Source organism: Gordonia cholesterolivorans, from assembly GCF_039531975.1.
In the GTDB taxonomy this organism is placed as follows: Bacteria; Actinomycetota; Actinomycetes; order Mycobacteriales; family Mycobacteriaceae; genus Gordonia; species Gordonia sihwensis.
The window spans coordinates 1-56,240 of the sequence record NZ_BAAARB010000012.1; the positions used below are offsets into that span (position 1 = coordinate 1).

55 protein-coding genes, 1 pseudogene and 2 riboswitches are annotated in these 56,240 nt (G+C 68.2%); of the genes and pseudogenes, 27 read left to right on the forward strand and 29 right to left on the reverse strand.

Annotated elements, in window-relative coordinates:
* Positions 1-271 precede the first annotated feature (271 nt).
* Both ABFX36_RS11790 and ABFX36_RS11795 read right to left on the reverse strand, forming a co-directional pair.
* A complete protein-coding gene (locus ABFX36_RS11790) occupies positions 272-808 on the reverse strand; it encodes a hypothetical protein (RefSeq protein ID WP_006895126.1) in 537 nt (178 codons plus the stop codon).
* Positions 809-899: 91 nt separating this feature from the next.
* Positions 900-1,451 (reverse strand): phage major capsid protein, encoded by a 552-nt coding sequence (locus tag ABFX36_RS11795; protein ID WP_081598069.1) that lies wholly within the window; start codon positions 1,449-1,451, stop codon positions 900-902.
* 1 nt (position 1,452) lies between these two features.
* On the opposite strand from ABFX36_RS11795, the gene ABFX36_RS11800 reads away from it, so the two are divergent.
* From ABFX36_RS11800 to ABFX36_RS11810, 3 genes are all read left to right on the forward strand, one after another.
* Positions 1,453-2,337 (forward strand): AMP-binding protein, encoded by an 885-nt coding sequence (locus ABFX36_RS11800; protein WP_231650261.1) that lies wholly within the window; start codon positions 1,453-1,455, stop codon positions 2,335-2,337.
* A gap of 92 nt (positions 2,338-2,429) precedes the next feature.
* Positions 2,430-3,272, forward strand: coding sequence for a 3-hydroxyacyl-CoA dehydrogenase family protein (locus tag ABFX36_RS11805; RefSeq protein ID WP_346076476.1), 843 nt, complete (start codon positions 2,430-2,432; stop codon positions 3,270-3,272).
* Between the two features lie 74 nt (positions 3,273-3,346).
* Positions 3,347-3,793, forward strand: coding sequence for a nitroreductase/quinone reductase family protein (locus ABFX36_RS11810; RefSeq protein WP_039866911.1), 447 nt, complete (start codon positions 3,347-3,349; stop codon positions 3,791-3,793).
* Positions 3,794-3,809: 16 nt separating this feature from the next.
* Here ABFX36_RS11810 and ABFX36_RS11815 read toward each other — a convergent pair whose 3' ends face one another.
* From ABFX36_RS11815 to ABFX36_RS11825, 3 genes are all read right to left on the reverse strand, one after another.
* Positions 3,810-4,109, reverse strand: coding sequence for a hypothetical protein (locus ABFX36_RS11815; RefSeq protein ID WP_278123841.1), 300 nt, complete (start codon positions 4,107-4,109; stop codon positions 3,810-3,812).
* Entirely contained in the window at positions 4,106-4,708 is a 603-nt protein-coding gene (locus ABFX36_RS11820; RefSeq protein WP_346076479.1) for a recombinase family protein, read from the reverse strand. The genes ABFX36_RS11815 and ABFX36_RS11820 overlap by 4 nt, the downstream gene beginning before the upstream one ends.
* A 581-nt stretch (positions 4,709-5,289) precedes the next feature.
* Positions 5,290-6,324, reverse strand: coding sequence for an NAD-dependent epimerase/dehydratase family protein (locus ABFX36_RS11825; RefSeq protein ID WP_346076481.1), 1,035 nt, complete (start codon positions 6,322-6,324; stop codon positions 5,290-5,292).
* Positions 6,325-6,532: 208 nt separating this feature from the next.
* On the opposite strand from ABFX36_RS11825, the gene ABFX36_RS11830 reads away from it, so the two are divergent.
* Positions 6,533-8,443, forward strand: a complete 1,911-nt coding sequence (locus ABFX36_RS11830) for a potassium transporter Kup (RefSeq protein ID WP_346076484.1) — start codon at positions 6,533-6,535, stop codon at positions 8,441-8,443.
* A gap of 19 nt (positions 8,444-8,462) precedes the next feature.
* Here ABFX36_RS11830 and ABFX36_RS11835 read toward each other — a convergent pair whose 3' ends face one another.
* Positions 8,463-9,056, reverse strand: coding sequence for a hypothetical protein (locus ABFX36_RS11835; protein ID WP_346076486.1), 594 nt, complete (start codon positions 9,054-9,056; stop codon positions 8,463-8,465).
* A gap of 179 nt (positions 9,057-9,235) precedes the next feature.
* Here ABFX36_RS11835 and ABFX36_RS11840 point away from each other — a divergent pair, with 179 nt between their 5' ends.
* On the forward strand, positions 9,236-9,673 hold the full coding sequence (locus ABFX36_RS11840) for a hypothetical protein (RefSeq protein WP_346076488.1): 438 nt from the start codon (positions 9,236-9,238) through the stop codon (positions 9,671-9,673).
* Between the two features lie 5 nt (positions 9,674-9,678).
* Here the strand turns inward: ABFX36_RS11840 and ABFX36_RS11845 are convergent, their stop codons facing one another.
* Positions 9,679-10,536, reverse strand: a complete 858-nt coding sequence (locus tag ABFX36_RS11845) for an EamA family transporter (protein ID WP_346076490.1) — start codon at positions 10,534-10,536, stop codon at positions 9,679-9,681.
* 43 nt (positions 10,537-10,579) lie between these two features.
* Here ABFX36_RS11845 and fdhD point away from each other — a divergent pair, with 43 nt between their 5' ends.
* Complete coding sequence (gene fdhD / locus ABFX36_RS11850; RefSeq protein WP_062367687.1) at positions 10,580-11,416, forward strand: formate dehydrogenase accessory sulfurtransferase FdhD; 837 nt, start codon at positions 10,580-10,582, stop codon at positions 11,414-11,416.
* Positions 11,417-11,428: 12 nt separating this feature from the next.
* Here fdhD and ABFX36_RS11855 read toward each other — a convergent pair whose 3' ends face one another.
* Genes ABFX36_RS11855 through ABFX36_RS11865 form a run of 3 tightly spaced genes read right to left on the reverse strand, consistent with a single transcriptional unit; the run spans position 11,429 to position 14,092 of the window.
* Positions 11,429-12,181: an amino acid ABC transporter ATP-binding protein gene (locus ABFX36_RS11855; RefSeq protein WP_006895113.1), complete on the reverse strand. Its 753-nt coding sequence runs from the start codon at positions 12,179-12,181 to the stop codon at positions 11,429-11,431.
* Positions 12,178-13,641 carry an ABC transporter permease subunit gene (locus ABFX36_RS11860; protein WP_346076493.1) on the reverse strand — a complete coding sequence of 488 codons (1,464 nt, stop codon included), beginning with the start codon at positions 13,639-13,641 and terminating at the stop codon, positions 12,178-12,180. The genes ABFX36_RS11855 and ABFX36_RS11860 overlap by 4 nt, the downstream gene beginning before the upstream one ends.
* A 25-nt stretch (positions 13,642-13,666) precedes the next feature.
* On the reverse strand, positions 13,667-14,092 hold the full coding sequence (locus ABFX36_RS11865; RefSeq protein WP_045538894.1) for an NUDIX hydrolase: 426 nt from the start codon (positions 14,090-14,092) through the stop codon (positions 13,667-13,669).
* 135 nt (positions 14,093-14,227) lie between these two features.
* Between ABFX36_RS11865 and ABFX36_RS11870 the strand changes: the two genes are divergently transcribed.
* Positions 14,228-15,802 (forward strand): ATP-dependent DNA ligase, encoded by a 1,575-nt coding sequence (locus tag ABFX36_RS11870; RefSeq protein ID WP_062367689.1) that lies wholly within the window; start codon positions 14,228-14,230, stop codon positions 15,800-15,802.
* 3 nt (positions 15,803-15,805) lie between these two features.
* On the opposite strand, the gene ABFX36_RS11875 is transcribed toward ABFX36_RS11870, so the two are convergent.
* Positions 15,806-16,117 (reverse strand): hypothetical protein, encoded by a 312-nt coding sequence (locus ABFX36_RS11875; RefSeq protein ID WP_039866854.1) that lies wholly within the window; start codon positions 16,115-16,117, stop codon positions 15,806-15,808.
* Complete coding sequence (locus ABFX36_RS11880) at positions 16,114-16,887, reverse strand: uracil-DNA glycosylase (protein ID WP_062367690.1); 774 nt, start codon at positions 16,885-16,887, stop codon at positions 16,114-16,116. Before ABFX36_RS11880 ends, ABFX36_RS11875 begins: the two co-directional genes overlap by 4 nt.
* A gap of 44 nt (positions 16,888-16,931) precedes the next feature.
* Here ABFX36_RS11880 and ABFX36_RS11885 point away from each other — a divergent pair, with 44 nt between their 5' ends.
* Positions 16,932-18,062: an alkaline phosphatase family protein gene (locus tag ABFX36_RS11885; RefSeq protein WP_346076498.1), complete on the forward strand. Its 1,131-nt coding sequence runs from the start codon at positions 16,932-16,934 to the stop codon at positions 18,060-18,062.
* A gap of 2 nt (positions 18,063-18,064) precedes the next feature.
* On the opposite strand, the gene ABFX36_RS11890 is transcribed toward ABFX36_RS11885, so the two are convergent.
* Positions 18,065-18,598, reverse strand: a complete 534-nt coding sequence (locus ABFX36_RS11890) for a hypothetical protein (protein ID WP_062367692.1) — start codon at positions 18,596-18,598, stop codon at positions 18,065-18,067.
* 127 nt (positions 18,599-18,725) lie between these two features.
* Between ABFX36_RS11890 and ABFX36_RS11895 the strand changes: the two genes are divergently transcribed.
* The 3 genes from ABFX36_RS11895 (at position 18,726) to ABFX36_RS11905 (ending at position 21,069) form a co-directional block, all read left to right on the forward strand.
* Positions 18,726-19,232, forward strand: a complete 507-nt coding sequence (locus ABFX36_RS11895; protein ID WP_082781327.1) for a M15 family metallopeptidase — start codon at positions 18,726-18,728, stop codon at positions 19,230-19,232.
* A gap of 80 nt (positions 19,233-19,312) precedes the next feature.
* Positions 19,313-20,047 carry a hypothetical protein gene (locus tag ABFX36_RS11900; protein ID WP_006895104.1) on the forward strand — a complete coding sequence of 245 codons (735 nt, stop codon included), beginning with the start codon at positions 19,313-19,315 and terminating at the stop codon, positions 20,045-20,047.
* 26 nt (positions 20,048-20,073) lie between these two features.
* Positions 20,074-21,069: a glutathione S-transferase family protein gene (locus ABFX36_RS11905; RefSeq protein WP_006895103.1), complete on the forward strand. Its 996-nt coding sequence runs from the start codon at positions 20,074-20,076 to the stop codon at positions 21,067-21,069.
* A 40-nt stretch (positions 21,070-21,109) separates the two neighbouring features.
* Here ABFX36_RS11905 and ABFX36_RS11910 read toward each other — a convergent pair whose 3' ends face one another.
* Positions 21,110-22,612 (reverse strand): MFS transporter, encoded by a 1,503-nt coding sequence (locus ABFX36_RS11910; protein WP_346076501.1) that lies wholly within the window; start codon positions 22,610-22,612, stop codon positions 21,110-21,112.
* Positions 22,613-22,667: 55 nt separating this feature from the next.
* Here ABFX36_RS11910 and ABFX36_RS11915 point away from each other — a divergent pair, with 55 nt between their 5' ends.
* Complete coding sequence (locus ABFX36_RS11915; RefSeq protein ID WP_082084014.1) at positions 22,668-23,183, forward strand: MarR family winged helix-turn-helix transcriptional regulator; 516 nt, start codon at positions 22,668-22,670, stop codon at positions 23,181-23,183.
* An 11-nt stretch (positions 23,184-23,194) separates the two neighbouring features.
* On the opposite strand, the gene ABFX36_RS11920 is transcribed toward ABFX36_RS11915, so the two are convergent.
* Positions 23,195-24,856, reverse strand: coding sequence for a 2-isopropylmalate synthase (locus tag ABFX36_RS11920; protein WP_346076504.1), 1,662 nt, complete (start codon positions 24,854-24,856; stop codon positions 23,195-23,197).
* Between the two features lie 168 nt (positions 24,857-25,024).
* On the opposite strand from ABFX36_RS11920, the gene ABFX36_RS11925 reads away from it, so the two are divergent.
* Together ABFX36_RS11925 and ABFX36_RS11930 are read left to right on the forward strand one after the other, a co-directional pair.
* Complete coding sequence (locus ABFX36_RS11925) at positions 25,025-25,696, forward strand: FadR/GntR family transcriptional regulator (RefSeq protein ID WP_006895097.1); 672 nt, start codon at positions 25,025-25,027, stop codon at positions 25,694-25,696.
* On the forward strand, positions 25,693-26,490 hold the full coding sequence (locus tag ABFX36_RS11930; RefSeq protein ID WP_045539443.1) for an ABC transporter ATP-binding protein: 798 nt from the start codon (positions 25,693-25,695) through the stop codon (positions 26,488-26,490). Before ABFX36_RS11925 ends, ABFX36_RS11930 begins: the two co-directional genes overlap by 4 nt.
* A 9-nt stretch (positions 26,491-26,499) precedes the next feature.
* Here the strand turns inward: ABFX36_RS11930 and ABFX36_RS11935 are convergent, their stop codons facing one another.
* The gene (locus ABFX36_RS11935) at positions 26,500-27,519 is read right to left on the reverse strand and encodes a zinc-dependent alcohol dehydrogenase family protein (protein WP_346076507.1); all 1,020 of its coding nucleotides are present in this window, start codon (positions 27,517-27,519) and stop codon (positions 26,500-26,502) included.
* 92 nt (positions 27,520-27,611) lie between these two features.
* Here ABFX36_RS11935 and ABFX36_RS11940 point away from each other — a divergent pair, with 92 nt between their 5' ends.
* Positions 27,612-28,925, forward strand: a complete 1,314-nt coding sequence (locus ABFX36_RS11940; protein WP_006895091.1) for an MFS transporter — start codon at positions 27,612-27,614, stop codon at positions 28,923-28,925.
* Positions 28,926-28,932: 7 nt separating this feature from the next.
* On the opposite strand, the gene ABFX36_RS11945 is transcribed toward ABFX36_RS11940, so the two are convergent.
* Positions 28,933-29,268: a hypothetical protein gene (locus ABFX36_RS11945; RefSeq protein WP_006895089.1), complete on the reverse strand. Its 336-nt coding sequence runs from the start codon at positions 29,266-29,268 to the stop codon at positions 28,933-28,935.
* 55 nt (positions 29,269-29,323) lie between these two features.
* Between ABFX36_RS11945 and ABFX36_RS11950 the strand changes: the two genes are divergently transcribed.
* Together ABFX36_RS11950 and ABFX36_RS11955 are read left to right on the forward strand one after the other, a co-directional pair.
* Complete coding sequence (locus tag ABFX36_RS11950) at positions 29,324-31,729, forward strand: Tex family protein (protein WP_062367697.1); 2,406 nt, start codon at positions 29,324-29,326, stop codon at positions 31,727-31,729.
* 6 nt (positions 31,730-31,735) lie between these two features.
* A pseudogene (locus tag ABFX36_RS11955) lies at positions 31,736-32,020 on the forward strand (VOC family protein); the annotation flags it as partial.
* A 43-nt stretch (positions 32,021-32,063) separates the two neighbouring features.
* On the opposite strand, the gene ABFX36_RS11960 reads toward ABFX36_RS11955, so the two are convergent.
* The 4 genes from ABFX36_RS11960 to ABFX36_RS11975 are packed head-to-tail and all read right to left on the reverse strand — an operon-like array spanning position 32,064 to position 35,267.
* On the reverse strand, positions 32,064-32,360 hold the full coding sequence (locus ABFX36_RS11960) for a DUF503 domain-containing protein (protein ID WP_346076510.1): 297 nt from the start codon (positions 32,358-32,360) through the stop codon (positions 32,064-32,066).
* A 29-nt stretch (positions 32,361-32,389) separates the two neighbouring features.
* Complete coding sequence (locus ABFX36_RS11965; RefSeq protein ID WP_062367698.1) at positions 32,390-33,577, reverse strand: polysaccharide pyruvyl transferase family protein; 1,188 nt, start codon at positions 33,575-33,577, stop codon at positions 32,390-32,392.
* A 7-nt stretch (positions 33,578-33,584) separates the two neighbouring features.
* Positions 33,585-34,415, reverse strand: coding sequence for a polyphosphate kinase 2 (gene ppk2, locus ABFX36_RS11970; protein ID WP_006895084.1), 831 nt, complete (start codon positions 34,413-34,415; stop codon positions 33,585-33,587).
* 45 nt (positions 34,416-34,460) lie between these two features.
* On the reverse strand, positions 34,461-35,267 hold the full coding sequence (locus ABFX36_RS11975) for an META domain-containing protein (protein WP_346076513.1): 807 nt from the start codon (positions 35,265-35,267) through the stop codon (positions 34,461-34,463).
* Between the two features lie 106 nt (positions 35,268-35,373).
* Between ABFX36_RS11975 and secA2 the strand changes: the two genes are divergently transcribed.
* The 9 genes from secA2 to ABFX36_RS12020 all read left to right on the forward strand — a co-directional run bounded on the left by secA2 (position 35,374) and on the right by ABFX36_RS12020 (position 45,691).
* A complete protein-coding gene (secA2, locus tag ABFX36_RS11980) occupies positions 35,374-37,668 on the forward strand; it encodes an accessory Sec system translocase SecA2 (protein ID WP_346076515.1) in 2,295 nt (764 codons plus the stop codon).
* Positions 37,665-38,291: a CDP-alcohol phosphatidyltransferase family protein gene (locus ABFX36_RS11985; protein ID WP_039866852.1), complete on the forward strand. Its 627-nt coding sequence runs from the start codon at positions 37,665-37,667 to the stop codon at positions 38,289-38,291. Before secA2 ends, ABFX36_RS11985 begins: the two co-directional genes overlap by 4 nt.
* A gap of 141 nt (positions 38,292-38,432) precedes the next feature.
* On the forward strand, positions 38,433-38,837 hold the full coding sequence (gene gcvH, locus ABFX36_RS11990) for a glycine cleavage system protein GcvH (protein WP_006895080.1): 405 nt from the start codon (positions 38,433-38,435) through the stop codon (positions 38,835-38,837).
* Between the two features lie 327 nt (positions 38,838-39,164).
* Positions 39,165-39,626 (forward strand): glycogen accumulation regulator GarA, encoded by a 462-nt coding sequence (gene garA, locus ABFX36_RS11995; RefSeq protein ID WP_006895079.1) that lies wholly within the window; start codon positions 39,165-39,167, stop codon positions 39,624-39,626.
* Positions 39,623-40,345, forward strand: a complete 723-nt coding sequence (ftsR, locus tag ABFX36_RS12000) for a transcriptional regulator FtsR (protein ID WP_006895078.1) — start codon at positions 39,623-39,625, stop codon at positions 40,343-40,345. Before garA ends, ftsR begins: the two co-directional genes overlap by 4 nt.
* Before the next feature lie 46 nt (positions 40,346-40,391).
* A complete protein-coding gene (locus ABFX36_RS12005; protein ID WP_346076519.1) occupies positions 40,392-40,907 on the forward strand; it encodes a bifunctional nuclease family protein in 516 nt (171 codons plus the stop codon).
* A gap of 274 nt (positions 40,908-41,181) precedes the next feature.
* On the forward strand, positions 41,182-41,814 hold the full coding sequence (locus ABFX36_RS12010) for a MerR family transcriptional regulator (protein ID WP_156479450.1): 633 nt from the start codon (positions 41,182-41,184) through the stop codon (positions 41,812-41,814).
* Between the two features lie 79 nt (positions 41,815-41,893).
* Positions 41,894-41,994: riboswitch (glycine riboswitch) on the forward strand.
* Positions 41,995-42,111: riboswitch (glycine riboswitch) on the forward strand.
* A 42-nt stretch (positions 42,112-42,153) separates the two neighbouring features.
* Positions 42,154-45,027, forward strand: a complete 2,874-nt coding sequence (gene gcvP, locus ABFX36_RS12015) for an aminomethyl-transferring glycine dehydrogenase (RefSeq protein WP_006895075.1) — start codon at positions 42,154-42,156, stop codon at positions 45,025-45,027.
* A 28-nt stretch (positions 45,028-45,055) separates the two neighbouring features.
* The gene (locus tag ABFX36_RS12020) at positions 45,056-45,691 is read left to right on the forward strand and encodes a dihydrofolate reductase family protein (protein WP_346076522.1); all 636 of its coding nucleotides are present in this window, start codon (positions 45,056-45,058) and stop codon (positions 45,689-45,691) included.
* A gap of 22 nt (positions 45,692-45,713) precedes the next feature.
* Here ABFX36_RS12020 and ABFX36_RS12025 read toward each other — a convergent pair whose 3' ends face one another.
* The 8 genes from ABFX36_RS12025 to ABFX36_RS12060 form a co-directional block, all read right to left on the reverse strand.
* A complete protein-coding gene (locus ABFX36_RS12025) occupies positions 45,714-46,892 on the reverse strand; it encodes a substrate-binding domain-containing protein (protein ID WP_278127391.1) in 1,179 nt (392 codons plus the stop codon).
* Between the two features lie 120 nt (positions 46,893-47,012).
* A complete protein-coding gene (locus ABFX36_RS12030; RefSeq protein ID WP_222111436.1) occupies positions 47,013-49,178 on the reverse strand; it encodes a malate synthase G in 2,166 nt (721 codons plus the stop codon).
* Between the two features lie 112 nt (positions 49,179-49,290).
* A complete protein-coding gene (locus ABFX36_RS12035; protein ID WP_006895071.1) occupies positions 49,291-50,163 on the reverse strand; it encodes a hypothetical protein in 873 nt (290 codons plus the stop codon).
* The gene (locus ABFX36_RS12040; protein WP_006895070.1) at positions 50,163-51,239 is read right to left on the reverse strand and encodes a hemolysin family protein; all 1,077 of its coding nucleotides are present in this window, start codon (positions 51,237-51,239) and stop codon (positions 50,163-50,165) included. Before ABFX36_RS12040 ends, ABFX36_RS12035 begins: the two co-directional genes overlap by 1 nt.
* Positions 51,232-52,620 (reverse strand): hemolysin family protein, encoded by a 1,389-nt coding sequence (locus ABFX36_RS12045; protein WP_006895069.1) that lies wholly within the window; start codon positions 52,618-52,620, stop codon positions 51,232-51,234. Before ABFX36_RS12045 ends, ABFX36_RS12040 begins: the two co-directional genes overlap by 8 nt.
* A gap of 9 nt (positions 52,621-52,629) precedes the next feature.
* Positions 52,630-54,066, reverse strand: coding sequence for a GMP reductase (gene guaB1, locus ABFX36_RS12050; RefSeq protein ID WP_006895068.1), 1,437 nt, complete (start codon positions 54,064-54,066; stop codon positions 52,630-52,632).
* A 35-nt stretch (positions 54,067-54,101) separates the two neighbouring features.
* On the reverse strand, positions 54,102-55,040 hold the full coding sequence (locus tag ABFX36_RS12055) for a M56 family metallopeptidase (protein WP_062367702.1): 939 nt from the start codon (positions 55,038-55,040) through the stop codon (positions 54,102-54,104).
* Between the two features lie 45 nt (positions 55,041-55,085).
* Positions 55,086-55,478 (reverse strand): BlaI/MecI/CopY family transcriptional regulator, encoded by a 393-nt coding sequence (locus ABFX36_RS12060; RefSeq protein ID WP_006895066.1) that lies wholly within the window; start codon positions 55,476-55,478, stop codon positions 55,086-55,088.
* 288 nt (positions 55,479-55,766) lie between these two features.
* On the opposite strand from ABFX36_RS12060, the gene ABFX36_RS12065 reads away from it, so the two are divergent.
* The gene (locus ABFX36_RS12065) at positions 55,767-56,189 is read left to right on the forward strand and encodes a PaaI family thioesterase (protein ID WP_045537875.1); all 423 of its coding nucleotides are present in this window, start codon (positions 55,767-55,769) and stop codon (positions 56,187-56,189) included.
* The last annotated feature ends 51 nt before the right edge of the window (positions 56,190-56,240 follow it).

Genomic DNA, 56,240 nt, shown 5'->3' on the forward strand with positions numbered 1-56,240 from the left:
TCACCAGAAAGGTGCTCCTTGCCCTGCTTGTGATTGTCGTTTCGCAACAACAATTATTGCAGCTCAGAGCACCTTTCTTCATGAAAACGGCAGGTCAGGCGAATTCAGCGATGAAAGCCCGAGGCTAAAGCGCCCACGAGATGGATCTGTCAGTCCACCCAGTTCTATCACTTGGGCGAGCGCACGCGGGACCTCATGGCGAGTAATCCGAAGCTCTTTCGGCGGTAGCGCGTTACCTCACAGGCGTGGTGATCCCGGCCGCGCATGACGGTCAGGCCACGCCGGGACAGAACTCGTGTTTCTGGCGCCGCGCGCCGGTGACGGCGTGGAGTCCGACGGGTCCGCCTCCGCTGAGTCCGGCCGATGCCGGAGTGAGGGCGGCCATGTCGGCGCCGATGCCGGTGTGCTGGCCGGCGGAGTGCCGTGGAGCTCGTGGTGGGTTCGGCCGGCGTCGGGTCGGTGCCGACGCCCCGCCCTGGCGCCGGCGGGCGGCCATGTTGGCCTCCGTGGCCTGGGCGCGGTTGGTCGGGAGTGCTCCGCCGGCTCGCTGCGCAGACGTCGCGCGCTCTCCGCTGGTGCCGTGTTGGCGGTGGAGACGGGCTAGTGAGACTTGGGGCCGGGCGGCTCGGTCGTCGGGGATCTGGCCCCCGTTGCGGAAGTTCGGAATCTGGCCGCCATCGCGGAACGGGGAGATGCCAGCGGAACTGAGATCGACGTCCCCAACGAACGGTAGGTTCTTCGCCAGCCAGGTGACTCGTGATCCGCTCCACTCCATGCCGAAGTGCGGGATATGGTCCATGATGCCCACGGCGTGAATCTCCTTGTGTTGAAACGGAACCGAGGCCCAGGCGCCGCGCGGCGGAGTGCGGAACCTGGGCCTCGGAGTCAGAGGGTCATTGTCAGGCGGCGGTGCCGACCTTGACGATGGCCTCGGGGCGGTAGACGCTCACGCCGAACCGGCCCTCGACACGGACGCGGGTCTGGTTGCGCTCGAACAGTTCGCCCGAGGTGTCCCACTCGATATCGACGGCCGCGCCCACGACGTCCACGCTCACTGCCGACGGGTCCAGGACCACGGCTGTCTTTGCCGGGAGCGCGGTGGTCAGGACCGCGCGGAGTCCCCACAGCTCACGTTCCATGAGGTCAATCGGGACGACTCGGAATGCGATGGCGTCGTCCGAGGTGGCCAGGAGTTCCACGGCCTCCCAATCGGCCGGGGAGATGAACAGGACGCTCGGCTCGTAGCCGAGGGTTTCCTGGGCCGTGATGGCCTTACGGATGGACGTCAGGGCGTTGGTGGCGAACGCCTGGATCTGCACGCCGCTGGTGTTGAGGAGTCCGGTCAGGTGGGCGCCGGTGCCGTCTCCGCCGATCACCTCGACCTCCAGGGCCTTGTCCAGGCCGTAGACGAGAACTGTACAAGACCGGCGGCGAGCTCGTGGCGCCGGCATCGTGTTCACCGTCGTTCTCGGCGGTACCGCCGTGCACGTCGACCGATGGGACCCGGACTGGGGCGTGCAGGTGATCCGGGAGGAAGGGGTGACCACCTTCTTCGGCGCACCCACGTTCCTGCAGGACATGATGCGCACCGATCTCGCCGGTGATGCGGACAACCCGCTCTCGTGCCTGGTGATCGCCGGATCGTCGGTACCGCGGAATCTGCCGGTCCAAGCCGCGGAGGCTCTCGGCGCCTACGTGGCTCCCGCCTGGGGGATGACCGAGTGCAGCATCCTCGTCTCGTGTACGCCGAAGGAGTCGGACGCCATTCTGCGCACCGACGGGTCGGTCTTCGAGGGCTCGGAGATGCGCGTGGTCGATGTCGACGGCAACGAGTGCCCGGCCGGAGTGGTCGGCGACCTCCTGATGCGGAGCCCAGGTGTGGTCTACGGCTACTTCGACCGACCCGATGCCACAACGCGAGACTATCGCCCGGGACTGTGGTTCTCGACCGGCGACCGAGCCGGCATCGACGAACACGGCTGGATCTCCCTGTCGGGACGGAGCAAGGACATCGTCATCCGGGGCGGCGAGAACGTCCCGGTGACCGACATCGAGTCGTTGATCTTCGACCACCCCGACGTGTTGAACACGGCCGTCATCGGCATTCCCGACGAACGGCTCGGTGAACGTGTCTGCGCGGTGCTCGTGATGAAGGACGGCCGGCCCGCGCGCACGCTCGCAGGGCTGTCGGAATACCTTCTCGCGCAAGGGCTCTCGAAGCACTACCTCCCCGAACGTATTGTCACGCGCGGTGAATTGCCGATCACGCCCAGCGGCAAGATTCAGAAGTTCCGACTGCGGGAATCGCTGACTGACGGAGTCGGTGGCGCGGGCTGAATCGACGCGCCATGTCATGTATCGACGACTACATCGAGGTGCTGCGGAACTCCCGCAGGCCGGACCAGACCATGCAAGAGACGGAGACGAAGATGAGCTTGCCCACCAGGGTCGGGGTGTACGGAGGCGGACGGATGGGAGCCGGGATCGCGCACGCCTTCCTGTGTTCCGGCACCGCGGTCACGGTGATCGAAGCGGACGACTCCGCCGCCGACCGCGCTCGCGATCGGATCGCTTCGAGTCTGACCAAAGCGGCGGAGAGGGGCGTGCTCGCCGATTCCGTCGACGACGTACTTCGCCGAGCCGACGTCACCACCGGCGCTGAGAACCTCGCCGAATGCGGACTGGTCATCGAGGCGGTGCCGGAGATCGTCGAGGTCAAAGCGGAGGTCCTGGCGCGCATAGAGAAGACCGCTCCGCTCGCCGTCGTGGCGACCAACACCAGTTCGCTGTCGATCGACGGTCTGGCCGATTCACTCACCTCACCGGAGAAGTTCATCGGTCTGCACTTCTTCAACCCGGTGCCGGCCAGCGACCTCGTCGAGATCGTCGTCGGCACGAAGACGTCCGAGACACTGGTCGCCGATGCTCAGCAGTGGGTGCGCGACATCGGGAAGACCGGTATCACCGTCACGGACTCGCCGGGGTTCGCTTCGTCGCGGCTCGGAGTGGCGATCGCACTCGAGGCGATGCGGATGGTGGAGGAAGGTGTCGCCTCCGCGGCGGACATCGACACGGCGATGACCCTCGGCTACAAGCATCCCACCGGACCCTTGCGCACTACGGACATCGTCGGACTCGACGTCCGTCTCGCCATCGCCGAGCATCTCGCCAAGGAGATCGGACCGAGGTTCGAGCCGCCCGCGATCCTCCGTGACAAGGTGGCAGCCGGGCATCTCGGCCGCAAGACTGGGCAGGGATTCTACGAATGGTGAGCTGTTCGGTCGGTTGAGCGGTCATCCATGACTGCCGAGGGCGCTGAACGCGCCGTTCCGGCACAATGGGCCGCATGAAGCTCTCTGACACGATCGCGTCCGCCGGTGCCTGGGTTCTGGAGAACGGTCATCGTGCGCTCCTGGCGATCACCGGCGGGCGCTTCCCGAAGCGCATGCTGGGGATGCAGACTCTTGAGCTTCACACGATCGGAAGGAAGTCGGGGCAGCGCCGGTCGACGATGCTCACGGCACCGATCTACTCGGCCGATCAGATCGTGGTCGTCGCCTCGAAGGGCGGACACTCCGACCACCCCGACTGGTACAAGAACCTTGCAGCGAACCCCGACGTGGAGGTGACTGTCGACGGTACGACGACCTCATGGACCGCGCGACGGGCGAGCGCCGAGGAGAAGTCGCGGCTGTGGCCGTCGATCGTGAAGATCAACCCCGGCTACGAGGGCTACCAGCGCAAGACCGATCGGGACATCCCCGTGGTCATTCTCACGCCGCGCGGCAGGTAAGACCGACGCGAGGGTGTCAGGTGGTGCCGTGGCGAAGGAATCCGTAGAGGCCGGCGCGGTAACCGCGCTGATAGCTCAGGTCGTCGTCGGGGTCGGTGCCGTTCTCGAGAACTGACGCCGCGTGGTGCCGCGCCCACGTCGGCGGAAGGCTCGACAGGTAGGCGAGCGACTCGTCGAACCCCTGCTGGAAGAGGTCCGGATCGAGGCATGCGTCGAGTTCCGGATCGACGAGCGGATACGACGTCGGCAGACGCGTCACGGTGGCGTGACCGCTGAGCGGCGCGGTCGTCTGAGGGTCGGCGGAGTGCGCGGTCATCGGCGGGTTCGTCTTTCAGCGAGGGTTCGGTACAGGGTGGCTCGGCTGACTCCGAGTTCGGCGGCTATCGCGGGTACGGGATGGCCGGCGGCACGCATGCGCTCGGCGGCGGCGGCTTGGGTCTCGTCCAGCGCGCGGGGCCGGCCGACGCCGGAAGCGGCGTGGGAGCGCCGATGCGGAGACCGACGGTGTTCCGATGTCGCCTCCTCGTCGTCGAGCTCGGCGAGGGACGCCAGGACACCGACGATCATCGCTCCGGCGGGGTCTGCGGTATCGACTCCCTCGCGCAGCGACTGCAGTCCGATCCGCCGCCGAGTGAGTTCGCGCGCACTCGAGAGCACTTCGCGTGCGGTGCGGCCCAGTCGGTCGACGCCGACGACGACGGCGGTGTCTCCGGGCCTCGCGTAGTCGAGCAGCGCTGCCCAGCCGGGGCGCTCGGAGGAGGGGGTGCCGGCGCCGGACCTGTCGCTGTAGATCCGCGACGGTTCTACGCCGGCATCGGTGAGCGTATCGATCTGTGCCTCGAGTCGCTGAGACCCTCCGGGCGCGCGTGCATAGCCGAGTCGGTACCCGGCGCCGACGGCCTCATCGTCTCTCATGTCTCACAATGTATCGCAAAAGGGGCGGGTCTTGGTTTTGCGACACTCCCGAATTCGAGTGGTCCGCTCAGCCTGGTCGAGCGAGCGCAGTGGGGGCGGGGTCGTTCCTGCGGTGGTGGTGGTTCATTTCGACTCGCTGCGCTCGCTCAATAAGCCTGAAGATGAGGCCTGACGGGGTCGCTCGCTCGGTAGGCCTGACGATGAGGCCTGACGAGGTCGCTCGCTCGGTAAGCGCGAAGATTGGGCCTCGCTGGGTCGCTCGCAGTAAGCCTGAAGATTGGGGCTGGCGAGGTCGCTCGCTCGGTAAGCGCGAAGATACTTCGACTCGCTGCGCTCGCTCAATGAGCCTGAAGATCGGCCCGACGGGATCGCTCGCTCAATGAGCCTGAAGATCAGTCTGGCACGATCGCTCGCTCGGTAAGCCTGAAGATCAGCCTGGCGGGATCGCTCGCTCACCAGACCTCGTCGCAATAATAATTTTGCGACTGTCGCATAATGGTGAGATGCGAAAACGCTGCTCGCATCGCCCGGGTGGGGGCGAGACGAGCAGCGCGGGAGTTCTTGGAGGGGCTGGGGCGGGGTCAGCCGACCGGGGTGGGGAGGACCGACTCGAACGCGCGGCCCGACCGGGGCCGCGCGGAACCCATCTGCTTCGAGTCGCACAGGAAGGAGACGAGGTCGGCGAGAGTGTCCGCGGACGGCCGCGGCTCGTAGCCGAGCTGTGTCCGTGCCTTGCTGATGTCGACGACGGGTTGGGCGACCAGCGCCGCGATGGACGCACGCGAGACGAGGTCGGAGCCGAACAGTTGGCTGATCGGTTCGGCGATGGGGACCACCATGTTCAGCAGACGCAGCGGTACGGCGAACAGCGGGCGGAATCGCCCGCAGAGCTCTGCGACGGCGCGCATGGCCTCGAAGAGGCAGACCTGTTCACCGCCGAGCAGGTAGTTCTCGCCGGTGGCGCCGTGCGCGGCGGCGAGGGTGAGGCCCTTGGCCACGTCACGGACGTCGACGAGATCGAAGTTGCCCTCGACGAACAGGGGGACTCTGCCCTGCGCCGCGTCGCGCAACATGCCGTTGATGCGTGAGAGTCCGTGGTCGACGGGACCGTACACACCGGTCGGATTGCAGATCACGGCGTCGAGCCCGTCCGCGATCACCTTGCGCAGTTCCTGCTCGCCCGCCCATTTCGATCGGTCGTACACCGGGAGCGCGGGATTCTCCGAGCGCGCGGAGTTCTCATCGACGATCCCGTTGTCGGTGTACTGGTCGAAGGAGTGAATCGAGCTGCAGTGGACGAAGCGTCGCACACCGGCGGCGAGCGCGGCTCGAGCGGTGGATGCGACGCCCTGTGTGTTCACTCGCCAGGCGAGTTCGTTCTGCTGTTTGAGGGTGATCATCGCGACGAGGTGATACACGGTGTCGACGCCGTCGAACGCGGCGACGAGTGCGTCGTGGTCGAAGATGTCGGCGGCGGTCCAGGTCACCTGCGGGTGATCGAGGCCGTGCGCCGGCGACACCCGGTCGATGGCGACGACGTCGTGCCCGTCGGCGACCAACTGGTTGACCAGGTTGGTTCCGACGAATCCAGCAGCTCCGGTGACGGCGACCTTCATGTGCATCCTCATTCTCGACGTGACAGACCACAGTGCCCGGTGATCTGGCGTGCCCCGTCCCAGCAGACTAGAACACGTTCTAATTCGCACGAGGCTATCTGGCCCGCTCACCGCCGCGCAAGGGTGTCGCGGATTTGTCGTCCGCGCCGGGGGTCGCACGTGCCGTTACCGGCCCCGTCTGCGCGCGGTCCGGGGTACTGTCCGAGGAATGTCTGAACAGGCAGTGCGCGCGGTGCGACCGCTGCGAGCGGCGATGGTCGTCGGTGCACTCGGCGTGGTGTTCGGAGACCTGGGGACGAGTCCGATCTACACCGTTCAGACGGTCTTCGACCCGAGGGACCCGCACCCGATCGCGCCGACGTCCGACAACGTCTACGGCGTGGTCTCGCTGATCTTCTGGTCGGTGATGATCATCGTGACTCTCACGTATGTGCTGCTCGCCATGCGCGCGGACAACGACGGCGAAGGCGGGATTCTCGCTTTGATGACCCTCCTGAAACGGTGGGTGGAACAGATCGATCCGCGGACATTCATCGTGCTCTCCGCACTCGGCATCCTCGGAGCCGCACTCTTCCTCGGGGACAGCATCATCACCCCCGCGATCTCGGTGCTGTCGGCCGTCGAGGGCCTCAAAGTGGTCGATCCGGAGCTGCATTCCTGGGTTGTCCCGCTGACCGCATTGATCGTCTTCGTGCTGTTCCTCGCCCAGCGGTTCGGCAGCGGCGGCGTGGGTCGCTACTTCGGACCGGTGATGGCGGCGTGGTTCGTCGTCATCTCGGTGCTCGGAATACACGGAATCACAGCCGAACCCGGCATCCTGCGCGCACTGTCGCCGACCTACGCGGTCGGTTTCGTCGCCGGTCATTTCCACGTCGCGTTCTTCGCGCTCGCCGCGATCGTGCTCGCCGTGACCGGGGCCGAGGCGCTCTACGCCGACATGGGCCATTTCGGCCGGAGACCCATCTCCACCGCATGGATCCTGATCGTCGCGCCGGCCCTGACACTCTGCTATCTCGGTCAGGGCGCCCTGGTGCTTCACGACGTCCGCAATCTGAGCGCGCCGTTCTTCCTGCTGAGCCCGCAGTGGGGGCAGATCCCGCTCGTGATCCTGACGACGATGGCGACGGTGATCGCGGCACAAGCGGTGATCTCCGGGGCGTTCTCCGTCGCCTCGCAGGCGGCTCGTCTCGGCTACATGCCTCGTCTACGCCTGGTGCACACCTCCGACCGCGAGTACGGGCAGGTGTACGTTCCGTGGCTCAATTGGTTCCTGATGGTCTCGGTGATCACCCTGGTGTTCGCATTCCGCAGCTCCGACGCCCTCGCCTACGCGTACGGCATGGCGGTCACCGGGACCATCGCGATCACCACGATCCTGTTCTTCGTCGTCGCACGGCACCGTTGGCGGATCCCGTGGTGGCTGCTGGCGCCCGCCGCGGCCGCACTGTTGACCGTCGACTTGCTGTTCTTCGCGGCGAACATCACCAAGTTCGTCCACGGGGCGTGGCTGCCGTTGGTCATCGCTCTCGCGGCTTTCGCGATCATGACGACGTGGCGGCGCGGTCGCCTGCTGGTAGCGGCTCGTCGATCGCTGCTCGAGGGCCCCGTCGACGAGTTCCTCCAATCGCTGCGGTCGGGGGAGCGCGAGGTCGACGTGGTGGACGGCACGGCGGTCTTCCTCAATCGCGACCCGGCCAGCGCACCGCTCGCGTTCCGGGCGAACGTCGATCACAACCGTGTCCGGCACCGGCAGGTCCTCTTCGTGTCGGTGGAGGTCGCTACCGCGCCCCGCGTCGATCCTGCGGCGCGGGTCCGCAGAATCGACCTCGGTGCCGACGACGAGGGGATCAGCGCCGTCGTCGTCCGCTTCGGGTATACCGAGCCGCCGGACATCCCGGCGACTCTCGGTGCGCTCCGTGACCTTCCGGTGGGTGTGGACCCCGCGGCGGTGACGTACTTCCTGTCGACTGTGGAGTTGCGTCTGAGTGACGAACCGGGCCTGGCGGGCTGGCGCAAGCGAGTGTTTCTGGCGAGTTCGCACGTGTCGTCGGACGCGAGTGACTACTTCCGGCTTCCGCGCGAGCAACTCGTCGTGATGGGGGCACGGATCCCGGTGTGACGCAGGCGGCCTCGGCCGGTCAGCTCAGCGCGATGACCCCGCCCGTCGGCGTCGAGGTGGGGCCGCTGCCGCCGCCGATGTCGCGGGCGATCCACACACCCGGCGTGAGCTGACGGTACTCATGGAGGCTGACCGGCTCACCGAGGAAATCAGCCGAGAAGTCCGCGGCGTAGACCGGCCGACCGTCGACGCGCGAGACGGCGGGAACCACCTCGGCTCCGGCGTCGGTGCCCCAGACGTAGTTCTTGTACACCCAGGGGCGCCCGCCCCGTTCGGTGAAGGTCAATGCGTCCCCGAGGACGCTCTGGGTGCGAGTGAGGGTCTTCGCCGCATCATCGGGCAGTGTCCGGCCCCGAAGCTGGAACACCGGGAGCAGGGAGAGCTTCTTCTTCCCGAGGGGACGAACGCCCAGCGGCGCATCGGCGAACAACCCGAGGATCTCCTCGGCGGTGCAGTGTTCCATCAGGGAGGTGACCGTTCGCGTGGCATTCCCCGGATCGACGACGCACGTGCGCGCCGGCGCGGCCGACGCGGTGGCGGGCGAACCGAGGAGTGATCCGACGGCTGCGATGATCGCGACGATTCTGATTCTTGTCGTACGTTCAAATGACACGAGGACATTGAACAGTGCGCAAAGCGGTCGAGCAATCCGAATGTCCCGACATTTCCTCGCCGGCTGATTACTTTGGTCCCTAGATTTCTGCCGCTCTCATGCACTTACCTTGTCCTGGGGTGAAGTCTCCAGTGCGGTCGAGGGATCGGCATCACTGCAGGGAGTGAAGGTGGGTTCTTGTGGCGGTGCGGACGCGGACAGCGAAGTCGGCGCAGATGGATCGGCGCATCGCGAGGCGCGACGACGTGCTCGTCCTGGCATTCGCCGCCGTCGCGCTGGCGGGGGTGCTCATTCACGACCGCGTCGACATGCCGGCCACGCCTCTGCTCAGCGTCACCAACATGTTTCCGACCGCGGTCTACCTCGGTCTCGGACTGCTGGGCTTCGTTCCACGAGCTCGTGCCGCGTCGAGCTGGCTGCTCTTGATCTGGGCGTGGATCCTGGTGGTCGCATCACTGATCGGCCTCATACCGCAGAGCAACGCAGTCTCAGCGCCGCAGAATCCCAACGTGCACTACGTCTTCCACATCATCTACGCAGCGTGTCAGCTGCCGCTGATCGTCGCGCTGGTGCTGCGGCTCAATCGTGACGCCTCGGCCGTCACCACATCCCGCTGAGACACTCACCGCGCGGCTGTGAGGACAACGCCCGCGCTCGCCGTGACGACGAGTGCGATGGCGACGAGCTGACGTGAGTCCAGCGACTGGTCCAGAACCACGAAGCCGGCGAGAGCGGCCACCGCGGGGCCCAGACTCGACAGCACGCCGAACACACGCGTCGACATCCGTTTGAGTGCGGTGAACTCCAGGGCGTAGGGGATCACTGAGGTCAGCACGGCCACGCCGCCGAACGCCGCGAGCAGGCCCGGGTCGTCGGCGACCGCGGGCACCGCTTGGAACAGTCCGATCGGGACGATCACCCCAGCCGCGACCAGCATGGCCGCCGACAGGCCGTCGACGCCGTGCACCCGGGTTCCCAGTCGGGCCGAGGCCACGATGTAGACGGCCCAGCAGAGGGCGGCCATCGCCGCGAATCCTGCTCCCCGAACATCGAAGGCAGCGCCGCCGTGCACGCCGAGCATCGCTATCCCGAGCGCGGCGAGTGCGACCCACAGGGCGTCGATCAGGCGCCGGCTGCCCGCGGCGGCGACGGCCAACGGTCCCATCAGCTCGACGGTGACCGCGACGCCGAGCGGAACGCGATCGATCGCCAGATAGATGAACAGGTTCATTCCGCCCAGGCCCAGACCCAGCAGCAGCACGCCGAGCCACGTGCGCCGCGGCCAGCTCAGCACCCGTGGCCGGACGAGAAGGGCCAGGATCAGCGCGCCGCACCCGAGTCGCAGGGCGGCGGCGCCGAACGGTCCCACCCGGTCGAACAGCGAACCGACGATCGCGTTGCCGAACTGGACGCTGAACACCGCAGCGACCACCAGCGCGCTCGGCGGCACACGAGGCAGGGGATCGGGACGGGTCTGCACGGTGGGGACTCTATCGGCCGGCCCAGCGGATACCCTGGCGGAGGTGGGAAGGATTACCGCCCGATGGCCGGTGACGAAGGTGCGGATCGGACACGAGCCGCGGCGTCGTCCCGACCGACTCGCGGTGGAGGAACCACTCGAGATCCGGATCGGCGGACGGCCGCTGGCGGTGACGATGCGGACACCGGGCACCGACGTCGAACTCGCGGCGGGATTCCTCGTCTCCGAAGGGGTCATCACCCGTGCCGAGCAGTTCCGGGCCGCGATCCACTGCGGCGGGCCGGGCACCGGCGGCACGGAGAACACCTACAACGTGCTCGACATCGCACTCTCCGCGGACACCCCGCCGCCCGGACCGGCCACCGCGCGCGACTTCCTGACCACCAGCGCATGCGGAATCTGCGGCAAGACGAGCATCGACGCGGTGGAGACCTCGTCGGCGTTCGACCTGCGCGGAGACGAGACGACGGTGCGACCGTCGCTGCTCGTCGAACTGCCGGAACGTCTGCGCGCCGGACAGCGAGCCTTCGACAGCACCGGCGGACTGCACGCGGCGGCGCTGTTCGACGCCGAGTCGGGTGAGTTGCTGACCCTGCGAGAGGACGTCGGCAGGCACAACGCCGTCGACAAGGTGATCGGGTGGGCGCTGACACGCGACCGGCTGCCGCTGCGCGGAACCATTCTGCAGGTGTCGGGCCGGGCGAGCTTCGAACTGGTGCAGAAGGCGGTGATGGCCGGCATCCCGATGCTCACGGCGGTGTCGGCGCCGTCCTCGCTGGCCGCCGAACTCGCCGAGCGGTCGGGACTCACGCTCATCGGCTTTCTCCGCGGCGATTCGATGAACGTGTACACCGGCGCCGCTCGGGTGGCGCCGGCCTGACCGCTGCCGGATCTAGATCGGGTCGGTGAGACGACGCAGAAAGGCAGCTGTCCGCTCGTGCTCGGGAGCGCCGATGACCTGCTCCGGTGCGCCGCGCTCCACGATCACGCCGCCGTCGACGAACAACACTTGGTCGGACACCTGGCGGGCGAACGAGATCTCATGCGTGACCACGACCATGGTCCAATTCTGTGCCGCGAGGTCGCGGATCACCCGCAGGACCTCGCCGACCAGTTCCGGGTCGAGTGCCGACGTCGGCTCGTCGAGCAGCAGCACCTTCGGATTCATCGCGACGGCGCGCACGATCCCCACCCGCTGCTGCTGACCGCCGGACAGTTGAGCCGGGTAGTCGTCGGCGCGGTCGCCCAGGCCGACGCTGTCGAGCAACCGCTGCGCATCCGCGGTCGCGTCAGCCACCGGCCGTCGCTGCACCACCACCGGTCCCTCGATGACGTTCTCCAAGACCGTCTTGTGGGGGAACAGGTTGTGGTTCTGAAAGACGAATCCGCTCTGGCTCCGATAGCGGGCGATGTCGGACTTGGCGTAGTCGCCGGCGAAATCGATCGTCACGTCGGCCACCCGGATCACACCGGTGTCCGGTACGTCGAGCGCATTGAGCGACCGCAGAAGGGTGGTCTTGCCCGATCCGGAGGGGCCGATCACCGCGGTGACCGACCCGGAGTCGACGCTGAACTCGATGCCGCGCAGCACTTCGTTGTCACCGAAGGCCTTCGTCAGACCATCGACCTGGATGAGTGCGGTCATGTCGGGATGAACCTTCCGAGACGGGTCTCGAGGACGCCCTGCAGCATCGACAGCACGAGGCACACGATCCAGTAGTAGACCGCGGCGGTCATGTACAGGGCGAAGAACTCGAAGGTGGGCGCGGCGGCTATCTGCGCGACGCGCAGGAGCTCCGTCACCAGGATCGTGGAGGCGAGTGAGGTGTCCTTCACCAGTGAGATGAGCGTGTTCGACAGACCGGGAACCGCGATCCGCGCCGCTTGCGGGAGCACGATGCGGCGCATCGTGGTCGCGTAGTTCATGCCGATGGTCGCGGCGGCCTCGCGCTGGCCCTTGGGAACCGACATGATCGCGCTGCGGATGATCTCGGCGGCGTACCCGCCGACGTTGAGCGAGAAAGCGATCGCGGCGGCAGGCAGCGGCGGCACTTTGAATCCGAGCTCGGGCAGCGCGTAGAAGATGATGAACAGCTGGACCAACAGCGGGGTGCCCCGGATGATCGAGACGTAGATCCGCGCGAGTCGCGAGAGAATCGGGTTCTCCGCGAGCCGGGCGAGTGCCACGACGAGCGCGATCGCCAGGCCGATCACGAAGCTCACCGCCGCGAGTGGGATGGTGGTGGTGAGCGTGGCTTCCGCCATCGGCCAGAGGTTTCTCCCGATCAACTCCCAGGTGCTCTCCGGCGGCTGTGCCCGCGGGCCGCTGCCGCTGGCATCGGCTTTGAGGTACTTCTCTGAGATCGCCGTGAGCGTGCCGTCGGCCCGCAGACGGTCGAGCGCGTGGTCGATCTTCGGTATCAGCGGACTGCCCTTGGCGGCGGCGAAGGCCTGGTCGCTCGTCTGCCCGGTCTTGGCCGAGATCTTGACCGACGAGTCGCCGGTCTCGGCGAAATACGCGTACACGGCGATGCTGTCGTTGACCGTCGCGTCGACCCGGCCCTGCCGAAGCAGTGTGATCGCCTGGGTGAAACCCTCGACGGTCTGCACCTGTGCACCCGCGTCGCGAGCGACTTGAGTCCAGTTGCTCGTCGCCGTCTGGGCGACGGTGCGGCCCCTCAGATCGTTCAACGACCGGATCGACGAGTCGTCCGCCCGTGTCACGACCACCCCTTCGCCGACGGCGTACGGGCTGGACAACGCGTACTCGGCTCGCCGCTCCGGAGTGATCGTGACCTGATTGGCGACCACGTCGAATCGATCCGCGCCGAGTGCTGCGAACAGCGAGTCCCAGGGAGCCTCCACGAACTCGGCCCGCATGCCCATCTGATGCGCGACGGTCTCGGCCACGTCGACGTCGTAGCCGGAGAGTCGACCGGTCGCGGGGTCGTGGAAGCTGAACGGCGCATAGGTGCCCTCGGTTCCCACTCGGAGCACGCCTTCGCCGCTACGCCCACCGTCGGGACCGCCGCATCCGCCCACCACTGCCACTGCCGCGATCAGCACTGCCAGTAGCAGCGCCGGGGCTCGCGGTCGGAGGCTCATAGGGGGAGTAAACCCCGCCGGCCGATCAGATGGGACCCTTTGGCGCCACCTGGTCCGAGGGTGGGATTCCGGCGGCACGCAGATGCGCGCGGAGCCGGCCGACGAGCGGTGCACGTTCGAGTTCGTCAGCGGTCATCCATCGTGCGTCCTCGGCGTCGTCGCCCGCGCGCAGCTCGCCGCCGATCACCGTCGCGGCGAAGTCGTGGATCTCGAAGGTCTCCGCGTCGCTGTAATCGATGATCGCGCACCAGAGTTCCCTGCCGATCACCGCCTCGAGGCCGGTCTCCTCCCGGACCTCACGTGCGGCAGCCTCGGCGAGGGTCTCGCCGGCCTCGACATGTCCGCCCGGTACCGACCAACGTCCCTTCTCCGGTGCGTGACCGCGTTTGACCATCAGTATTCGTCCGCCGTCGTCGACGATGACCGCGCCCGCGGCCAGCACTGGATCCATCCTCACACCGTAGATCTCCGCGTGGTCGTGCGGATATCTCCGCGTCACAGCGGGTTGCTCGTCGCAACACCGGTCCGTTGTTCTGACGGTGCGCGACACCTCCGCGGGCGGGCGCGCCCCACTATCCTCGGTGGAGTGACCGCAAGTCGACAGCAACGCACAGGACTCGACGCCGTCGTGCAGACGGCCGCGGACGTGACCGCCACGAGGTCTCGCAACGCCAAGACACAGCGGATCGCCGATCTTCTCCGAGCGCTGTCGGCCGATGAGATTCCAGCGGCCGTCGGACTGTTGCTGGGCCGCCCGCGTCAAGGCCGGCTCGGAGTCGGGCGGCGTGCCGCTCATGCCGCTCGCACCGAACCGGCGGCGACCCCGTCGCTCACCGTGAGCGATGTGGACGCGGCGTTCACGACGCTGGCGAACACGCGCGGTCCCGGTGCGGTGCGCACCCGGGCGGAGGCACTGCACGCCCTGATGTCGCGTGCGACCGCCGACGAACAGGACTATCTGATCCGGGTGCTCACCGCCGAGATGCGGACGGGTGCGCTCGAGAGCGTGGTCACCGATGCGGCCGCGATCGCGGCCGGTCTGCCGACCGCAGTGGTGCGCCGGGCGGCGATGCTCTCCGGGGACCTCGGTACCACTGTCCGTCAGGCGTGTGCGGGATCCGACCTCACCGCAGTCGGCCTCACGCCGGGAGTCCCGGTCTCGCCGATGCTCGCCTCCACGGCCGAGTCCGCGTCGGCCGCGGTCGCCGAAACGGGGGAGGCCTCCGTAGAGGCGAAACTCGACGGCGCCCGGATCCAGGTGCATCGCGTCGGCGGCGCGGTCACCGTCTACACGCGCAGTCTGGCCGACGTCACCTCCCGGGTCCCCGAACTCGCCGAACTGGTGTCCGAGTTCCCCGGCGGCGACCTGGTCCTGGACGGCGAGACACTCGCTCTCGATCCCTCGGGTGCGGCGCGGCCGTTTCAGGAGACGATGAGTCGCTTCGGCTCCGGCGGCGGCACCGCATTGTCGGCGTGGTTCTTCGATGTGCTCTACGCCCGCGGCGAGAGCCTGATCGACTCACCGCTGCGGCGTCGGCGGCGGGTGCTGGCCGAGATCGTCGGGGAGCGGATGATCCGCGGGATCGAGGTGACCGGTCCCTCCGCCTGCCACCTCGCCGAAGACTTCTTCGCCGCGGCGGTCGGCACCGGCGACGAGGGGGTCGTGGTCAAGTCGCTCGACTCGACGTACGCGGCCGGGCGCCGTGGCAGTCACTGGATCAAAGTGAAGCCCGTGCACACCTTCGATCTGGTCGTGCTCGCCGTCGAACAGGGATCGGGACGGCGGCGGGGGATGCTGTCGAACCTGCATCTGGGCGCGCGGGATCCGGCGGGGCGATTCGGTCCGCCCGGTGGATTCGTCATGGTGGGTAAGACCTTCAAGGGACTCACGGACGAGCTGCTGCGATGGCAGACCGCGCATTTTCCGACGATCGCCGTCGACACTGCGGGCCATGTCACCGCGCTGCGGCCGGAGACGGTGGTGGAGATCGCGATCGACGGCGTGCAGCGGTCATCGCGCTATCCGGGCGGGGTCGCCTTGCGGTTCGCGCGGGTGAAACGCTATCGCGTCGGGGCCGACGCCAAGCCCGCCGCCGAGGCGGACACGATCGACGCGCTGCGCGATCTGCTCGATTCGAGGGCGTCCGACGCGATGCGGTGACCGTCAGTGCGGCGTCACGACTCGGACCGGGAACAGCACGGTGCGCTCGACGACACGATCGCGCTCGGCGCTCCGGCTCGTCCGGCGCGGATCTGCGAGGTAGGCCTCCAGGGCCGCCTGATCGGGCAGACCGATCAGCTGCGTCTCGTCGGGAACGTCGGCGGTGCCGGAACCGAGCGCGCGAGCGAGAAGCACCCCGCCGTGATCGGGTAGCAGGGCGAGGACCTCGTCTTCATAGGCCGACAGATCGGCGGCGAGGCCGGGCCGGGCCCAGAGTTGACAGCACAGTTCGACGGGTTCGGGATCGGTGGTCATGTCCTCGACGTTATCGGTGCCGTCGAGCCCGGCGGCGTGGCTGCGGCCTTCGCGTCCAGCAAGACGGTTTCGAGCATCTCCGGCGTCAGCCGCCCGGTGAAGGTGTTCTGCTGGCTGACGTGGAAGCATCCGAGAACGGTGAGACGCCGGCCGTTCGGATGGTCGATCACCACGCGGACGCCGTGCCCGAACCGCGGCCGTGGACGCGGCACGATCCAACCGCCCTCGGAGAGGGACGACAGCAGCGCCTGCCAGCCGAATCCGCCGAGTGCGATCGCCACCCGGACGGTCGGTGCCAGCAGTTCCAGTTCCCGCGACAGGAATGGCGCACACCGGCGACGTTCATCGGGCGTCGGCTTGTTGGCCGGCGGAGCGCAGTGCACGGGCGACGTGATCCGGGTGTCGATGAGCCGCAGGCCGTCGTCGGCGGATACCGCACGCGGCGCTGACGCGAGTCCGACGGCGTGCAGTGCGGCGAACAGGAAATCGCCGCTGCGGTCGCCGGTGAACATCCGGCCGGTGCGATTGGCGCCGTGCGCGGCCGGAGCCAGCCCGACGACGAGGATCCGTGCGTCGTCCGGTCCGAAACCGGGAACGGCGCGACCCCAGTACGTCTGGTCGCGAAAGGCCGCGCGTTTGACGGTGGCGACCTCTTCGCGCCAGGCGACGAGCCGCGGACAGGCCCGGCACTGTGCGACCAGATCGTCCAACGCGGTCAACGTGCGGGCACTGGCCGCCCGATCGGGCGCGGATTCGGGGCGCGGCGCCATGGACTCCACCGTAGTCGGGAACCGCGCCCGGCATAGTGGGAGCCATGCGTCATACCCTCGCCGACATCCTGCCCGCGGTGTCCGCCGCATTCGACGGCGCCGAGACCGAGGGGCTCGAGGTGGCCCCGGCTCGTGACATCGCCGTCCTCCTGATCGACGGACTGGGAGCCGAACTCCTGCGGCGGCACGGCGACGTGGCACCGACTCTGACGGCGCACCTGCGGACCACGTTGGCAGCCGGGTTCCCCGCGACGACGGCCTCGAGCATCTCGAGTCTGGCGATCGGAGCACCCTGTGCCACACACGGGATCATCGGATACAGTTTCGCGCTGCCCTCCGCCGCCGGACCGGAGAACTTCAACGCGCTGCGCTGGCGGACCGGCAGCGCCGAAGGGCCGGATGCGAGAACCACACATGTGCCGGAAGACGTTCAGCCCGTGGAGAGTTCGGTGCAGCGGCTGGCTCGGAGCGGTGTCGAGGTCCACTACGTGGTGCCGGGCTATCAGATGCGTTCGGGGTTGACGCGGGCGGCGTTCCGAACGGCCGGACGACTCCACCCGGCGTCAGATCTCGACTCCGTGCGCGACGGACTCCTCGATTTCGCCCGGCACACCGATCGCGGGCGCCGATTCGCCTACGCCTACTTCCCGGACCTCGACATGCACGGGCACGTCGCCGGGCCGGAGTCGGCGCAGTGGCGCGCCGTGCTCGGCGCGGTCGACGCAATGGTCGCACAGCTGATCGACGACCTGCCCCCGACGTGCACCCTGCTGATCACCGGCGATCACGGCATGATTCGTGCGGGGGCGGCCATCGACCTCGAGGCGGATCCCGAACTGCGCCGCGATGTCCGCCTGGTCTCCGGCGAAGCCCGAGTGCGGCACGTCTACTCCGACCATCCGGACGCCGTGCGTGACGTGGCCGATCGATGGACCGGGGCACTCGGCGAGCACGCCCGCATCGTCACTCGCGAGCAGGCGCTCGACGAACACTGGTTCGGTCCCAGGCCTCCGGTGCCGACGATCGAGTCCCGGATCGGTGACGTTCTGGCGGTGGCGCGAGGAACGAGCGTCCTCGTCTGTCCCACCGCTGAGCCCATGGAGTCGACGATGGCCGGTCATCACGGTGCCTGGACCGACGATGAACAACTGGTGCCGCTGATCTCGAATCGGTGAGATCAGTCGGAGTAGCGGTGCGACCAGCCGATCGCGCGGAGCTCGCCGACCGGTCCGGTGACGGTGGTGATCGACTGATACTTCGGGGTGGGCGGTCGTCCGCGCGACTTGCGGGTCATCGGGACCACCAAGCCCTGAGGCGTTCCGTTTCGACTCCAGTCCTCGCTCACCAGGAATGATTCGGGAAGCCGGTCGCCGAGGAAGGCGTAGCGGGCGCTGCCGCGCTTGCCTTCGGTGGGACGATGCAACCGCTGCATGATCATCGTCCGGCTGTGCGCCCCCGGCTCGCGGATGAACCTCACGCGCTCGTACACCGGGACACCCATCGAGAACAGCGCGCCGTACGGAGCACTGGCGACGTCGTGCGGTGTGAGGGCCGAGGCGGCGGCGGGCGCCGCCGACGCCTCGGCCGGATGGACGGCTGCCGCCGCGCCGACCGCCAGGACGGCGGTGACCGCGGCGACACGGCGGCGTCCGCTGACGGGGCGGCGAGTGAAGGAACGACGATCACGGGCCTGGCGCGGCGAACCTGTCATCGGTCAACCGTCGCAGCTGCCGGGTTCGAGGGCAAGTACCCCGATACGCACGCTGATCGGCGTGTCGGCCGGTCCGTCGGAGGTCGACGTCTCGCATGCCGACCGGGTCCGTAGTAGGTTCGACCCCGTGATCCGAGTGCGAGTGACCGCTGCTGCGGCGGCCCTGGCGATCGCCGCATCCGCGGCGGTCGCGCCGGCCGCCCATGCCGATCCGGCGACGGCCCGGGCGAACTTCCTCGGCGTGTCGTTGGCCCCCGGCACCGCCGGACTCACGCCGCAGTTGGCGATCGCCTACACGCTCGCGCACCGTGAGGCGCGTGCCTCCGGGGTGGCGCTGTCGGTGACGTCCGGAAAGCGCTCGCGCGCGGAGCAGGCGGCACTGTGGCGGCAGGGCATCGCCGACTACGGCAGTGCCGCCGCCGCGCGCCGCTGGGTACTGCCGCCCGATGAGTCGACCCACGTCACGGGCGAGGCCGTCGATGTGGGACCGCGGTCGGGCGCGCGTTGGCTGCAGGCCAACGGCATCCGCTGGGGCCTGTGCCGGGTGTACGACAACGAGTGGTGGCACTTCGAACTGGCGGCGCTGCCCGGAACGGCGTGCCCGCCCAGGCTCCCCGACGCAGCGAGCCGCTGACCTGGTCTCGTCGGCCGCCGTGCCATGTGCGTGCACACGTGGACGGTTGCGGCTACGAACCTCTGGCCCAATAGGGAAGGATGAATGCCGTGTCGGAGAACCCAGACCACGAGAACGCCGTCCCTGAACCGTCCGAGGCGGGCGAACTGGACGACCGCGTCGTCGATGCCGACGCGGCCGATGTCGTCGAAGCCGTCGAATCGATGGAGGCCGCGCTCGGCGCCGGCGGGACCGACGATGGGTCCGCGGCGGACGTCGAGCCCGCATACCTGTCGTACGAGGAGTTCGGTCGACGGTTCTTCGAGCTCGCCGTCACCGAGGAACGGATCGGCAGCGCGTTCACCTCGATCGCGGGCGAGGAGTTCGAGGTCGGCCCGATCGGGTCGGGACCGGCAGGAGTGGTGAAAGTGCGGGCGATGGTGCGCGTCGCCGAACCGGAGATCGTCCGTGATCTCGGGCAGCTGATCACCTTCACGGTCAAGCTGCCGCTGCACATCGCGTTGACGGTGGATCTCAAGGTCGACCGCATCCGGTACGACGTCGACGGTCTGGTGACACTGCCGCTGACGGTCCGGTGCGCGGCGCCGCTGCAGGTGCGGATAGAGGTGGACCCACCGCGACCGCGCGACGTGTTCGTCGACGTCAGCTCGCGGAACGTCCGGGGCGAGATCATTCGCAATCTGGCTCAGGTGGACGACGAGATCCGCAGGGTCATCGCGAAGTTCGTGGAGACCGAGATCGACAAGCCGGCTATCCGCAAGGCCCGGTTCATCGACGTCGACGCCGAACTCGGTCGCGCGTTCGAAAGCATGTGACGCCTGTTCGGTGCCATGCTGGATAGATGACTGAGAACCGCCCGGGAGATCACGAGAAGTACGTCAAGGCAGATCAGCCGTACGAACGAGACACCAGGTACATCGAGACCCGGATCACGCGCGACGGCGCCGACGGCTACCCGGTGGAGGCCGGGCGCTACCGGCTCGTCGTCTCATACGCCTGTCCGTGGGCGAACCGGTCGATCATCGTGCGCCGGCTGCTCGGTCTCGAAGACGCGATTTCAATGGGTGTGTGCGGTCCGACGCACGACTGGCGGTCGTGGACCTTCGACCTCGATCCGGGCGGGGTGGATCCGGTGCTGGGCATACCGCGGCTGCAGGACGCGTACTTCCGGCGGATCCCCGGCTATGAGAAGGGCATCACCGTCCCGGCAGTCGTCGATGTCCCGAGCGGAGCGGTGGTCACCAACGACTTCCCGCAGATCACTCTCGACTTCGAGACCGAGTGGGTCGACTTCCACCGGGACGGGGCGCCCCGGCTGTACCCCGAGGACCTTCGCCGCGAGATCGACGAGGTGAACGCGGTGGTCTACCGTGACGTGAACAACGGCGTGTACCGGTGCGGCTTCGCCGGCTCACAGGAAGCCTACGACGACGCCTACGACCAACTCTTCTCCCGGCTCGACTGGCTCACCGAACGGCTGCGCACCCAGCGATACCTGGTCGGAGACACCATCACCGAGGCGGATGTGCGACTGTTCACGACGCTCGCGCGGTTCGACCCGGTGTATCACGGCCACTTCAAGTGCAATCGCGAGAAGCTCTCCGAGATGCCGGTGCTCTGGGCATACGCGCGCGATCTCTATCAGACTCCCGGCTTCGGTGACTGCACGAACTTCGACCACATCAAACGGCACTACTACCAGGTGCATCGCGACATCAACCCCTCCGGGATCGTGCCGAAGGGTCCGGATCTGTCGAACTGGGCCGAACCGCACGGCAGGGAGGCGCTCGGTGGCCGACCCTTCGGAGACGGAACACCGCCCGCCCCGCTCGGTTGAACGGGACGGGCGGTGTCGTCGAGGGGTGAACGCCAATCCCTCAGGCCACCGCCAGCTCCGCTGAGCGCGCCCGGGCGCGCGGAATCGCCAGCGTGATGAGCACACCGACGAAGGCCGCGGCCGCCCCGATGAGGAAGCACCAGCGGAAGGCGGAGTGCGTCGGAACCTGGTGACCGCCACCGAGATCGATGGTCGACGCAGCCAGAACCACCGCCATCACCGCCGACGACAGGGTGGTGCCGACCGACCTCATCAGGCCGTTGAGTCCCACCGCCGCCCCGGCCTCGGTGATCGGCACCGCTCCCATGATGAGCGCGGGCATCGCCGCGTAGCCGATGCCCACGCCGGCCGAGCCGATCACCGAAGCCACGGCGAGCTGCCAGGGAGCGTTCATCAGGAAGTACGCGGTGAGGTAGCCGACACAGAGGACCGCGCCGCCGATCGCGAGCGTGAGCTTCGGGCCGAGACGGTTGATGAGCATGCCGGAGATCGGGGCGAAGAGCATCATCATGATGCCGCCCGGAGCCATCCACAGACCGGTCTGCAAGATGGTCTGCCCGAAGCCGCCGACCGAATCCGGCACCTCGAGCATCGTCGGAACCACGATCGCCTGCGCCATCATGCCGAATCCGATGGCGATCGCCGCCAGATTCGTCAGCAGCACCGTCGGCTTGGCGGTCGTGCGCAGATCGACCAACGGATCACTGTGCCGCAACTCGAACATCGCCCACGCCAGGAGCACGACCACGCCGGCGGCGAGGAAGCCGAGGGTGGCGCCGGACGCCCAGCCCCAGTCCTTACCCTTCGAGACGGCGATGAGGACGCTGCACAGACCGGCCGCCATTCCGACTGCGCCGACTACGTCCAGTCGTCCACCGGCACTGTCGGCGACGTTCGGCACGATGACTACGACCAGGACGGTGATCAGCAATGCCAGTCCCGCCGAAGCCCAGAACAGCGCCCGCCAGTCCCAGGTCTGCGCGACCCAGGCCGACACCGGAAGTCCGATGGCGCCGCCGACGCCGAGCGTGGCGCTCATCGCGGCCACCGCCATCGAGGTCAGACGCGGCGGCGTCACCTCCCGCATCAGGCTGATGCCGACCGGGATGAAGCCCATCGACATGCCTTGGACGGCGCGTCCGATCAGCATCGGAACGAGTGTGCCGCCGATGGCGCAGATCAGCGAGCCGACGACGAGTAGCAGCGCGCTGGCGAGAATCACGCGCTGCTTGCCGTACATGTCGCCGAGGCGCCCCGCGATCGGCATAGCCACGGCGCCGCCGAGCAGCGTGGCGGTGATCACCCACGACGCGTTCGAGATGGACGTGTGCAGCAGTTGCGGTAGTTCGGGCTGAACCGGGATGATCAGCGTCTGCATCAGGGATGCGACCAGACCGCCCAGACAGAGGGTGATGACGATACCGAGTGCACCGCGGTCGCCTGCGGTTTCGTCCGACGCTGCGGCGGCAGGGGCGTCGGCCGGCGCGGGCGCGGGGTTCACATCGTCGGCGGTCGGATCCGCCGTGCCGGAGGGGGAGGACATTCAGAGGCCTTCGTTTCAGTGCGGAGCATGCGAGAACAACCTATGTAAGGTACATATGCGTCGTGCACACCCCAAACTCGGGGCTGTGTGCGGTCCAGTCGAGAACGAGGTGAGAACGGTAGACGGAGGCGAGCCCACCTGGCCGTCCCAGGTGCATCGGGACGTGGTCGAAGAACTCCTGCGGTTGCGTCGCAGACGTGACGAGGTCGACCCGAAGGCGATTCTGGACGCATCCGCGTTTCATATCCTCTGGCTGCTGTCGGACGGCCGCGCGCGGACTCTGCGTGAACTGAGCCACGATCTCGCGCTGGAGCAGTCGACGGTGAACCGGCAGGTCAACGCGGCGATCAAGCGCGGATACGTCGAGCGCTTCCCCGTCGACGGGCAGGTCAGTCGGATGCACCGGCCCACCGCGGCGGGGATGGAGGCGCTCGAACACGACGGTAGACGACGTGCCGATCGGCTCAATCGCGTCTTCGCCGATCTCGCTCCCGGCGATCCCGCGATTCTGCTCGCTCAGCTGCGGGCGTTCAACGACGCGTTCGAGCGCCAGGGTGTCGACGCGGACTGACGCAGGGCCGCTCAGTGCCTGCGGGCGGCGGCCGACGCCGCCCGATCGGCCTCGTCCTCCGACGCCCCGATGCCTGCCGACCAGCCGCAGTCGTCCCCGCGCCGCCACTCCAGAACGGTCAGGAAGCGTCCGCGTTCCGGCGCCGTGATCGCGCTCCGGTGACGGCTCAGAGGTTCGATGGCGTCCGCGCGCGCTGAGGTGCTGTCCGCGGCGCCGTCTGCGGGCATGTACTCCGCGCAGAACAGCGTCCAGAGCGTCTCCGCGTCGACTTCGCGGCCCTCGGTGTCCGTGTGCCGTTGCACGACGCGTGCGAAGTCGATCTGAAGGCGGCGTGGCAACTCGACGCCGAACTCGGCTGCCAGCAGATACGCGATACCGCCCTTGCCGGATTGCGAGTTGACCCGGATCACCTCATCGTACGTGCGGCCCAGGTCGGCCGGGTCGACCGGCAGATAGGGCACGTCCCACGGCATCTCCGATTCGGCGTGACCGGCATGGGCGGACCGGCGTCGGTGGTCGGCGAATCCCTTGGCGATGGCGTCTTGATGAGTGCCGCTGAATGCCGTGTGCACCAGGTCGCCGACGTACGGGTGGCGTGCATGGATCTCGATCTGGTTGGCCTCCTCGACGACTCGGCGGATCTCGTCGATGTCCGAGAAGTCGATCATCGGGTCGACGCCCTGTGCGTGGAGATTGAGGGCCAAGGTGGCGATGTCGACGTTGCCGGTCCGTTCGCCGTTGCCGAACAGGCATCCCTCGACGCGTTCGGCGCCGGCCAGCACCGCCAGTTCCGCGCACGCGATTCCGGTGCCGCGGTCGTTGTGCGGGTGCACCGACAGGATCACCGATTCCCGACGCTCGAGGTTCAGGTGCATGTACTCGATCTGGTCGGCGTAGACGTTCGGCGTCGCGATCTCCACGGTCGCAGGCAGATTCAGGATCACCGGACGATCAGGAGCGGCGTCCCACAGCCGCGTCATCGCGTTGCAGACGTCGAGCGCGAAATCCGGCTCGGTGAGGTTGAAGACCTCGGGGGAGAACTCGAAACGGACGTTCGGCAGGTCGCCGGCGAATTCCAACACGTCCCGGCCGCCGCCCAGAACGGTCTCGAGCAGCTCCGACCGCGACTGTCTCAACACGATGTCGCGCCAGACGGGTGCCGTGGCGGTGTACATGTGCACCACCACGGGATTGTCGATCCCGCGGATGGACTCCACGGTCCGCTCGATCAGATCCCGTCGCGCCGGAGTGAAGACGACCACCGTCACGTCGTCGGGGGCCAGATCGGTCTCCGCGATCTGCCGGACGAAATCGAAGTCGGTGGCCGACGCCGAGGGATAGCCGACTTCGATCTCCTTGTAGCCCATGGCGACGAGCAATTCGAACAGCTGGCGCTTGCGTGCCGGGTTCATGGGTTCCGGCAGTGCCTGGTTGCCGTCGCGCAGGTCTACCGGAACCCACAGCGGCGCGGACGTGAGGCGAGCCTCGGGCCACCGGCGCGTCGTCAGCGGAACCTCGACGCGACGGTACACGTCGCGGTACCGGTGCGAGGGCATCTGGGATCGCCGCTGGCGGTTCCATGAGGGTGACTGGTCGGGTATCGGCCCGGCAGGGGTGCTGATGGAGCCGAAGGCGTCGGGCCGGGACGCGGGGGATTCGGATTCGGTGAACATGGGATCTCGCTTTCGCAGAAGTCGGGTGCAGACCGGCGTCGGGGCCCACGGGGAGTCGCCGGTCTGCGGATCAGGACTCTCCGTGGCTGATGAGTCGGAGGGAAGCGAGGTTCTGCATGGCGCTAGAATCTAACACAACTCATCAGACAAGTAGAGGAGTGAGTGGTCATGCCCGCACAGGTGCGGCGAACGCCGCTGGCCGATCAGGCCGCCGAGGTACTGCTCGAGCGCATTCGCGCCGGGGAGTGGACACTGGGCCAGAAGCTTCCCGGCGAGAGCACGCTGGCGGTCCAGCTGGGGGTCGGCCGATCCACCGTGCGGGAGGCGGTGCGCCAGCTGGCAGGGCGCGGCGTCCTCTCGTCACGCCAGGGCGCCGGCGTCTTCGTCGCCGCAGTCGACGTGCCGGAGAACTGGGACGACGTCCTTCGCAGGGCGGACGTCGTCGCAGTGCTGGAGGCGCGCACCGCGATCGAGACCGAAGCCGCCGCGCTGGCGGCACGGCGCCGCACTCCGGCGCAGCTGCGCGCCATGCGTGCGGCGCTCGAGAAGCGCGAACAGAGCCGGAGCGGAATCGAGGACCGCGTCGCGGCCGATATCGACTTCCATCGGGCGGTGGTCTCCGCCGCCGGGAACCCGGTGTTGACCGAACTGTTCGACGCGATGACCCCGCGGGTGCGCGTCGCGATGGTCGACTTGCTGCGGATCCGTCGAGAGTTCGACACCGACATCGACCATCGCGCCCACGCCGACATCGTCGACGCCGTGGCGGCGAGGCGACCTGCCGACGCCGCAACCGCGGCACGCACCCATCTGGACGGACTCAAGGAGGCACTCGCGTGACACGCGCACAACAGGTTCTGCGGCTCGACGCCGTCACCTTCCGCCGCAACGGCCGGCAGATCCTGCACGGCATCGACTTCACCGTGCATGCGGGAGAGCACTGGGCGCTGCTCGGCCCGAACGGAGCGGGCAAGACCACCATCGTCGGGTTCTGCGCTGCTCAGACGCACCCGACGACGGGCACCGTCGACGTCTTGGGTAAGCGCCTCGGTCGCGTCGACACCGCCGAACTGCGCCGCCACATCGGCCACGTGAACCCGCGTCATCGGCTGCAGACCGGACTCACCGTGACCGAGGTCGTCCTCACCGGCGTCACCGGAACCATCGATCTGCCGATGCGATGGGTGCCCTCCGCGCAGGACCGGGCCAGGGCCGCAGCCCTCATCGACGACGTCGGAATGAGCGCGCGTGCCGACTCCGATTGGCTCACCCTGTCGCAGGGCGAACGGGGACGGGCGCTGATCGCGCGCGCACTGATCAGCGATCCCGAACTCCTGCTGCTCGACGAGCCGACCACCGGCCTCGACGTCGCCGCCAGGGAACAACTCCTCGAAACCGTCGACGCACTCGCGGTGTCCGAGCCCGAGGTGGCCTCCGTGCTGGTCACCCACCACCTGGAGGAGCTGCCCGAGACCACCAGCCACGCACTCGTGATCCGCGACGGCGCGGTGGTGGCCTCCGGAACGGCGGCTCAGACGGTCACGTCGGAGGTCATCAGCCGGGCCTTCGACCATCGGATCGCCGTCGACCACGCCCAGGGTCGGTGGAGCGCCCGGGCCGTGAGGGAACGCTGAACGAGCAGCTCACACGGTGAGCATCACCTTGATCGCTTCGCGCCGGTCCATCGCGCGGTAGCCCTGGGCCGCGTCCTCGAGGGGCAGTGAGAGATCGAAGACGCGGCCGGGGTCGATCTCTCGGGCCGCGATGCGGCGCACCAGATCGGGCAGATACCGGCGGACCGGTGCGGGCCCGCCGTGCAGATGCACCGCCGAGTAGAAGAGCCTGTCGCCGGGCAGTTCCACGCCGTGCGAGACGCCGACGAAGCCGACGTGGCCGCCCGGGCGGGTCGATCGGATCGCCTGCATCATCGACTCCTGGGTTCCGACGGCCTCGATCACCGAGTGCGCGCCGAGTCCACCGGTCAGTTCCTTGACCGCCGCGACGCCGTCCTTGCCGCGCTCGGCGACGATGTCGGTGGCACCGAACTGCCTGGCGAGTTCCTGGCGGTCGGCGTGTCTGCTCATCGCGATGATGCGCTCAGCTCCCATCTGGCGCGCCGATAGAACGCCGAGCAGGCCCACCGCACCGTCGCCGACGACGGCGACGGTCTTGCCCGGCCGGACCTGGGCGGCGTCCGCCGCGAACCAGCCCGTGCCCAGGACATCGGACGCCGCGAGATACGAGGGGATCAGGTCGTCGTCGGGCGGCGCCGGCGTCGCGACCAGCGTTCCGTCCGCCCACGGGATGCGGGCGTACTGCGCCTGGGTTCCGATCCCGCCCATCGGGTGGACGTTGACGCATCGGGACTGATAGCCGGCCTCGCAGATCTCACAGGTGTTGTCCGAGGCCATGAACGAACCCACCACGAAGTCACCGACCTTCACGGTGCGTACCTCGGGCCCGACCTCTTCGACGTAGCCGACGTACTCGTGGCCCATCGGCGCCTCGTCGACGTCATTGGCACCGCGATAGGGCCACAGATCGGAGCCGCAGATGCACGTGGCGGCGAGACGGATGACCGCATCGGTGGGCTGTTCGATTCGGGGATCGGGTCGATCGACGACGCTGACGTCTCCGGGCGAATGCATGATGACTGCGCGCATGCCGTCCACGGTAATGCGAACCGATCGCCCGCGCAGACGCGCGGGGACAGGGCGTACGTTGGACTGCGGAAGTCTGGAGTCCAGGAGGGTTCGTGCAGCTGAGGCAGTCGTCGACATTCGCCTCCCTCGCCGTACCGAACTTCCGGACCTATGTGACCGGCGCACTGGTCTCCAACGTCGGCACGTGGGTGCAGCGGGTGGCCCAGGACTGGCTGGTGCTGCAGCTCTCCGGCGGATCGGCGATGGCGGTCGGCATCACGACGGCGCTCCAATTCGTTCCGGCGCTCGTCCTCTCACCCTTCGGCGGTGTCCTCGCCGACCGCTTCGACAAGCGCAGACTCCTGATGTTCACGCAGAGCTGGATGGCGCTGAGCGCGCTGGTGCTCGGCGCCCTCGCGGTCTCCGGCGTGGCCCAGACCTGGCACGTGTACGTGTTCGCCGTCGTCTTCGGGATGGGTACGGCGCTGGACGCACCCGCCCGCCAGGCCTTCGTCTCGGAGATGGTCGGAACCGAACGGCTCACCAACGCGATCGGGCTCAACAGTTCGGCCTTCAACGCCGCGCGGCTCATCGGCCCGGGAGTCGCAGGGCTCATCATCGCGGCCTTCGGCAGCGGGTGGGCGATCCTCAGCAACGGCGTCAGCTATCTCGCCTTCCTGATCGCCTTGATGCTGCTGAACAGGGACGAACTGGTCCCGGCCGAACCGCTGCGCCGGGCGAAGGGCCAGGTGCGCGAGGGGGTTCGGTATGTGGCCGCGCGCGCCGATCTGCTGATCGCCCTCGGCGTGGGTTTCGCCGTCGGCACCTTCGGTCTGAACTTCCAGATGACGAACGCGCTGATGGTGCGCAACGAGTTCCACCTGGACGCCGAGATGTACGGTCTGCTCGGCACCGTCTCGGGCGCGGGGTCGCTGCTCGGCGCGCTGCTGGCCGCGCGGCGGAAGTCGTCTCCCGGACTGCGGTTCGTCGTCAGCGCCGCGCTGGTCTTCGCGGTCGTCAACGTGCTGTCGGGTGCGTTGCCGACCCCGCTGCTCTACGGCCTGGTGCTGCCTCTCGTGGGACTCTCCGCGCTGCTGTCGCTCACCGCGACCAACATGTACGTGCAGATGCATGTCGACCCGCAGGTCCGCGGGCGGGTGATGGCGCTCTACATGACGGTGCTGATGGGCGGCACACCCATCGGCGCGCCGCTCCTCGGTCTGCTCGCCGAATGGTTCGGACCGCGGGCGCCGCTCATCGGCGGCGGCGTGATCCAGGTGGCGGTGATCGCCGGAGTGCTGGCGCTGGTAGCCGTGCGCGTGCAGCGCGGACGGTCGAACGGGATCTCCGGGCTGGCGCGCGACAGCCGGCTCGGAATGTTCGCCGAGGTCCCGGTCGCCGCCCCGGACCCGGAACGTGAGTGCTGAGCGGCGCTCAGTCGTCCGGAGCCTCGAGTGTGTGCGATTGCGCGCGCAGCCGCTCGAACTCGGCGAGTTTGTCGGCGCCCTCGCGGGTGGTCCGATAGCGCGACAGCACCTGCATCGCCGTCTGCGTATTGGCCATCACCCACATCATGGTGTCGAAGTCGGCTTCCAGGTCCTCGCCCGCGTCGTTGCGCCGCCGCAGATTCTCCAGTTGCGGACGCATGGTCTCCATCCATGCGATGTCGCCGGGTTCGGCTCCGCGCGGCGACGCCTCGGCTGCGTCGACTGCGGTGAAGGCCGCCTCCCACGTGAACGCGAGCTTGTCGAACGGGGTCGGTTCGGTCATGCCAGCCAGGTTATGACACGGGCGGCCAGCGGCCCGGGCACCACCCTTCGGTAGCCTGCATGCGGTGACCAACAGTGCGCCTCTCGAGTCAGTGAATGCCCGCATCGCCAAGGAGCTCTCCGTCGGCGAAGGCCAGGTCAGCGCGGCGGTGAAGCTGCTGGACGAAGGATCGACCGTCCCGTTCATCGCCCGGTACCGCAAGGAGGTCACCGGCAGTCTCGACGATGCTCAGCTGCGTCTGCTGGACGAACGACTGCGCTATCTGCGCGAGCTCGACGAGCGCCGGGCCGCCGTCATCGCGTCCATCGACGAGCAGGGGAAGCTGACCGACGAACTGCGTGCATCGCTGCTGGCCGCCGACACGAAGGCGCGCGTCGAGGACATCTACCTGCCGTATAAGCCCAAGCGTCGAACCAAGGCGCAGATCGCGCGTGAGGCCGGTCTCGAGCCGCTGGCCGAGGCGTTGCTCGCCGATCCGTCGCTGGTTCCCGCCGACGCCGCTGCCGCCTACATCGGCGAGCAGGTCGCCGATGCCGCCGCCGCTCTCGACGGCGCACGCCACATCCTGATCGAGCGCGCTTCGGAGGACGCCGAGCTCGTCGGTGCGGTCCGCGAGAAGTTCTGGGCCGACGGCTCGCTCCGGACTCAGGTCCGGCCCGGTGCCGAGACCGATGCCGCCGCGCAGAAGTTCCGCGACTACTTCGACTTCGCCGAACCGCTCGACGCGATGCCGTCCCACCGCGTGCTCGCCGTATTGCGCGGCGAGAAGGAGGAGGTCCTGAGCCTGACCTTCGACGGTGGCGACGACGAGCCGTACCAGGCGATGGTCGCAGCGACCCTGGGCGTCGACCAGTCGCATCCGGGTGCGGCCACCGACTGGCTCACCGCTACGGTTCGCTGGGCGTGGCGGACCAAGCTCATGATCACCGCGACGATCGACGCGCGGATGAAGCTCCGGAGCCGGGCCGAGGACGACGCGGTCGCCGTCTTCGCGACCAACCTCAAGGATCTGCTCCTGGCGGCTCCCGCCGGGACGCGCACCACTCTCGGCCTCGATCCCGGGTACCGGACCGGCGTGAAGGTGGCGGTGGTCGACGCGACCGGCAAGGTGGTGGACCACTGCGCGATCTTCCCGCACAAGCCGCAGCAGCAATGGGATCAGGCCAAAGCCACGCTGGCCGCGCTGATCGCGCGCCACGGGGTGGAACTGATCGCGATCGGCAACGGAACGGCCTCGCGCGAGACCGATCAGCTCGCGGGCGAGCTGCTCTCGGACATCAAGAAGTCCGGCGCCCGGCCGCCGGTCAAGGCCGTCGTGTCGGAGGCGGGCGCATCGGTGTACTCTGCGTCCGAGTACGCCTCCCAGGAGCTCCCGCAGCTCGACGTCTCGATCCGCGGCGCGGTCTCCATCGCGCGTCGCCTCCAGGATCCGCTGGCCGAGCTGGTCAAGATCGATCCCAAGTCGATCGGCGTGGGTCAGTACCAACACGACGTCTCGGCGACCAACCTCGCGCGCAGCCTCGACGCGGTCGTGGAGGATGCGGTGAACGCCGTCGGCGTCGATCTCAACACCGCGTCGGTTCCGTTGCTCTCGCGCGTCTCGGGGATCACCCCCACACTCGCCGCCGGAATCGTGGCTCACCGAGACCGGACGGGTGCGTTCCGAAGCCGGACCGGTCTGCTCGACGTCCCCCGTCTGGGTCCGAAGGCGTTCGAGCAGTGCGCCGGCTTCCTGCGCATCCGCGGCGGCGACGATCCGCTGGACGCCTCCGGCGTGCATCCGGAGGCGTACCCGGTGGTGCGCAAGATCCTCGACCGCAGCGGTCGCGAACTCACCGAGCTCATCGGTGACAGCACGACGCTGCGCACCCTCAAGCCCGCGGAGTTCGCCGACGACACGTTCGGTGTCCCCACCGTCACCGACATCCTCGCCGAACTGGAGAAGCCCGGCCGCGACCCGCGGCCGGCGTTCACCACCGCGACCTTCGCGAGCGGAGTCGAGAAGGTGTCCGATCTGCGGCCCGGCATGGTGCTCGAAGGCGTCGTCACGAATGTCGCGGCATTCGGTGCCTTCGTGGACGTGGGCGTGCACCAGGACGGACTCGTCCACGTCTCGGCGATGGCCGACCGGTACGTCTCCGACCCGCACGAGGTGGTTCGCTCGGGCCAGATCGTGAAGGTGAAAGTGCTCGAGGTGGACGTCGACCGGCAGCGGATCGGTTTGTCGCTGCGACTGAACGACGAGGCCGACGCCGGTCCGCGCGGCGGTGGTCGCAGACGCGGGGGCGGCGACAACCGGGGCAACGACAATCGGGGCAGCGACAACAACCGGGGCGGAAAGGGCCGCGGAGGCGGCCCGCGCGGCGCTGCCGGTCAGGGCCGGGGCGGTTCCCGGCGGGACGACCGGCCGGCCGGCGGATCGATGGCGCAGGCGCTGCGCGATGCGGGATTCGGCCGCTGACCAGCGGCGGAGGCGCTCGGCGGCGAGATCGCGGAGGAGAACGAGGGCTGGTTCGTGACGGTTGCGCTGGGGGCGGGCCGACCGATGATCGCCTTCCAGAAGGTCGCCGACCCCACCCCCGGCAAGAACCGGATCCACCTCGATCTGCGTGCCGACGACAGGACCGCGGAGGTGGAGCGTCTCATCGCCGCCGGTGCGACCCTGGTGGCGGAGCGCAGCATGGGCGACGGGTTCGCCTGGACCACGCTGGCCGATCCGGACGGCAATCAATTCTGCGTCGCATCGGACTGAACGCGACCGGGTCACCGGCCCACAGCGTCACCGGGCGGACGGTTCACAGGTCGTCGGTCGAGACCATCCGGCGACGGACCGACAGGAGTTCCACCTCGGGCCGGGCGGCGCCGAACCGTTCGGCGGCGTCGAGCACCTCGGTGACGTGCGCGGCGTCGCCGCTGACCGCCGCGACCCCGATGAGGGTCCGCCGGTGGACGTCTCGATGATCCACCTCGGCCACCGAGACGTCGTACCGCCGGCGGATCTCGGCGATCAACGGCCGGATGACGGAGCGTTTGCCCTTCAACGAGTGAACGTCGCCGAGCAGGAAATCGAATTCGAGAGAACCTATCCACATAGGGTTGCCGACTCTACGGCATCTTCCGATCAGCGCAAGCCGGTTCCCGGCGGGTACAGCCGGTGCGCCAGCGCGGCCTTGCGAGACCGATTCGTGGCCACGGCGGCGGGGGAGAAGCCGCCGGCGCAGGGCCGCGGGGGAACGTCGCAGTCCGGACCGACGACGGTCCACGCCGAACCGGCCTCCGACAGCGAGGCGTGCTTGGTGCCGTAGTAGTCGGGCTTGGCGATCACCGCGACGCCCGAATCTCCGGCCGAAGCCGCGATCAGGTGCGGGTGGAAACGAGTCGACACCCACGTTCGTCCCCGGCCCGTGGGCAGCCCCGACGCCCAGACCTGCTGGAACGACAGCCGCTCGGCGCCATCGAGCCGGGCGCCCAGGCGGTTCGCGACCACCGCGTCGATGCCGGGATTGCACTCGGCGATCACCACCTCGGGGCCGGCGACAGCCCATTCGTCGAGCGTCGCCTCGATGAATCGCGCTACAGCGGTCACGCCGCGGTCACCGCGCCACGAGAAGTCGTCGGTCAGATCGCCCTGTGCGCACACCACCACGCCCGCCTCTTCCGGCGGGCCGGGTTCGGGGCGGGCCACCGCGGCCGACAGCCACGCGTCGTCGCCGGTGAACGATGCACCGCGGACCGGCCCGAGGTACTCCGCGCTGGGCGCGTCGCGAACGTCGAAGACGTCGAAGCCGTCGATGGCAGCGCGGAAATCCTCGGCGTCGGGACCTGCGAAACCCGGTGTCAGACCGGCACCGCTGGCCACCGCCCGTCCGCCGGTGGACCGCGTCACCACGGCGACGGCGGAGACCAGCGCGAGGTGATGCGGCCACAGGCCGTTGAGGAAGCCGCCGCCGACGATGTGGACGGTCCCCGCCCGCAGCAGCAGTCGGGCCCCGGGATCGGAGCCGGCGGACCGATGCAGGTCGTCGACCGGATCGGAGCGGTGGCCGTCGCCTGGTGCGAAGACCCGGCGCCACAGCGTGTCGACGAACACGGCGGCGGGATTGGCGTGCTGGAGCAGCAGCGCCGCCTGCCCGGGCCGAGGCGAATCGACCACGACCACCGCGGCCGGTCGCCGCGCCGCCAGATGCCGGAGCCAGGCCTCGGCGATGAGTTCGTCGCCGAGATTGGGAAAGCCGGCGACGCTCACCAGGTACACCACCTCGCGCGCTCCGACCGGCAGCCGGGACGCGAGGAGGTTCAGGACGGACACGGCGGAATCAGGACTCCCGGTCGCCGATGAGAGCGGCCACGTGATCGGGCACGAACTTCGACAACGACCGCGGCGGCCGATGATAGTTGCCCGACTCGATCGGCTTCTTGGGCAGCTTCACCTCCGCCCGCTGGACGGGTTCGTAGTCGATGGTGGAGAGCAGGTGGGAGATCATATTGAGCCGGGCGTTGCGCTTCTGGTCGGACTCGACCACATACCACGGACTGCTCGAGGTGTCGGTGTGCACCATCATCTCGTCCTTGGCCCGGGAGTACTCCTCCCAGCGGTACACCGACTCGAGATCCATCGGACTCAGCTTCCACTGGCGCACCGGATCGTCGCGGCGGGCGCGGAATCGGCGGAGCTGTTCCTCATTCGACACCGAGAACCAGTACTTGCGGAGGATGATCCCGTCGTCGATGAGCATCTGCTCGAAGATCGGTGTCTGCCGGAGGAACCGGGTGTGCTCTTCGGGCGTGCAGAAGCCCATCACCTTCTCGACACCGGCGCGGTTGTACCAGGAGCGGTCGAAGAGGACGATCTCACCGGGCGCGGGCAGATGTGCGACGTATCGCTGGTAGTACCACTGTCCCCGTTCCCGATCGGTGGGTGCGGGCAGCGCCGCCACCCGGCAGATCCGCGGGCTCAGGTACTCGCTGATGCGTTTGATCGCTCCGCCCTTGCCTGCGGCGTCCCGGCCCTCGAAGACCACCACCACGCGGGCTCCGGTGGCCCGCACCCACTCCTGCAGGGTCACGAGTTCGGTCTGCAGGCGGAACAGCTCGGCCTCGTAGATGTCCTTCGGCAGCTTGGGCGGCCGCCCGCTCTTCTTCGGCATAGACGCAGTGTAGGGGCCGCGGCCGCGGACCGCCGACAGGACGCGCTACGCGATGCCCGACGCCGTCAGCCGCAGCCCGACGGCACTGTTCGCCGCGTTGGTCAGCCGCATCTCGTCGCCGTCGACCTCCACGATCACCTCGTCCCGGAGCGCTGCGAGCACCGTGCGCTCGACGTCCGCGGTCTCCGGATCGCACGCCCGGCGGGTGGTCGCGATCGGCGACAGGTGGATCCGGTCTCCGTCGACGCGCGCCCGCCCGGTCATCCTGTTGCAGCCCGTGCTGCCCGCGAACGCGCCGTCGCCCGCGATCTCGAAGTACGGCTTGCTGTTCTCGAGTGCGGCAGAGGTCGAGACCGCGGCGTCGGTGACGAGCGCGCTGACCCGCCATCGGGTGCCGACGACGGGACGCTCGCGCCGTTCGGCGAGCGTCACCTTCCGATCGCCGCGTTGCAGAGTGAGCGTCGTACCGTCCAGATGCCACGACAGGGGTGAGCCGAACAGGTCCGTGACCCATCGGTCGGCGCCGTCGCGTGGCGGCGGACACGCCATCATCGTGCCGACCAGACTCCCGGTCGTGAGGACGCCGCCGGCGAACGCGACGGCGCCGCCGTGCCCGTTGCATCCGGCGTTCGCACTGATGGTGCCCTTGCCGAAGGCGAGCAGCAGCGGTCCTCCACCCGGAATCTGCGGGCCCTGGACCTCCGTGGACAGATACGTCTTCCCGACCAGCTCTGCGGGGTCGGCGTCGGGCGTGGACGAACGGTCCCCGCAGCCCGCCAGAATCGACGTACCGGCGACGATCGCGCCCATAGCTGCCAGCACCCGCCAACGCGTCCGGCGTCCGATGATCATGTGCGCCACGGTAGCGCAGCGCCGCGTACGGTAGATCAGGATCGACCCCGGCGTCGCGACGCGCACCGAGGTCTCTGCAGTCCGGAGTTCGAGGAACAGGAAGCACGTGGGAAGACTCACCAACGCGATGTGGCGCATGCTGGGTGCGCAGACCTCTCGCAACCAGTCGCAGTCGCTGACGATGATCGAGGAGTCCGCTGAACACGACGAGTGGGCCGCGGGGCTCGGGGACGGTGAGTTCGCGGGCGCCGCAGCCGAACTCGACATGTCGGTGGTCGGCGACCGCGCGAAGTTCCTGGCGCTGGTGCGCGAAGCCGGCGACCGCAAGCTCGACATGAAGCCCTTCGACGTGCAGTTGCAGGGTGCGCTGCGCATGCTCGAGGGCGACGTCGTCGAGATGGCGACCGGCGAGGGCAAGACCCTCGCGGGCGCCATCGCGGCGATCGGCTACGCGCTCGACGGTCATCAGGTGCACGTGGTCTCGGTCAACGACTATCTCGCCGATCGTGACGCGAAGTGGATGAAGCCGCTGTACGACGTCTTCGGGATCTCGGTCGCCTCGATCAACGAGCACTCCACCCGCGAGGAGCGGCAGGCGGCGTACGACGCCGACGTCACCTACGCCTCGGTCAACGAGATCGGGTTCGACGTCCTGCGCGACCACCTCGCGCTGCACGCGGACGAACTCGTCGCACCCGAACCCGACGTGGTGATCGTCGACGAGGCCGATTCGGTGCTGGTCGACGAGGCACTGGTTCCGCTCATCCTCGCCGGCTCGACCGACGCGGAGATCCCGAACAAGGCGATCCACGAGGTGGTGTCCCACTTCAAGTCGAAGCACTACGAACTCGACCAGGACGGTAAGAACGTCTCGCTGACCGAGGAGGGCGCCCAGTTCGTCGAGTCCACGCTCGGCGGCATCAACCTCTACGACGAGGAACATGTCTCGAGCACGTTGGTGCACGTGAACGTCGCGCTCTACGCCTACTACCTGCTCGAACGCGACGTCGATTACATCGTGCGCGACGGCGGCGTGCATCTGATCAACGCCTCCCGCGGCCGAGTGGCGCGGCTGCAGCGCTGGCCGGACGGTGTCCAGGCCGCGGTTGAGTACAAGGAGGGCCTCAACCCCACCCAGGCGGGCGAGGTGATCGACACGATCACCGTTCAGGCGCTGATCGGCCGGTACCCGCGCGTCGCGGGCATGACCGGCACGGCGATCGCGGCGGGTGAGCAGTTCCGGCAGTTCTACGATCTGCAGGTATCGCAGATTCCGCCGAACGCCCCCAACATCCGCGTCGACGAGCCCGATCGCGTCTACGACACCAAGGCGCACAAGGTGGAGGCGGTCGTCGAGTTCGTCTCCGAGATCCACGCGACCGGACAGCCGATCCTGATCGGCACGCACGACGTGGCGCAGTCGGAGGAGCTCGCGTACTTCCTGGAGCGGGCGGGAGTTCCGTCGGTGGTGCTCAATGCGAAGAACGACGCCGAAGAGGCGGCGATCATCGCCGAGGCGGGCCGTAGATCAGCCGTCACGGTCTCCACGCAGATGGCCGGCCGCGGCACCGACATCCGGCTCGGCGGCTCCAGCGGTGACGAGGCCGCCCGCGAGGAGGTGATCGAGCTCGGCGGACTCTGCGTGGTCGGCACCGGACGCTACGACACCGAGCGGCTCGACAACCAGCTGCGCGGCCGTGCGGGGCGGCAGGGCGATCCCGGCCGATCGGTCTTCTTCTCGAGCCTGGAGGATCCGCTCGTCACCAAGAACCTCACGCACCAGCGTGAGCAGCAGCCGATCTCCTCGGACGGGTCGATGGGAGCCAAGGGAGTCGAGAGCGTCGAGAACGCCCAGAAGATCGCCGAAGGCGCGATGCTGCAACTCCACAGCAACACGTGGGAGTACAACAAGCAGGTCAACGAGCAGCGCAACGCGATCGTCCGGCGGCGGATGGCGGTACTGACCACCGATCAAGCCCTGACCGACCTCAAGGAGTCCGAGCCCGAGCGGTACGAGAGCCTGTCGGCGGACGTCGACGACGAGGTCCTGGCGGAGGCCGCGCGGCAGATCGTGCTGTACCACCTCGACCGCGCGTGGGCCGATCACCTCGCGTACATCGCTGACGTGCAGGCCAGCATCCACCTGCGGGCATTGGGCGCGCAGAGCCCGCTCGAGGAGTTCCACAAGCTGATCTTCGCCGAGTTCGCCAAGCTCGCCGACGAGGCGATGGAGGCGGCGCGCAAGACCTTCGTGGACGCCCGCATCACCGCCGACGGCGTCGACCTCGGCTTGGAAGGACTGCATCGCTCGACGATGACGTGGACCTACCTGGTTCACGAGAATCACTTCGCATCCGCCGGTGCGCAGGCGATTCAGGGCATCGTCGGCATCTTCCGATGACTCGGCCGCGGCCGCAGGACTCGCGCGAGGCACCGCGAGCCGAACGGAGTGACGCCGTGTGGACGGTGCCCAATGCGCTCAGCGTGCTGCGTCTGCTCCTGATCCCGGTCTTCATCTGGCTGCTGCTCGTGGAGGAGTCGGCCGCCTGGGCTTTCGCGGTGCTCTTCGTCTCGGGCCTCACCGACTGGCTCGACGGGAAGCTCGCGCGCTGGCTCGGACAGTCGTCTAAGCTCGGCGCGCTGCTCGATCCGGCGGCCGATCGCCTGTACGTGATCGTGATCCCGATCTGCTTCGGTATCCGCGACTTCGTTCCCTGGTGGCTCATCGGACTGATCGTCGGCCGCGATCTGCTGCTCTTCGCCACGGCGCCGCTGCTCAAATCGAGGGGCGTGACGGCCCTGCCGACCCTCTACGTCGGCAAGGCCGCCACCTTCGCGCTGATGAGCGCCTTCCCGTGGCTTCTCGCCGGTCAGATCGACGGTGTGGTGGGCACGGTGTGCCATCCGATCGGCTGGGCCTTCCTGATCTGGGGCGTCGGCCTGTATCTGTGGTCGCTGGTCCTGTACTGGATTCAGACCGTCGCCGTGGTGCGGACGATGCCGCCCAGGTCGGTCACAGGCTGATCACGCATCGCTCGCTCGGTCGGGCTGATGCGCGATCCGGCGGCTCGTCACGATAAAGTCATGGAGCGCCTCGCGGCCGCAACGGAGCGGCGGGCGAGGGTGAGTCCAAGTCTTCCGACAGTTCCTGAGAGAGGCCGCAACGTGAGCGACACCAAGATCCCCGCAGAGCTGCGTTACACCGACGAGCACGAGTGGATCCGCAAGGTCGGTGACAAGACCGTCCGAGTGGGGATCACCGATTTCGCGCAGGACGCGCTCGGCGACGTGGTCTTCGTTCAGCTTCCGGAGGTGGACTCGGACGTCGAGACGGGCGAGTCGTTCGCCGAGGTCGAATCGACCAAGAGCGTCTCGGACATCTTCGGTCCGCTCGACGGTACCGTCGCCGCTGCCAACGAGGCTCTCGACGGTGCTCCCGAGCTGGTCAATTCGTCTCCGTACGAGGACGGCTGGCTGGTCGAGATCACGGTCGGCGACGACGCCGACCTGGACCAGATTCTCGCCGGTCTGCTCGACGCGGAAGGCTACCGGGCGGTTATCAGCGGCTGACCGCCAGCTGACGACCGGGCTTTCCGGAGGCGACTCGTGCCCGCACCGCGGACCGGGTCGATATGATTTCCAGTACGCCAAACGTCCCCGACCCCGGGCGGCGTTCGGACAAAGACGGTAGGTTCACTTAAGAAGGTTCCTGCCTCGCAGACGCACATCTCAACGACGAGATGGTCCGATGCATGTGTAACAGCGAGTGAGCCCAAAGGTGCGGTACCCCCGGACAATTGGAGTTCGCGCAGGTACCTCGGCTGACCTGCGGCATGCCCCACCAGGGGGCGTCGCGAGTCTTGAGTCACGGCGGGGTGCGTTGACGATGAAGGAGATGTGGTGAGCGGTAACGACAACGGCTTTGAAGCGCCCGTGGAGACGACTTCGGTCTTCCGCGAGGACTTCATCAAGGAAGTAGACGCCCCCGCGGCGTCGAACGAGCCGGCCGATACCGGTGTCGAGCGGCTGTCGCCGGGAACGGCGCTGCTGGTCGTGAAGCGGGGACCGAACGCAGGGTCGCGGTTCCTGCTCGACCAGCCGACCACGTCGGCCGGCCGTCACCCCGACAGCGACATCTTCCTCGATGACGTGACGGTGAGCCGCAGGCACGCCGAGTTCCGGAGCAACGGCGACGACTTCCAGGTGGTCGATGTGGGCAGCCTGAACGGCACCTACGTCAACCGCGAGCCGGTCGACACCGCGACCCTCACGAGCGGGGACGAAGTGCAGATCGGCAAGTTCCGTCTGGTGTTCCTGTCCGGCCCGCGCGCCGGTGAGGCAGGTGCCACGCAGTCGTGACCTCGTCTGCTGCGCGCGCGTCCGCCGCGAGCGACCGCACGATGTCGATCGGTGCTGTGCTCGCGGTGCTGCGAGAAGAGTTCCCCGACGTCACGATCTCGAAGATTCGGTTCCTCGAAACCGAGGGTCTGGTGACTCCCGATCGTGCGCCGTCCGGTTATCGCCGATTCAGCGATCAGGACTGCGAGCGGCTGCGGTTCGTGCTCACCGCTCAGCGTGATCGGTATCTGCCGTTGAAGGTGATCCGCGAGCAGCTCGACGAGATCGACGCGGCCGCCGGCGGCGCGGGCCCGCGACTGCTGTCGTCGGCGCGCAGTGCGGTGGCCCCGGCGACTGATTTCAGCTCGCGCGGCGGCCGGGTGGATCGGGAGACGCTCATCGAACGGACCGGCGTCGACTCGGCGTTCATCTCCGAACTCGTGCGCAACGGACTCCTCTCTGCGGGCCCCGGCGGCTTCTTCGACGAGGACGCCGTGCGCCTGGTGGAGGCTGCTGCGGCGCTGGCCAACTTCGGGCTCGAGACGCGCCACCTGCGTGCGTTCAAGGTCAGTGCCGACCGCGAGGCCGGGTTGGTCGCACAGATCGCCGGCCCCATCGCGAAGGGCAAGGGCACCGGTGCGCGCGACCGTGCCGAGGAACTGGTCCGTGAGATGGCGGCACTGTCGGTGACGCTGCATACGCAGTTGGTCAAGGCCGCCGTTCGCGGCGCCCTCGACTGACCGGTAGCCGCGTAACCTGTATTTCAAGAGATCAGGAGGCGAGACCATGGGTGAGATGCGTGTCGTGGGTATCCGAGTGGAGCCTCCACAGAACCAACCGGTCCTGCTGCTGCGCGAGGTGAGCGGCGCCAGGTATCTGCCGATCTGGATCGGCCAGAGCGAGGCCGCCTCCATCGCGCTGCAGCAGCGGGGCGTGGAGCCGCCCCGCCCGCTCACTCACGATCTCGTGGTCAATCTCTGTGAGGCCTTCGGCCGTTCCCTTCAGCAGGTTCGGATCGTCGACATGCAGGAGGGCACCTTCTACGCAGAGATGGTCTTCGACGGCGAGGTGGTCGTCGAGGCCCGTCCGTCGGATGCGATCGCGGTCGCCATGCGTTGCGGTGCGCCGATCATCGCCGCCGACGACGTCCTCGACGGCGCCGGGATGCTGATGCCCGACGAGGACGGCGAGCCCTCCGCGGAGGCCGCGGATGGTGCGAGCGAGGACGAGGTGGAGGCGTTTCGCGAGTTCCTCGACCAGGTCTCGCCCGAGGACTTCCTCGGTCCCGAGTCGGGGTCCTGACCCTACGGGCTCGTCGCCGAACCCGATGCGACGTCGGATTCCGGGGCGGCGCGCCGCCCGACACGGTAACGAATCCGTCTCTTCGTCATCACCGTTTGTCTACACCTGAAGTTTAGGTTGAGGTTTACCGCGAGTCGCGTTGATTGCGTGCCGCGGAGTCCATAGTTTTATCCCAGCATCGTCACCGTGAGCGTTGACGAACACTTTGTCAGCGGTCGGGAGTACGCTCGATACGAGAGTTCCGCCGGCCCGAGTCTTGTGTAAGGGAGCTACCGTGGGCGATCATCCGTCAGATCTGCAGTCCGGCGACCACCCGTCCGCCGATGCGGAATCGGTGAGTGCGATGCCGGTACAAGGCGGCCTGGATGACATCGCTCCGGGATTGTTCCCCAACGACACGGTGCCCGACGAGTTGGTCGGTTACCGCGTGCCGAGCGCCTGCCAGATCGCGGGGATCACCTACCGACAGCTCGACTACTGGGCTCGCACCTCGCTCGTGGTGCCGTCGATCCGGGGCGCGGCCGGCTCGGGAAGCCAGCGTCTCTACTCCTTCAAAGACATCCTCGTTCTCAAGATCGTGAAGCGGCTGCTCGACACCGGCATCTCGCTGCAGAACATCCGAGTGGCGGTCGACCACCTTCGTAAGCGCGGCGTCGAGGACCTCGCCCGGATCACCCTGTTCTCGGACGGCACCACGGTCTACGAGTGCACCTCCGCCGAAGAGGTCGTCGACCTCCTCCAGGGCGGACAGGGCGTGTTCGGCATCGCCGTGTCGGGCGCCATGCGCGAACTCACCGGAACCATCGCGGACTTCCCGGGGGAGCGTGCCGACGACGGTGTCAGCGAATCGTCGCCCGAAGACGAGTTGGCGGCCCGTCGCAAGAACCGCACCCGGCGCACCGGATAGGCCACGTCGGCAGTCCCGCGTGACGGTCCACACGCCGGACCGTGATTCGCGCCCGACTCTTGGTACCCTGTCGGTGCGTCGCTACGCTGCGGGAGAGTGTCGTCCGGGACATCCGGGCAACCGCCGAAGGAGCAACACCTCTCCGTCAAACTCTCAGGCACCCGGGACCGTGGCTGCTGACGACGTCTCTGGAAAGTGGCGGGTGCGCGCACCCGCCCGCCCACGGTGAAAGGCATCGGTCCGCCGCTGCCGAATCTCTCAGGCGCTGCGTTCGTGCGGCATGACAGAGGGGGAGGGACCAGTCCGGCGCGGCCGGACCGAGAAGATCAAGGTGCCCTCTTGTCGACCCCCGCTTCTGAGTTCTCCCAGCGTCACCTCGGCCCCGACGCCGACGAACTGGCTGTCATCCTCGACGTCCTCGGCGTCGGATCCCTGGACGAGATCGCCGCGAAGGTGGTTCCCGCGTCGATCGCCGACGGCGCGGACACGAACGGATTCGCTCCGGGACTGGACGCCCTGCCCGCTCCGCTGACGGAGGCGCAGGCGACCGCGGCGATGCGCGAACTCGCGAATCGCAATGTGGTCGCCCGATCGATGATCGGTCTCGGTTACTACGACACACACACGCCCGGAGTCATCAAGCGCAACATCCTGGAGAACCCGGCGTGGTACACCGCCTACACCCCGTACCAGCCGGAGATCAGCCAGGGTCGGCTCGAAGCGCTGCTCAACTTCCAGACCATGGTGTGCGATCTGACCGGCATGGAGGTGGCGAACGCCTCAATGCTGGATGAGGCGACCGCGGCCGCCGAGGCGATGACGCTGCTGCGCCGCGCCGGTAAGTCGAAGTCGAACCGCGTGGTCGTCGACTCCGACCTCTTCCCGCAGACGCGTGCGGTGATCGAGACCCGTGCGACGCCGCTAGGCATCGAGGTGGTCGAAGCCGAGCTCGATGGGTCGGCGCCGGACGCGGGGCTTCCCGAGGGCGAGTTCTTCGGAGTCATCGTGCAGACGCCCGGTGCGAGCGGCCGGATCACCGATCTCGGCCCGGTCATCGAGGCGGCGCATGCGCGAGGTGCGCTGATCGCCGCAGGCGTCGACCTGCTGGCCGCCACTCTCATCACCCCTCCGGGAGAGCTCGGCGCGGATGCGTGCTTCGGCACCACACAGCGCTTCGGTGTCCCGATGGGCTTCGGTGGACCGCACGCCGGCTACCTGGCGGTGCACACCAAACGCACTCGTCAGCTTCCGGGGCGCCTCGTCGGCGTCTCCAAGGACGCGGACGGCAACCTCGCGTACCGCCTGGCACTTCAGACCCGCGAGCAGCACATCCGACGCGAGAAGGCGACCAGCAACATCTGCACGGCGCAGGTGCTGCTCGCCATCATCGCCGCGATGTACGCCTCCTACCACGGCCCGTCCGGGCTCAAGGCGATCGCCGAGCGGGTGCACGGGCACGCCGCAGACCTCGCCGATCGCCTCGCGGGCGGTGGATTCGGTGTGGAGCACGCCTCGTTCTTCGACACCCTCACCGTGCGGGCCGACGGCAGGGCCGCGGAGATCGTCGACGCGGCCAAGTCGCGCCACGGCATCAACCTGCGGTTGATCGACGCCGACCGCGTGGGCGTCGCGTGCGATGAGACCACCACCGCCGCCGACATCGATGCCGTCCTGGACGCCTTCGGCGCCGCGGGTGCCGCGGCGACGCAGTTCAGTGCCCCGATCGCGAACCGCAGCAGCGAATATCTGACGCATCCGGCCTTCCACCTGCACCGGACCGAGACCGCGATGCTGCGCTACCTGCGGATGCTCTCCGACAAGGACATCGCTCTCGACCGCAGCATGATCCCCCTGGGCTCGTGCACGATGAAGCTGAACGCGACCACCGAGATGGAGCCGATCACCTGGCCGGAGATCGGCGGCCTGCACCCGTTCGCCCCGCTCTCCGACAGCGAGGGCATCCGCGAGCTGATCGCTCGGCTGGAGAACTGGCTGGTGGCCGTCACCGGTTACGACCGCGTGAGCCTGCAGCCCAATGCCGGCTCGCAGGGCGAGTACGCGGGTCTGCTCGCGATTCGCCGTTACCATCTCTCGCGCGGCGACGACGCACGCGACGTCTGCCTCATCCCCTCCAGTGCTCACGGAACCAATGCGGCGTCGGCCGTCATGGCCGGGCTGCGCGTGGTGGTGGTGGCCAGCCGTGACACCGGGGACGTCGACATCGACGATCTGCGCGCGAAGATCGAGAAGCACCGCGACGAGTTGGCGGGCATCATGATCACCTACCCGTCCACCCACGGCGTGTTCGAGCACGAGGTCACCGACATTTGCGACGCGGTGCACGAGGCCGGCGGCCAGGTGTACGTGGACGGCGCCAATCTCAACGCGCTCGTCGGCCTGGCCCGGCCGGGCCGGTTCGGGGGCGACGTCTCGCATCTGAATCTGCACAAGACGTTCTGCATTCCGCACGGCGGCGGCGGCCCGGGCGTCGGACCGGTCGCGGTGCGCGAGCATCTGGCGCCGTTCCTGCCGAGCAGCCCGCTGGCCTCCGAACTTCCGCAGACCGGCGTCGCGATCTCGGCGGCGCCGTACGGTTCGGCGTCGATCCTGCCGATCACCTACGCGTACATCGCCATGATGGGTGCCCAGGGACTGCGGACCGCCACGCTGACCGCGATCGCCTCCGCCAATTACATCGCGCGTCGCCTGCGCGACCACTACCCGGTGCTCTACACCGGAGAGGGCGGCTGGGTGGCTCACGAGTGCATCCTGGACCTGCGTGAACTGACCAAGGACAGTGGAGTCTCGGTCGACGACGTCGCCAAGCGACTCGCCGACTACGGCTTCCACGCGCCCACGATGAGCTTCCCCGTCGCCGGAACCCTGATGGTGGAGCCTACTGAGAGCGAGAATCTCGCCGAACTCGACGCCTTCATCGACGCGATGATCGCCATCCGCGGCGAGATCGACAAGGTCGCCGACGGCACCTGGTCGGTCGAGGACAATCCGCTCGCCGGCGCGCCGCACACCGCCGAATGCCTGGTGGGCGAGTGGAATCACGGATACGACCGGCTCACCGCCGTGTACCCGAACGGTCTCCCGTCGTCCGGAGCGCGCGCCAAGGTGTGGCCGGCCGTCCGCCGGATCGACGGAGCCTTCGGCGACCGGAACCTCGTCTGCAGCTGCCCTCCGATCGAGGCCTTCAGCGAGTAGGCTCGCGGGCACCGACAGGAGGCTCGCGATGTCCAAAGTCCGTGTCCACAACCTCAACGTCTCGCTCGACGGTTTCAGTGCGGGCGGAACCGTCACGTACGATGCGCCGATCGGCGAGGCGGCCCGGTTGTTCGACCACTTCGACGGCCGGGTGATCTGGGGTGTGGACGCGATCGCCGAGCCGGTTCGCGCCGATCACGTGTTCACCAGTGCGTGGAGTCAGGGGATCGGCGTCGAGATAATGGGACGCCGCAAGTTCGGTCCGCAGACCGGACCGTGGGCCGACGACGGCTGGCGCGGGTGGTGGGGCGACGAGCCTCCGTTCCGCACACCCGTGGTGGTGTTGACGCATCACGAGCGCCCGCCGATCGAGTTCGCGAACGGCACCGTCTTCCACTTCGTGGACGCCCCGGCGCCGCAGGCGCTCGAGTACGCGCGCGGACTCGCCGGCGGCGATGTCCGCCTCGGTGGCGGACCCACGTCCGTCCGCGAGTTCCTGCACGCCGACCTGGTCGATTTCATGCATCTGGTCGTCGTCCCGGTGGTGATCGGTTCGGGCGTCTCGATCTGGGACCGCTGTGCCGAACTCCAGGACCGCTTCGACGTCGAGTCGGTGACCACCGGCAGCGGCCTCATACACCAGTTCTGGAATCGGAAGCGGTAGGCCCTTCGCGCCGGTCCCGCTGTTACGGCGCCGCCGCCGGGTAGACCACCTTGCTGATCGCGACCGCGGCCGCGGGCTCGGGGAGCGGCATCGGGTCGGCGATCGGGCCGAAGGTCACGGTCGGCGTCGGTGCAGGCAGCGGCCCGGCACCGCGGAAACCCGCCTTGGTCAGGATCTGCATCTGGGCCGGTTTGCGCGCGAAGGTGAAGAACTGAGAGACGGCGTCGCTGACGTGCGCCGGAACCGACTGGCCCGACAGTTTCACCACCGGATAGTCGGCCGACGGAGTCGGGCCCTTCGGCGCGACCACCGCGACCCGGGCGGTCTTGTCGTCCTTGGTGAGCATGTAGAGGTGCTGCTCGGTCACCGACACGGCGCGGACCGGCGCATCGGAGGGATCGCCGGTCCCGGCGATCGAGTCGACGGCGGCGTCGATGGAGCCGTCCCCGACTTTCGGCGGAGCCGACATGAGCTGATCGAGCGCAGCGACCACCTCGGGTGACTGCGCCTGTCGGAGAGTGAGCGGCTTCTGGGTCGGGACGGTCGCGGCCGCGACTGCTTGGGCTCCCAGTGCGGTCGCGGCCGACTGCGGGCCGGTGGGCATCGCGATGCGCATCGAGCCCCACGACGATCTGCCGTACGCGGAGAGGGAATTGGCGCGGGTCTGCGCGGGCAGGTCGGACCACCCGATGCGGCCGTCGGCGGCCTTCGCGATCTCGGGCTCCATCGCCAGCCGGACCGGCGACGACACGAGCGATTCCGGGTTGCCCTGGAGCACGTCGGGCTTCGCGGTCTGCAGGGCCGCGGACCAGATGGACGACTCGGGCACCCAGGCGGCGGGGAAATCACCGTAGGTCTGCGCGTCCCACTTCTGGGCGGTCAGACCCTCGAGAGTCGCGCGGGCGTCGGCGGGTCGCACGTCCACGGTGATGCAGTGGTCGCGGACCACCGGCTCGGTGTTGTTGTAGTCCTGCGCGATCCTCTGCAGACCCGGTGCGATCGCGGGATCGGCCAGAACGGAGATCTTCGCCGGTCCCTCGAGGCACTCACCGGCCGCCACCGGCTGTTCGTCGTCGATTCGATCGCCGAGTTGACGCCACGCCGTGACGATGCCCGCGATCAGAATGATCGCGAGGACGAATGCCAGCAGCGGTCGGCTGATGTAAGTCCGACTGCGTCCACCCGAATTGTGCTTCGCCACTGATCGTCCTTCCTCCGGCGATTCGTGTCATGCCAGGCCGATGCGCGTCCAGCGGGCCGATGCACCGAGCCCGGACCGAGAATCCGGTCCGGGCTCGGTGGTCTGCACCTTCCGTGTATATCAGGCGTTGGCTGCCTTGTACTCGCGGCGCGCGGCGTGCAGCAGCGGTTCGGTGTACCCGCTCGGCTGCGTCGCGCCCTTGAGGATCAGGTCCTTGGCGGCCTGGAAGGCGATGTTGCCGTCGAAGTTCGGTGCCATCGGACGGTAGGCGGGATCGCCGGCGTTCTGCCGGTCGACCACCGGTGCCATCCGCTCGAGCGCGGCGACGACCTCGTCCTCGGTGACGATGCCGTGACGGAGCCAGTTGGCGAGCAGCTGGCTGGAGATGCGCAGCGTCGCGCGGTCCTCCATCAGCGCGACGTCGTGGATGTCCGGCACCTTCGAGCAGCCGACGCCCTGATCGATCCACCGGACCACGTAGCCGAGGATCGACTGCGCGTTGTTGTCGAGTTCCTCGCGCTTCTCCTCCTCGCTCCAGTCGGTGCTCTTCGCCAGCGGGATGGTCAGGATGTCGTCCACAGACGCCGGTTCGCGCTTGGCGATGTCGTCCTGACGCTCGAAGACGTCGACCTCGTGGTAGTGCAGCGCGTGCAGGGTGGCGGCGGTCGGCGACGGCACCCACGCGGTGTTGGCACCGGCGTTGGGGTGACCGATCTTCTGCTCCAGCATGTCGGCCATCAGATCCGGCATCGCCCACATGCCCTTGCCGATCTGCGCCTTGTGCTGCAGACCCGCGTGCAGACCGGTGTCGACGTTCGAGTCCTCGTACGCGTTGAACCAGGTCTGGCCCTTGATCTCGGCCTTGCGGACGAACGGGCCGGCCTCCATCGAGGTGTGGATCTCGTCGCCGGTGCGGTCGAGGAAACCGGTGTTGATGAACACCACGCGCTCGGAGGCCGCCTTGATCGACGCCTTGAGGTTCACCGACGTGCGGCGTTCCTCGTCCATGATGCCGACCTTGAGGGTGTTGCGCGGCAGGCCGAGGACGTCCTCGACGCGGCCGAACAGTTCACTGGTGAAGGCGACCTCGTCGGGACCGTGCATCTTCGGCTTCACGATGTAGATCGAGCCGGTGCGGGAGTTCTGCAGACCTTCGGCGCTCATACCGTGGATGCCGATCGCCGAGGTGATCAGCGCATCCATGATGCCCTCGGGGACCTCGTTGCCGTCGGCGTCGAGGATGGCGGGGTTGGTCATCAGATGGCCCACGTTGCGGACGAAGAGCAGCGAACGACCGTGCAGTTCCACCTCGCCGGTGCCGTCGGGCGCGGTGTAGACCCGGTTCGGGTTCAGCGTGCGGGTGAAGGTCTTACCGCCCTTGTTGACTTCTTCGGCCAGGTCGCCCTTGTTGAGGCCGAGCCAGTTGTGGTAGCCGAGCACCTTGTCGTCGGCGTCGACCGCGGCGACCGAGTCCTCGAAGTCCATGATCGTCGTGACGGCGGATTCGACGGCGACGTCCTTGACGCCGGCGGCGTCGGTGGCGCCGATCGGCGACTCCGGATCGATCTGGATCTCGACGTGCAGACCGTGGTGGCGCAGGAGGATGCCCGACGGCGCTGCGGCGTCGCCGGTGTAGCCGGCGAACGCGTTCGGGTCGGCGAAGGTGGTGGTGGCGTCGCCGATCGCGGCGACGACCTTGCCGTCGACGACGGTGTACGAGGTCACGTCGGCGTGGCTGCCCTGCTCCAGCGGCACGGCCTTGTCGAGGAAGGCCTTGGCGAACGCGATGACCTTGTCACCGCGGACCTTGTTGTAGGACGAACCCTTCTCGGCACCGCCGGTCTCCGGGATCGCGTCGGTGCCGTAGAGAGCGTCGTACAGCGAGCCCCAGCGCGCGTTGGACGCGTTGAGGGCGAAACGGGCGTTGAGAATCGGCACCACCAGCTGCGGTCCGGGGATGTTCGCGATCTCCTCGTCGACGTTCTCCGTGGTGATCTGGAAGTCCTCGGGCACCGGGACGAGGTAGCCGATCTCGGTCAGGAAGGCCTTGTACTCGTCGAAGTCGAAGTCCTGGTGGTCGCGGTGCCAGGCGTCGATCTTGGCCTGCAGGTCGTCGCGGACGGCGAGCAGCTCGCGGTTGCGGGGAGCGAGGTCGTTGATCACGGCCGCAGCGCCCGCCCAGAACTTCTCGGCGTCTACACCCGTGCCGGGAAGCGCTTCGTTGTTGACGAAGTCGTAGAGGACTTCGGCGACCTGCAATCCGTTGACGGTGACGCGTTCGGTCATGGCAACCTTTCCTTTGCGAGTGCGTACTGCGGGAACGTCGGCTGCGTGCCGGATGACTCCGGAAGCGGCCCGCCCGCAATCATTCATGTTACAAGGGGTTACCAGCGAGTATTTATCCGAGGCCGACCGATTCGAGAAGGCTGTCGCAGGTTGTGATGAGGGCCTCACGGAGTTCCTGCCCGCGCCGCGCGATAGCCGCCTGCTCGCGGACGTACCGGGCCCGCCCCTCGGGCGTCTCGATGGCCACCGGTGCGTAGCCGTACGAGGTGAGGTCGTACGGACTGGCTCGCATGTCGAGTTCCCGCGCGTCCAGGGCCAGCTCGAAGCAGTCGGCCAGCAGGTCCGCCGGGAGCAGTGGCGTGAGGCGCAGACAGTAGCGGTACAGGTCCATCGTCGCGTGCAGGCAGCCCGGCTGCTCGTTGTCGACGGCTCCGGCTCGACTCAGGGCGGTGGCGTTGCGCCCGACCGCGTCCGCGGTGAAGAACCGGAAGGCGTCGAAGTGCGTGCACGCGAGTGTGCTCTCCTCGACCACGGCGTCGGTGCCGCGCGCGCCGAGCCGGAGCGGCAGTTCGTGACGGGTCTCGTCGGCGCGATACACCATCGCCCACTCGTGCAGGCCGAGACAACCGAGGCGCGGTGCGCGGTTCGCCGTCGCCCGCGTGATGCGGACGGTGTCGGTGAGCAGCCGGACCCGGGACTCGAGATGTTCGCGCGTCACCTCTGCGGTGCCGTCGACATCGACGCGGTAGCCACGCAGACCGGAGTAGCGGTGGGCCTGGGCCAGCCGCACACCGTAGCCGGGATGCCAGCGCAGCACCTGACCGGGGCGGGCCGAGTAGTAGGTGAACAGGAAGTCGATGACCGGGTGCTTGCGTCCTTCGTTCCGCATCCGCAGATACGGACCGATGAGGGTCTCGACGCGCTCCCGGTGGGCGTCGGCCCGGGACTGCCACTCCGGGCGCGACAGCGTCTCCTGCCGCTGCATCAGATGCGGTGCGTGGAGTCGCGGAGGTCGCCGACGAAGGCCTCCGCGAGGTCGGCGAGTGCGATAACCCCGATGATCGTGCCCGCCGTGTCGACGACCGCCCCGAGGTGGGCGCTGGTGCGGCGGAGCACGACGGTGGCTTCGTCCAGCGGTGTCGCCGAACCGATCTTCGGCAGCGGCCGGATCTGGTCCACACCGATGATCGACTCCGGGCCGACGGCCGGATCGAGGATGTCGTCGAGCACGTCCTTGATGTGCAGGTAGCCGATGAACGAGCCGTCCAACCCGCGGACGGGGAAGCGGGAGTAACCCGTCTCGCGCACCGCACGCTCGACTGAACCGAGTGTGGGACCGAGTCCGCCCGTCGATGCGTCGAGCTGAACGCGCACGCTGCGCACCGTGCTCAGCGGGATCATCAGTTCGGCCACCGTCCGTTCGACGGTCGTCAGTGCGCGGGTGAGCCGCTCGTGCTCGTCGGCGTCGAGCAGACCGAGCTCCCGGGACTCGCCGATCATGTCGGCCAGCTCGGCCTCGTTGACCGTGGTCGCCAACTCGTCCTTGGGCTCGACGCGCATCGCCCTGAGCGAGATGTTCGCCAACGCGTTGTAGAACCAGATCAGCGGCCGTGCGACGCGCATGAAGACCAGGTGCACCGGAACCACCAGCATCGCCACGGTCTCGGGGCCGGCGAGCGCGATGTTCTTCGGCACCATCTCACCCAGCAGGATGTGCAGGATCACCACGATCGCCAGACCGATCGCGAAGGCGATCGGGTGCAGCAGCTGACTCGGCACGCGCATCAGATCCAGCGGTGCGCTGATCAGATGGGCGATGGCCGGTTCGGCGACCCGACCGAGCAGGATCGAACAGATCGTGATTCCGAGCTGCGAGCCCGCGAGCATCAGCGACAGATGCTCGGAGGCCTCGATCACCGTGCGGGCACGCTTCTTTCCCGATTCCTCGAGGGCGACGAGCCGGTCCCGCCGCGCCGCGATGAGCGAGAACTCGCCGGCGACGAAGAAGGCGTTGGCGGCCAGGAGCACCACCGTCAGCAGGATTCCCCACCAGTCACCCACGGGACGCCTCCGTCCCGCCGGGCTCGGCACTGCCGTCGATGATCGTCATCCACACCTTGTCGACGCGGCGCTGATCCATCTGCACCACGGTCGCGCGCCATCGGGGTTCGGGTTCGTCGAGGAAGTTCTCGCCGGCCGACTCGCGCTGCGGAAGGTCGACGATGTCGCCGGTGCGCGGAATGCGGCCGAGGCAGAACATCACCAGTCCGCCGAGCGTCTCGTACGACCCCTCGGGTGCGCGGTAGCCGGTGCCGCTCTGCAGTTCGTCGAGCCGCAGCAGCCCGGAGCAGCGGAAGCCGTTGCCGACCGGAGTCACGTCCGACTCCTCGACGTCGTGCTCGTCGGTGACGTCGCCGAGGATCTCCTCGACGATGTCCTCCGACGTCACCAGGCCCGCGGTGCCGCCGTACTCGTCGATGACCACGCAGACCTCGAGGCCGTTCGACGAGATGCGATCCATCAGCGAGTCGCCGTCGAGGCTGTCCGGGACCCGGGTGATCGGGCGTGCCAGCGACCGCAGCGACGTGGTCGCGAGGCTCTGCGGCGGCAGGGTGAAGGCCTGCTTGATGTGGACGACGCCGACGAGGTTGTCGAGGTCGCCGCCTTCGGCGATCAGGAACCGGGAGTGGCCGGTCCGGGAAGCGGCGGCGATCAGATCGCGCACCGAGTCGTTGGGTTCGAGCGATTCGATCCGCACGCGGGGAGTCATCAGGTCCGCGGCCGTGAGATCGCCGAAACGCAGCGACCGGTCGACGAGAGTCGCGGTGTCGGGGTCGAGGGCCCCGCGCAGCGCGGAGTTGCGCACCAGCGCGGCGAGTTCGGCAGCCGACCGCGCCGACCCGAGTTCTTCGGTGGGCTCGATGCCCAGGCGCCGCACCAGTGCGTTCGCCGAGCCGTTGAGGCCGTTGATCGCCGGCCGGAAGAACGAGGAGAACATCGCGAGGGGAGTGGCGGTGGCGCGCGCGACCGCCAGCGGCTTGGTGATCGCGAGGTTCTTCGGTATCAGCTCACCGAGGACCATCGAGAGCGAGGTGGCGATGATCAGGGCCAGCGCCAGGGAGATGCCGTCGGCGACTCCGTCCGGAATCCTCATCGCCTCCAGCACGGGCGCGAACAGGGTCGCCAGCACCGGTTCGGCGATGTAACCGGTGATCAGCGTTGTGATCGTGATGCCCAGCTGGGCGCCCGACAACTGGAAGGAGAGGGATCGGTGCGCTCGGTCGACGGCTCGCGCACGGCGATCGCCGCGACGCGCGACGTCGCCCGCGATGGTGGACCGTTCGAGCGCGGTCAGCGAGAACTCTCCGGCGACGAACAGCGCCGTGCCCAGCGTCAGCGCGATGAATCCGGCCAGACTCGCGATGATGACGAATACGTTCACCGGCGCGGGTCACCAACCACCCGGGAGCGGGCGTCCCTCGGCGAAACCGGCGGCGGACTGGACGCCCAGTACCACCTTGTCGTGCAATTCCTGCAGAGTCGAGGCACCGGCGTAGGTCGCGGTGCTGCGGACTCCTGAACAGATGTGGTCGATCAAGTCCTCTACTCCGGGGCGGTCGGGGTCGATACGGATGCGCGAGGAGGAGATGCCCTCCTCGAACAGCGCTTTCCGGGCACGATCGTATGCGGCGTCGGCGGACGAACGCGCGGCGACGGCGCGTTTCGACGCCATGCCGAAGCTCACCTTGTATTCGCCTGCGGAGTCGGCGTGCAGGTCGCCCGGCGACTCGTACGTTCCGGCGAACCAGGAACCGACCATCGCATTCGATGCGCCGGCCGCCACCGCCAGCGCCACGTCCCGCGGGTGCCGGATGCCGCCGTCCGCCCACACCGCCGCACCGTGCTCGCGTGCGACGGCGGCGCATTCGGCGACCGCCGAGAACTGTGGCCGGCCGACGCCGGTCATCATCCGCGTGGTGCACATCGCGCCCGGGCCGACACCGACCTTGACGATGTCGGCGCCCGCCTCGATCAGATCGAGCGTGCCCTGTGCGGACACCACATTCCCCGCGGCCAGCCGGACGCCGAGATCGGCGCCCGCGATTGCGGCGAGCGCACTGATCATCTTCTCCTGATGTCCGTGAGCGGTATCGACGACGAGCAGGTCGGCCCCGGCCTCGACCAGTGCGCGGGCCTTGCCGACCACGTCCCCGTTGATGCCGACCGCGGCACCGATCCGGAGCCTGCCCGAGGCGTCCACGTTGGGGCGGTAGATACCGGACCGGAGCGCGCCGAGGCGGGTCAGCACGCCGGCGAGCTCGCCGGCTCCGTCGGTGAGTACGGCCAGGTCGGCGTTCGCCTCGACCAGCGCGTCGAAGACAAGCCGGGGGTCGGTCTCGGCGGGCAGGGTCACCGGCACGGGCTCGGCGACCGAGGCGACATCGGTGAAGAGGTCGATCTCGTGTCCGGGCGCCGCGCGTGGGATCAGTCCGATCGGCCGACGTCCGTCGAGGACCACCGCGTAGCCGTGCGAACGCTTCGGGATCAGTGCCTGCGCATGCGCCATCACGTCGGTCGCGCAGAGGGTGACCGGCGTCTCGGCCACCAGGTGCGCATTCTTGACGTAGGCGATGGTCCGGGCCGCGACATCGAGCGGCACGTCCTGCGGAAGCACCACCAGGCCGCCGCGTCGCGCCACGGTCTCGGCCATCCGCTTTCCGGCGATCGCCGTCATATTGGCGACCACCAGCGGGATGGTGGTGCCGGTGCCGTCGGAGGTCGACATGTCGACGTCGAACCGCGAGGCCACCGACGACCGGTTCGGAACGATGAAGACGTCGTCGTAAGTCAGGTCGTAGTGCGGTGCGTGGCCGTCCAGGAAGCGCACGGGGAACCTTTCATGTCACAGCGTCTCGGCGGTCGTCAGTGGTGGGCGATGAGGCGGCTGAGCTCGGTGAGCCAGGGGATGGCCACCGCGAGGGTCGGAACGACCAGGATGGCCGCGGCGAGCAGGTAGGCCGTCGCCGAGATGCGGCGTGCGGAGTGCATGTATGAGAGCCGCCGGACGCGGACGAGGGTGGTCGGGCCGCCGACCGCCATGGCGCCGCGAGGTGCGGTCGCGTCCGCGCAGGCCACCAGTGCGCGGCCGAGAGTGGTGGGAGTGGTGGCACGCGCGGCCTGATCGTCGGCCAGGGCCTCGGCCAGCAGTTCCACCGACCCGAGCGCGGACTTGGACCGGACGAATCGGGGGAAGGCCTCGTGCAGCGCGATGAATGCCTCAAGCACCAGATCGTGCCGGGCCCGCAGGTGTGCGCGTTCGTGTTCGATGACGGCGGTCAGCTCGCGCTCGTCGAGTCGAGCCAGCACCCCTTCGCTGAGGACTACTCGCCTGCGCAGTCCGGGCAGGCAGTAGGCGAGCGGCGCGGGGACGTCGAGGATCCGGATGTCGCGCCCGGCCGCGAGCCTGCGGTCGGCGTTGTCGACCAGGTCGATGAGCGTGCGGTGCGCATTGCGTCGCGCCCGCGTGCGGATGCCGACGCGGATCACGGTGTACATCAGGCGCGCGCCGATGAGGAGGGTCAGCGCGAAGACCGCGACGTAGACCGTCCAGAGAAACCAGCCGAGCCGGTGGATCTCTTCGATGGGATTGCTGGTCGGCGCACCGTTGGGCCCGGGCGAGAGCAGGTTGGCGGCGATCGCGAGCCCGGTGCTGAATGCCGACAGCACGGCTGCGAGGGCGATCGACTGCCACAGGGCCATCGCCGCACGCGGAGCGTAGAGCGGCCAGGTGGCGCGGGAGAGGGAAGCGGGGATCGGTCCGACCAAGGCGATCGTGAGGATGCCGAACAGCAGCGCCGTCATGGCCCTCCCCAGGTCGTCGGAGTCGGTGATCTCATGTCAGTGTAGTCAACTGTGGCTGCCGCGCGTGGTTTCCAGCTCATCGAGAGCTTCGCGCAGTGCCGCGGCTTCGTCCGCGCCGACTCGTCCGACGAACGAGACGAGGGCCGCGTGACGCGAGTCCGGGGCGTCGGCGGAACTGAGTGCGTCGACCATCAGCTTGGCCACGAGGTCCTCGCGCGGCGAGGTGGCCGTGTACTGGTGTGCGCGGTCGTCACGGATCTGGGTAACCAGACCCTTCTTGGTGAGACGCTGCAGCACGGTCATGACGGTCGTGTACGCGAGAGTGCGGCTCTTGGCCAGTTCGGCATGCACCTGACGCACGGTCTGTGGCGTCGCGGACGCCCACAGGGTGTCCATGACGGCACGCTCGAGATCGCCCAATCCATTCATCTTCTTCATCTTACGTCGACTCCCTGATTTCTCCGCTTCGTGCCGGTCATGGATCGTGTCGGTCGAGGCCGCCATCGCTCACGATTGTGTAACGCGTGAGGCGGGGAAGGAGTTCCCGTCGGCTCTGCGGCGGACCGTGTTGACACGAAACTAAGGTTAGCCTACATTCATCACCAAGGATCGCGTGAGAGTCCTGAGGGCTGCAGAGACCCCCGATCCGCGACGGTGACCCCCGTGTTCGATGAGGAGCGCGGGGGTCACTGGCGTCTGGCCTGCCGGCAGTGGCAGGGTTCACGTATGGAAGAGACGTCAATTGCGATCGACCCGACCGAGGCCCGAGGCCTCGACCGACTCCTCGGCTTCACCGTGACCCACGCAGACGGCGAGGGACTGCGCGGCACGCTGGAACTCTCCGAGATCCACCATCAGCCCTTCGGCATCACTCACGGCGGTGTGTACTGCGCACTGGCCGAGAGCGCCGCGAGCATCAGCGCCTTCTGCTGGCTGCAGGAGAGCGGACTCGGCGGGACCGCCGTCGGTGCGAACAACTCGACCGATTTCCTCCGCTCGGTGTCGAGCGGGACGCTGTCGGTGTCGACCAGCCCGATTCACCGGGGCCGCCGCCAGCAGCTCTGGCAGGTCGACATCACCGATCAGACGGGCAGGCTCGTCGCGCAGTCGCGGGTCCGCCTGCAGAACATCGAGACACCCGCGGGCTGAGAATGCCGATCGGGCCCTCTCGCCGCGGCGAGAGGGCCCGGATCACGGGAA

Coding starts and splice junctions, on each gene's coding strand:
- ABFX36_RS11900 (WP_006895104.1), top strand. CDS start 19,313: ATGAATGCCGTGTCGGAGAACCCAGACCACGAGAACGCCGTCCCTGAA.
- ABFX36_RS11830 (WP_346076484.1), top strand. CDS start 6,533: ATGTCTGAACAGGCAGTGCGCGCGGTGCGACCGCTGCGAGCGGCGATG.
- ABFX36_RS12035 (WP_006895071.1), bottom strand. CDS start 50,163: ATGCAGCGGCAGGAGACGCTGTCGCGCCCGGAGTGGCAGTCCCGGGCC.
- ABFX36_RS11885 (WP_346076498.1), top strand. CDS start 16,932: ATGCGTCATACCCTCGCCGACATCCTGCCCGCGGTGTCCGCCGCATTC.
- ABFX36_RS11805 (WP_346076476.1), top strand. CDS start 2,430: ATGAGCTTGCCCACCAGGGTCGGGGTGTACGGAGGCGGACGGATGGGA.
- ABFX36_RS12060 (WP_006895066.1), bottom strand. CDS start 55,478: ATGAAGAAGATGAATGGATTGGGCGATCTCGAGCGTGCCGTCATGGAC.
- ABFX36_RS11925 (WP_006895097.1), top strand. CDS start 25,025: ATGCCCGCACAGGTGCGGCGAACGCCGCTGGCCGATCAGGCCGCCGAG.
- ABFX36_RS12055 (WP_062367702.1), bottom strand. CDS start 55,040: ATGACGGCGCTGCTGTTCGGCATCCTCACGATCGCCTTGGTCGGACCG.
- ABFX36_RS12030 (WP_222111436.1), bottom strand. CDS start 49,178: ATGACCGAACGCGTCACCGTCAACGGATTGCAGGTCGCCGAAGTCCTC.
- ABFX36_RS11795 (WP_081598069.1), bottom strand. CDS start 1,451: ATGCCGGCGCCACGAGCTCGCCGCCGGTCTTGTACAGTTCTCGTCTAC.
- ABFX36_RS11985 (WP_039866852.1), top strand. CDS start 37,665: ATGACTCGGCCGCGGCCGCAGGACTCGCGCGAGGCACCGCGAGCCGAA.
- ABFX36_RS11880 (WP_062367690.1), bottom strand. CDS start 16,887: ATGGCGCCGCGCCCCGAATCCGCGCCCGATCGGGCGGCCAGTGCCCGC.
- ABFX36_RS11855 (WP_006895113.1), bottom strand. CDS start 12,181: ATGACCGCACTCATCCAGGTCGATGGTCTGACGAAGGCCTTCGGTGAC.
- ABFX36_RS11810 (WP_039866911.1), top strand. CDS start 3,347: ATGAAGCTCTCTGACACGATCGCGTCCGCCGGTGCCTGGGTTCTGGAG.
- ABFX36_RS12005 (WP_346076519.1), top strand. CDS start 40,392: ATGGGTGAGATGCGTGTCGTGGGTATCCGAGTGGAGCCTCCACAGAAC.
- ABFX36_RS12020 (WP_346076522.1), top strand. CDS start 45,056: ATGTCCAAAGTCCGTGTCCACAACCTCAACGTCTCGCTCGACGGTTTC.
- ABFX36_RS11890 (WP_062367692.1), bottom strand. CDS start 18,598: ATGACAGGTTCGCCGCGCCAGGCCCGTGATCGTCGTTCCTTCACTCGC.
- ABFX36_RS11825 (WP_346076481.1), bottom strand. CDS start 6,324: ATGAAGGTCGCCGTCACCGGAGCTGCTGGATTCGTCGGAACCAACCTG.
- ABFX36_RS11975 (WP_346076513.1), bottom strand. CDS start 35,267: ATGATCATCGGACGCCGGACGCGTTGGCGGGTGCTGGCAGCTATGGGC.
- ABFX36_RS11960 (WP_346076510.1), bottom strand. CDS start 32,360: ATGTGGATAGGTTCTCTCGAATTCGATTTCCTGCTCGGCGACGTTCAC.
- ABFX36_RS11865 (WP_045538894.1), bottom strand. CDS start 14,092: ATGGATCCAGTGCTGGCCGCGGGCGCGGTCATCGTCGACGACGGCGGA.
- ABFX36_RS11945 (WP_006895089.1), bottom strand. CDS start 29,268: ATGACCGAACCGACCCCGTTCGACAAGCTCGCGTTCACGTGGGAGGCG.
- ABFX36_RS11875 (WP_039866854.1), bottom strand. CDS start 16,117: ATGACCACCGATCCCGAACCCGTCGAACTGTGCTGTCAACTCTGGGCC.
- ABFX36_RS11820 (WP_346076479.1), bottom strand. CDS start 4,708: ATGAGAGACGATGAGGCCGTCGGCGCCGGGTACCGACTCGGCTATGCA.
- ABFX36_RS11860 (WP_346076493.1), bottom strand. CDS start 13,641: ATGAGCCTCCGACCGCGAGCCCCGGCGCTGCTACTGGCAGTGCTGATC.
- ABFX36_RS11935 (WP_346076507.1), bottom strand. CDS start 27,519: ATGCGCGCAGTCATCATGCATTCGCCCGGAGACGTCAGCGTCGTCGAT.
- ABFX36_RS12065 (WP_045537875.1), top strand. CDS start 55,767: ATGGAAGAGACGTCAATTGCGATCGACCCGACCGAGGCCCGAGGCCTC.
- ppk2 (WP_006895084.1), bottom strand. CDS start 34,415: ATGCCGAAGAAGAGCGGGCGGCCGCCCAAGCTGCCGAAGGACATCTAC.
- ABFX36_RS11905 (WP_006895103.1), top strand. CDS start 20,074: ATGACTGAGAACCGCCCGGGAGATCACGAGAAGTACGTCAAGGCAGAT.
- ABFX36_RS11910 (WP_346076501.1), bottom strand. CDS start 22,612: ATGTCCTCCCCCTCCGGCACGGCGGATCCGACCGCCGACGATGTGAAC.
- ABFX36_RS11920 (WP_346076504.1), bottom strand. CDS start 24,856: ATGTTCACCGAATCCGAATCCCCCGCGTCCCGGCCCGACGCCTTCGGC.
- ABFX36_RS11815 (WP_278123841.1), bottom strand. CDS start 4,109: ATGACCGCGCACTCCGCCGACCCTCAGACGACCGCGCCGCTCAGCGGT.
- ABFX36_RS11915 (WP_082084014.1), top strand. CDS start 22,668: ATGCGTCGTGCACACCCCAAACTCGGGGCTGTGTGCGGTCCAGTCGAG.